The sequence below is a fragment of the Enterobacter sp. 118C5 genome (assembly GCF_034107645.1).
GTDB classification, from domain to species: domain Bacteria; phylum Pseudomonadota; class Gammaproteobacteria; order Enterobacterales; family Enterobacteriaceae; genus Enterobacter; species Enterobacter nematophilus.
Window position 1 is genome coordinate 1 of the sequence record NZ_JAWNEU010000008.1, and the last position, 56366, is coordinate 56366.

The following is a 56366-nucleotide window of genomic DNA, read 5'->3' on the forward strand; positions in this document are numbered from 1 at the left end:
CCAGCTGGGCGGAAAAACTTAAGGCGACCGTAACGGCCTGATTCAGGGAGGGATGAAGGATGAAAGCAGTGATACGCGAGGGCGACACCCTGCGGGAGTACGGCGGGAAAGTGCTGGGCGGGCATTATCTTTGCTTCGGGAAAGGAATTGCCTGCAGAGGCGATGCGGTGAGGTGCAATAAACATGGCATGACGGTCATTATCGAAGGTAGCTCGATATCGGAAGTGGACGGACAGCCGGTGGCGCTGCACGGTCACCGTTGTGCCTGCGGCTGCACGCTGGTGAGCTCCTTTCCCGATTGCGGCATTGAGCTGTGAGGCCGTTACCGGAGTATCCACCCTACCGGGTCGCGCGCCCTCCTGATGGCAAGCGATGGCTGTCAGCGGGCGCGCTGATGGTATTGCTGTGCGGGGTGGGCGGCGCGCTGCTTCGTTCTGCCGGGAGCGGTGCAGAGCTGGTTATAAAAGGAATGGCCTGCGCGTTGGTTGTGATGGGCGTGCTCTGGTTAATACGCCTGCTGTATTACCGGATGTCGGCCCATAACGCCCGATATTATGAACAACTGGTTGAGCAGCAGCAGCAGGCCTGGTGGGAGCAGCATCAATACCGTTTCGCGCTCAGTGATATGGTGCTGCTGGGCCCGGCCGGAACCGATACGCCACACTGGCTGCGGCTGCTAAAGCGGGAGCATCGGGTTCCTGAGATAAAAAATGAGCCGAGCGGGAAAGCGCTGCGTATCGGTCGAACGCTGGTCGATACGGTGGCTGAACGTGAAGCTTTGCTGGCAAAAATGCTGGTGCTGCAATGGCAGACGCAACGCGCAGATTCCTCCCTCCCACAATTATGGCGATGCTACTGGCAGGGTTCTCTGAAGGGCTGGCGTGCATTCTGTACTCAAATGCAGATTTCATTTCCGGACGTGGCGCTTCCTGAAAAACCGGAGGCATGGCAAGGCGAAGAGACGCTGTCTGCACTTGCCGCAACGGCTCAAACGCTCTCTGAAAAAACGGTCATTCTTGTCGCTGGGTGTCATTCGATAGCTGCTTCGTTTAACTCAGCGCAGCCTGCCGGTGAGTCCGCTGCACTGTGTCTGGTCGCGCAGAGAGGGCTAGTCAGCCTGACCCGGGGGGAGGTTTATGATATCGCCGGGAAAGAGGTTTTAACCGCAGTCTGCGAGCGAGCTGAGCAGCAAAGTGAACTCGAAAATCCGCCTGATGCCTGCATGCTGTTCTCACAGCCGACGCTGCCCGCCCTGGCGCAAAGCGGCTGGAATGTAACCCATCACGTTCAGGACCTCAACTGGGGGAACCCCGGTGATATGGAAATGCTTATCGTGCTGCTTCTGGCGGCCCTTTACGCAAAAAATAATCAAGAACCCTGCGGCTGGATAGCCAAAGATCCTCTACACACTCTCGCACTTGGAATTATTAAACCTTATGGTGAAGGAAAATAAACCCGCTGAATTTTCTGTGCTTGCCACGGCGGTGTTGTTTGTTGCTACTGTCACGCTGCTTGTGCTGGCAGGTGGGTTGCTGTGGTGGTATTGGGGGGAAGATCTCTCCACTGAATGGGACGTGTTACGTCGAATCATAACGGCCTGTTTTGTTGTCTGGGGAGTGTCACTTTGCGTACTGGTGCTGGGGTTTATCGCTTTTCATTTAATGATTCGGGATAAAGTTATGGGAGAAGTTTCTTCCAGGCCGGTCAAAAAGAAAAGAACGCCCGGGCTGCCGCTCAAGGTGGACATCAGCAGCCATCTCCGTCGCCGCTATAGCCTCTTTTGGCGAAGTAAAGCTCGCCTGCTGTTAGTCACAGGCGATGAGAACGCCATCGCTCAGTTGGTGCCCAATCTGCAAGCCCGTCAGTGGCTGGAAGGTAACCGCACGGTCTTGATTTACGGCGGCAGCCTGACCGCTGAACCCGACGAAAAAAAATATACTGCTCTGCGCAAGCTGCGACGTGGTCGTCCTCTGGACGGCATCGTGCGCGTAATTGGCGAAGGCCAGAGTATTACGTCGCAGATGAGCGATAGTGATCTGCGCGGGCTGGAAAAAATCAGCGAACTGCTGCGCTATTCCGCGCCGGTATGGTTATGGCAACTGCGAGACAGTAAGTGGTCGCAGGCTAAGCGTATTGAACAGCCGATCGGAGCCACTTTCCCGCTCCGAGCCAAAGCCGACGACATTACCCGCCAGCTTGAACTGATGCTGCCGACCCTGCGGACGCAGGGGGTGAGTCAGGTCGCAGAAAACAACCGCCACGACTTCCTGCTGCGTCTGGGCCAGCATCTCAAAGATGGCGGTATCGCCCGCTGGGCCCAGCAACTGCTGCCATGGCTCTCCGACGCTCAGCAGCGCGTTCCGCTGCGCGGCCTGATGTTCAGCCTGCCGGAGAATAAACCTGCTGAGATGTCAGGGGGAACAGCCGACGCTGAGAAATATATTCCGGAGTCACAACGCCATGCCCTCGCTCTGCCGGTGACATGGCAGGGGATCGTTGACGACTGCACCCGTGTACGTGGCCGCCGTGTCGGTATGGCATGGGAACAGACGCTCGCCTGGACGCTGGCGGCCATCATCGGTCTCTGGGGGGCGGGGCTGCTGGTCTCGTTTATGCTGAACTATGCACAAATTTCCTCTGTGGCAGGAAAAGCCCGCAATCTGGTTGAACATCCTTCGGTATCCGACTATCAGCTAACGGCACTGCATGAACTGCGAAACGATGCCGGGCGCATGTTGCACAATATTCAGGAGGGCACGCCCTGGTATCAGCGCTTCGGCCTCGACCATAATCAGCAGTTGCTAAACGCGATGCTGCCCTGGTACGGCGTGGCTAACAACCGGCTAATACGCGACCCGGCAAATGCTGCCCTGGCGCAAAAGCTCGCAGCGCTGGTCAATTCAGCGCCAAACAGCGACCAGCGGGTGCAGCTGGCGAAACCGGGTTATGACCAGCTTAAAGCCTGGCTGATGATGGCTCGCCCGGATAAAGCCGACGGTGCGTTTTACGCGCAAGCGATGAAAACCGTGCAGCCGACGCGTATGGGCATCTCAACCGGGCTGTGGCAGAGTCTGTCGCCGGATTTATGGGCCTTCTATATCGCTGAACTGCCAAAGCAGCCACAGTGGAAAATCACGCCTGATGCACAGCTGGTCAGCCAGAGCCGTCAGGTGCTGTTGCAGCAGATTGGCCGCCGCAACGCGGAAAGCACGCTGTATGAAAACATGCTCAAATCCGTACGCCGTAATTTCGCGGATGTGTCCCTGGAAGACATGACCAGCGGCACCGACGCCCGTCGCCTGTTCACCACCGATGAAGTCGTACCGGGCATGTTCACCCGCCAGGCATGGGAAGGGGGGATTCAGCAGGCCATTGAGAAAGCGGCCAGTTCACGGAAGGATGAAATTGACTGGGTATTGAGCGACTCCCGAAAAGCCGTATCGGCGGACCTTTCCCCGGAAGCGCTCAAAGCGCGCCTGACAGAGCGTTACTTCACTGACTTCGCCGGCAGCTGGCTGAACTTCCTTAACAGTCTGCGCTGGAATCCTGCGAACAATATTGCCGATGTCACCGACCAACTGACGCTGATGAGCGATGTCCGCCAGTCGCCGCTGATTGCCCTGATGAATACCCTCGCCTGGCAGGGACTGACCGGTCAGAAAAGCGAAGGCCTTTCAGACTCAATCATCAAATCGGCTAAAGACCTCGTAGGCGGGAAAGACAAACCTGCGATTGACCAGTCAGCGTCAGGCCCACAGGGGCCACTGGATGAAACCTTCGGCCCGCTGCTTCAGCTTCTGGGTAAAAACAACGGCAGTAACGTCATGTCGGCAGACAACTCTCTGAGCCTGCAGACCTATCTGACCCGTATCACCCGCGTGCGCCTGCGCCTGCAGCAGGTGGCCAGCGCCTCAGACCCGCAGGAGATGATGCAGACCCTGGCGCAGACCGTATTCCAGGGCAAAAGCGTTGACCTGACCGACACCCAGCAGTACGGCAGCCTCATTTCGGCAAGCCTTGGCGAAGAGTGGAGCGGTTTTGGCAGCACGATGTTTGTGCAGCCGTTGGCCCAGGCCTGGGAGACCGTGCTTCAGCCGTCGGCAGCAAGTCTGAATGACAAATGGAGCCGCTCGGTTGTGACGAACTGGCACACGGCATTTGACGGGCGCTTCCCGTTCGCCGCGAGCAAGAGCGATGCCTCCTTGCCCATGCTGGCCGAATTTATACGTAAGGACAGCGGACGTATTGAACGCTTCCTGGCGACTGAACTCAGCGGTGTGTTGCACAAAGAGGGCAGCCAGTGGGTACCGGATAAGGTTAACAGCCAGGGACTGAACTTTAACCCAACGTTCCTGCGGGCGATAAATCAACTGAGCGAGCTGTCAGACATTCTGTTTACCGATGGCAGTCAGGGCATCAGCTTCGAGCTGCAGGCACGTCCGGCACCGCAGGTAGTGGAAACTCAGTTGACCATTGATGGGCAAAAGCTGCACTACTTTAACCAGATGGCCGACTGGCAGTCCTTCCGCTGGCCGGAAGACACTTATAAACCAGGGACAATGCTGACCTGGACCTCGGTCAACGCCGGTGCGCGACTGTTTGGGGATTACAGCGGGACCTGGGGTTTTATTCGCTGGCTGGACCAGGGCAAGCGGCAGCAGCTTGACCGCAGTCAGTGGATGGTAAGTTTCACCGCCTCCGATGGTCGCACCCTGCAGTGGGTACTGCGTTCACAGCTGGGCAGCGGGCCGCTGGCATTACTGGCACTGCGCGGCTTCACGCTGCCGGATCGGATCTTCAGCATCGACAGCGCGGCCACGGCTCAGGCGCTGATGGCCAGCACGGAAAACAGTGACATGGACGGAATTGAAGAATGAGCAGTCTGCAGAATCTTGTTGCCGCCTGTCAGGCGGACGAAATTGAGCTACGACAGCAGGCGCAGGCCCGCACGGAATGCTGGCAGCCCTGGCTTGCCCCGGTCAGCGACACCAATCCTACAGGGGAAGACCCGGGTTATGACGATGATTTCCAACGTATCAGAGAGGAGGTAAATAAACTCTCCGGCATCGATACCGGGCTGATTTGTACGCTTGCCGAAAAACTGCTAACCACCACCGCCAAAGATATCCGGATTGCCACCTATTACTGTTGGGCGCGTCTGCATCAGGACGGGGAAACCGGCTTTGCCGAAGGGCTTGAACTGCTGGCAGGATTGCTACAGCGTTATGGAGCGCAGCTTCACCCGCAGCGCGAGCGGAGCCGCAAACCTGCGCTTGAGTGGCTCGCAGGCTCTCGTCTGCTCGACAGCCTCTCCCTTTGGCCGGAAGTGGTGCGCAGCGATGCTCAGCGCACTGTGGGTGCGCTGCTGCTCATCCGCGACAGTCTGGAGACAGAGCCGGAAACGTCACGGCCGGAACTGAATGCGCTGTACAGCGCGCTGGAATCCCGCCTGATGAAGGCCGGTGGCGTGGATGCTTTGGTTCCTCAGAACGCCAGTAACTCGTCCCAGCCACAGATCTCATCGCACACGACAGAGCATGATGCACCCGTCCTGAGCCGCATTTCGTCCGGTCAGGAACTATTGACCCAGGCCCGTACTCTGGCGGGATATTTGCGTGAACAACCGGATGGATGGCTTCCCGCACACCGGCTGATGAAAAGCCTGCGACATGACACGCTGAGTGCTATTCCAGCCCCGGATGCCGAAGGGAAAACGCGCATCGAACCGCCGCGGGCTGACCAGCGGGCCATGCTCAAACGCCTGTACCTGCAGCAGAGCTGGCTGGAGATACTGGAGCACGCCGACAGCACCTTCTCGCGCGGCGCCAACCACCTCTGGCTGGATTTGCAGTGGTATATCCATCAGGCCCTGGTGAAATTGGGCCAGGATGTGCTGGCCGATATCATCATTGCCGACCTGAAAGGACTGCTGCGTCGCCTCACCGGGCTTGAAACGCTGGCCTTTAATGACGGGACGCCGTTTGCCGATGAGGTCACGCTGAACTGGATAAATCAGAGCGTGCTGGATGATATGTCCGGCTGGCGTGATGAGCCGGTCAGTACTGTCAGTGGGACGGACAACGATATTCTGGCTCTTGAGCAGGAAGCGCTTGTGAAAGCGGACATGGATGGCCTGGATGTCACACTCCACTGGCTGCAGACCCGCCCGGGCACTGACACCACGAAAGACAAATGGCTGCTGCGCCTGCTGATGGCGCGCGTGGCGGAACAAAAGGGTAAGAACGAACTGGCCCTGCATCTGCTGGGGGAACTCGATGGTGCTGCACAGTCAATCACCCTCACGCAGTGGACGCCGGCGCTATTGTTTGAAGTCAAATCGCGCCGCCTCAGACTGCTGCGCATGAAAGCCACCCGCAGCGAGACCGATAAATCTCGGCTTCAGCCTGAGATGGACCAGCTTCTGGCCGGTCTGATCGCGCTCGATCCGGCAAGCAGCGCGGTGCTATGCGGGTAAAACGCCTGGCCTACCTTTAAAATTCATCTATTCAGGTTCTTATGGACGATTTAACCCTGCGTTATTACGACGCTGAAATGCGCTACCTGCTTGAAGCCGGCGAAGAATTTGCCCGCGCTCACCCCGAGCAGGCAGCAATGCTCAACCTCGATAAAGCGGGCGCGCGCGACCCTTACGTGGAACGCCTGTTTGAAGGCTTTGCCTTCATGATGGGGCGGCTTCGCGAGAAGCTTGATGATGACCTGCCTGAACTGACAGAAGGGCTGGTCAGCCTGCTTTGGCCACATTACCTGCGCACCATTCCGTCGATGTCGGTGGTGGAGTTCACACCCGACTGGCGTGAGATGAAAGAGCAGATGCGCATTGTCAAAGGCTTTGAGGTGCACTCGCGGCCGATAGGTGAAAAGGGGACGCGCTGCCGGTACACCACCACCAAAGAGATCATCCTTCAGCCTCTGTCGTTGGAGCACGCCCGCCTGTCTACTGATCCAGACGGGCATTCGGTTATCAGCCTGCGGTTTAACTGCAGCCATCTTGCCGACTGGGGCCGTGTCGATCTCAGCCAAATCCCGTTCTACTTCAACGCCGACGCGCCGCTCGCCTGCGCCATGCATGAAGCCTTCACCATGAATGTTGCCCGCCTCTGGCTGCGGATGCCCGGTGACATGGACAGAAGACCGCTCGACGGGTATTTCAGCGCGCTGGGATTTGGCGATGACGACGACCTGTGGCCGAAGGGCAGCAGCAGCTTTAACGGCTATCAGCTGCTGCTGGAGTACTTCACCTTCCGCGAGAAATTTATGTTCACCGGCCTGTGTGGACTGGAGAGCGTCAACTTTCCTGCTGAACTCCCCTGGTTTGAAATCGACGTGGTGCTGGCAGAACGTTGGGAGCATGACTTTAGCTTCACCGAAAAGCATCTGCGCCTGAACTGCGTGCCCGTGATCAATCTGTTCCCACTGGAATCCGATCCGCTCACGCTTAATTCGTTGCAGACCGAATATCTGCTGCGGCCGATGCGCGTACAGGATGGTCATACCGAGATTTACGCGGTCGATTCGGTGATGTCATCCAGCCAGCATACCTACGTGCCGTTCTCGAGCTTCCGACATAAAGGGGGAATGATGCGCCATGAGGCGCCGGAATATTACTATCACACCCGCGTGCGGCGCGGCCCGTCTGGGCTGCATAATACCTGGCTTATCCTGGGTGGCGAAGCCTTTGACAACCACACCGTCCCGGAAGACGAAAGCCTGTCCCTGACGCTCACCGGCACCAACGGCCAGCTACCGCGACGGGCGCTGCAAAGTACCGTGCTCGATACGGTGATGAAAACCACCTCGGCCAGTATCGCCGTGCGCAACCTGTGTGCGCCAACGCTACCCTGTTATCCACCAGCGCAGGATCGTTTCCACTGGCGCGTGCTGAGCCATCTCGGCAGCGGATTTCTGTCGATGATGGATAATACCGACGTGCTGCGGGGTACCCTGGCGCTGTATGAATGGACGGATAGCGAGATGAACCGCCGTCGCCTGGAGGCCATCATTGACGTGAAGCACAGTGAAACTGAACGATTTGAGCAGGGTTATTTGGTCCGCGGCGTGCAGATTGAAGTAACGCTGGACAGCCACGGTTTTGCCGGGCGCGGCGACATCTGCCTGTTCGGCGAGATGCTGAGCCGCTTCTTCGCGCTCTATACCGACATCTATCTGTTTAACCGCCTCATTATTATCCTGCAACCGACCGGAGAACGCCTGGAATGGCTAGAGAAGCACAACCGCCGCATTCCCGGCTGACGCCGCGGCTGGAGGTCGATCTTCACCGCATCAACTTTTACCGTTTATGCCAGCTGCTGGAGAAGCGCAATCCTGGAAGGCCGCTGATGGGCTCAACCAGTCATCCCGCCGATGACCCGGTACGTTTTGCGCCGCATCCGGGGATGGGGTTTCCGGTCAGCGAGCTGAAGGCCGTCGAGTATGACGAAGACGATGACAATAAGCCTCCGGTTATCCGTACGACATTTATGGGTATGTACGGCGTCGATTCACCCTTACCGACGGCGTATCTCGATGACATCACCCAGCGCCGGGAAGGGCATGAGGCGCTGCAGGGCTTTCTGGATATTTTCAGCCATCGCATCCTGACGCAGTTTTACCGCATCTGGCGAAAATACTCCTACCCGGCCACGTTTGAGCCCGGCGGAACGGACAGCATTTCGCAGTCGTTACTGGGTCTGGTAGGGCTGGGGATACCGGGTACGGCAAATCATATTGCCACACCCGTGTCGCGCTTTCTGGCTCTGCTGGGAGTGCTGCAGCAGCCGGGCAAAACTCAGGAGGGGATACAGGCTCTGGTGAGCCTGCTGGCCCCCGATACGACGGTGCAGGTAAGTCCGTATTGTCTCCGGCCGGTAGAGGTCAATCAGCCGCTGGGTTTTTATGGCGATGATGATTTTCTGCTGGATGGCAATACGCCGTTAGGTGACGAAGCGATGGATGCCGGCAGCCAACTGCTGGTTGCACTCAAGACGGATAACGTACAGGAAGCGCAGGGCTGGAAGCCGGATGGCCAGCTGTACCTGGATTTCCTGGTGATGCTGCGGGTGTATTTGGGCTGGCGGTTCAAGGCCAGAATTACCCTGACTACTTCTGTCCGACTGCTGGCCGTACCACCGCTGGGTGAAAATCCTTTCTGGTTGGGAATGAATGGCGTGCTGGGCGCAGAGAGTGAGAGCCTTCCGGATGACATACCTGAAACCTTTACGACAGAGCTGGGCTATTACCGCGGGCTGGAGCCTGCGAAACCGCAACAAGGAAACCGACGTGTTACGTACAAGTTTAAATAAAGCCACTCGCTGGCTGATGCCTCTGATGGCGCTCACTTTGACAGGCTGCGGGGTGACGCAGAGCATCAACGACGGTACCAAATCGGCGTTTACTTCCGTGTTCTATAAAAAGATTAAAATATTGCATCTGGATTTCACCGCGCGTGAGGCGCTGAACACCGACTCCCGCGAAAATAACTCACTGTCAGAGCCTGTTGTGGTGCGGGTTTATCAGCTCAAAGACCGCAAAACCTTTGATAAGACGGTTTATCAGCAACTTCTTCAGGATGATGCCAGCATTCTGAAAAACGACATGCTGGCCAGTCGTGACGTCGTCGTGAAGCCTGGTGGGGATGTAAACCTTGATATGCCGATGGAAGAAGAAGCGCAGTTTGTCGCGGTAGTGGGGCTGTTCAGGCACCCGGACATGACTAACGACACCTGGAAGCTGGTTATCAAGCGCAGCGATCTGGATCCGGACAAACCTCGCATTCTTGAAGCTGGCGAGAACCATCTGACGCTGCAACCGCTTAAGGATGACTGATGCCCCAGGGACATAACACACCTTCGCTGTATGAGATGCTGACCGGAAATTTTACCGGCGGCCTCGAGCTTAATCAGGTTGCTGAAGAAAACCAGGTCATCCTTTCGGTACTTGATAACATGCAGCGCGTTCTCAACTGTCGCGCCGGTACGCTGGCGCATCTGCCCGACTACGGGTTGCCCGATATGACGAAAATCCTGCAGGGCATGCCGGGAACGGCCCATGAGCTTATGGGCACATTGTCTGCCGTCCTGCTCAAATATGAACCACGCCTGAAAAAAATAGATGTGGTTCTGCTGGAGCAGAATATACCCGGCGAACTGCGCTATGCCATTGACGCTGAGCTCAAAGGGATTGGGCTGGTGCGCTACGGCACCGAGTTTATGCCCGAAGGACGGGTTCTGTTGAGGCACCTCAGGCAACAGCAGTATCTCGACACGTCAACCCGGATATAAGGTCAGTTAGCACCATGTCAATAAAATCACAGTTCATGAAAAAATTGCAGGCCAGACAACCTGCGCCAGCTTTGCCTTGCAGCAAGAGTCAGGTGGATATAGCTGAGTTTCGCCTGCGAATGGAGCAACTTCAGACGCAGATGGATGAGTGGCTGACAGGTACCGGACTGAACGTGGAGCCGCTGACGGCATCCGTTCCTGACCTGCTGGTGGAGGGAGGGGCTTTCGAGATTACCGGTATCGTTCTGCGTTATGACAACCGGGCGGTAAAATTTATGCCGGTATTTCTGTATGGGCAGGGCGTGGCTGGCTGTGTCGAGGTGACTTTTTGCTCCGGAGAAGATGTGATTTCTCAAGGACGCCTGTTCATGCGGGTGGGGGGAATGAGTCACTGGACTTATACTTCCCCTGATACATCGCCTCAGTCAGGACAGCTATTTGATGAAGGTATTTTTTTCGGCCTGATTTTAGCGCTGTTGTCATAGCGATAACACTCATTCCTTCTGGTAGTCATTGCCATTCTAAATCGTAAAACACCTCACACATCAACTGACGACATTAACCGACACGGATATTCAGGCCTTCCAGGATGACCACACATAAAACGTTAAAAACCGGCGGCGACCCGCGCACGCTGCCGGAATATACATCCCTGCGTAACGAATTGAATAAACTAAGCCATCCGGCGCGCCCGGATGTGAATTGGGTATACGTTGAAAAGTGCTGCCTTTCATTATTTGAGCAAAACGGCGTTGAGCTGCAGACCGCAGCCTGGTACACCCTTGCCCGTACGCATCTGTCTCGATTAACTGGCCTGAACGAAGGGCTCGCTATCCTGGAGGCTCTGATTAGCCGTCAGTGGGATGTTCTCTGGCCGCAGTCGCTGCAGGTGCGTATGGAGATCCTTAGCAGCCTGAGCCAGCGCCTGCAGCAGCTCATGCGTATGCTTCCGCTGAACAGCAGCGATCTTAGCGATCTTTACAACGCTGAAGAATTGCTTGCCAGCCTGGGGGCTGTGCTTCAGCGCCTTGAGCTCAAACACCTTAGCCAGTTTGATACGTTACGAATGGTGATACATTCAAGCGCAGCAAGGCTGGAAACCAGTAATGGCGTGACAGACTTGAATGGGAGCAGGCCCGACAGTGAATCGCCTCCGGAGAGGGCAGAGCCGATCGAACAGGTGAAATGGGTCTATGTGGTGCAGCAGGAAACTGAGCCGAATAGTGAGGACCGTATGACGGCTGCCGGGTCTGTCAGGCCATGGAAACCTTTTGTCGCTGGGGTGTGTTCTGCGCTGGTGGTCAGCGTCGCCGTGGCGTGGGGATGGGGTTTTCTGTCCAGACCCGATCAATTAGCGGCTCAGGCCGTTGCCTCTACGGCACCGTTACCTGAAGTGCTCACGCCCGTCCAGCGGGACGCCATATTACAGCGAGATACGTTACCCGCCACGTTTATCACAGACACGCAACGGCAGCTTGCGCGGCTGGATAAACTGCCTCCTGACTGGAATATTGCTTACAGTCTTCAGCTGTTAGAGCAGCTCCAGACATTACGGCCCGAAGAGGCTAAGGTGCTGTTAATACAGTGGCAAAAAAAGTTTAACGCGACGGCGTTGCCTGTGGACGCAATGAACAGCTGGTATCAGGGGATGATGAAGCTTCAGCAACTGAGTGATCGGCTGAGTAGACTGGATGAGCAAAAGGGAAAATATATAACCGTAAGTGAGCTTAAATCCGTGGTTTTTTCGACTATGCAGTCATTTAACCATGCGATACCCGCTGAAGAGCAGCTCAGGCGCCTGTCGCAGTATCCTGCAGGAAATGCGCTCCCTGAAGCTGAAAAGACCCAGCTTGAGCTGCATCTAAAGCAACTGGCAACGCGTTATGCTCAAATAAAGCAGGATGCTTCTGCTCAATGAGCTTTTGCAGCGAACGGGCTAATTTGGGTGAAAACAGAGGAAGGTAGAAGTGTCCCCTGCAGGAATCGAACCTGCAACTAGCCCTTAGGAGGGGCTCGTTATATCCATTTAACTAAGGGGACGAGGCGGCACGAGTATAGCGTTATTTACACTTTGCGTTAAGCGCATCGCCGCCTGACTGCTCAAAGAGTCACCATTCAGGTTGATTTTTTTGCCGCTTTATCCTTATTTGCCTGCGCCTTAAGCTCGGCTTTGCGTTTATTCGACATGTCGTTACGGATTTGGGCATGGCTTAGCAGCGCAAAGATAAACGTTCCGCCGCAGATATTGCCTGCCAGCGTCGGAATGGCGAACGGCCAGAAAAAATCGCTCCAGTGAAGCGTGCCGTTAAAGACCAGGTAGAGTATCTCAACGGTACCGACCACGATATGCGTGGTATCCGCCAGCGCAATCAGCCAGGTCATCAGGATGATCACCACGATTTTAGCGCTACCGGCAGAAGGGAACATCCACACCATTGTGGCGATAATCCACCCGGAGATGATGGCATTAGAGAACATTTCGACCGGCGTATTTTTCATGACATCCATACCGATCTTCACAAACGCGTCCCGGGTGGGCTCATCAAATATCGGCATATATTCGAATGCCCAGGCCGCAATGCCCGTGCCGATGATATTTCCCAGCAGAACCACGCTCCAGAGCCTCATCAATAAACCGAAATTACCGAGGGTAGGGTTTTGCATGACCGGCAGAACGGCGGTCACGGTGTTCTCAGTAAATAATTGCTGGCGGGCCATGATGACGATAATAAAGCCGAAGGTGTAGCCGAGGTTCTCCAGTAAAAATCCGCCGGGCACGCCCTCCAGCTGCACATGAAATATCCCTTTCGCGAGCAGCGAGGCGCCCATTGAAAGTCCCGCCGCGATAGCTGACCAGAAGAGGGCCATGGCATCGCGCTCCATCTCCTTTTCGCCGTCCTGGCGTATATGTTCGTGGATGGCCATCGCACGGGAGGGGAGGCGATCCTCATCAATCTCTATCTCCTCACCGCGCGCTTTCTCCTCGCTTTCGATTTCATGTTCCTCATTATTTTCGCCAATTTTGTCTTCATCCACTTCTTTCATATCTGCTCCCGGAGGTTGATCTTTCTTTTAAGCGTAGCGGCTTTTATCGGGATGCCTGTGGGGATGCTCTTAAATTGGCGGGAATGACAACAAAGGTGATACATCTCGTTCAAAGACATTATAAAATTGCCAGCGAAACGAATTCCAAAAGTCCGGCTATGCTGAGATCAGAGTCACGGTGATTACTGCCCGTAATTGTACTCATAGACATCGGTAAACGTGCTGTTACAATCACTTGCACGTTTTCAGACGGAGCGCCAGATGCTCCGTTACGGATGGCAATCAACGATAGCCATACTGCACAGGGAGATATTTATGAAACTTCGGCTGTCGGCGCTTGCGCTGGGCGCGACGATGCTTGTGGGCTGCGCCAGCTCCGGGGAGCAAACGGGACGCTCCGATCCTCTCGAAGGATTTAACCGTTCTATGTATAGCTTTAACTACAACGTGCTGGACCCGTACGTGGTTCGCCCGGTGGCAGTAGCATGGCGCGATTACGTTCCACAGCCCGCGCGTAACGGGTTAAGCAATTTTACCAGTAACCTGGAAGAGCCTGCGGTGATGGTCAACTATTTCCTGCAGGGCGATCCGTATCAGGGGATGGTGCACTTTACGCGCTTCTTCCTGAACTCCCTGCTGGGGATGGGTGGCTTTATCGATGTCGCAGGTATGGCAAACCCGAAACTGCAGCGTGAACAGCCGCACCGTTTCGGCAGTACGCTGGGGCATTATGGCGTCGGTTACGGCCCTTACGTTCATCTGCCGTTCTATGGCAGCTTCACCGTTCGTGATGATGGCGGCGATATGGTGGATACGCTGTATCCGGTTTTGTCGTGGCTGACCTGGCCGCTGTCGATTGGTAAATGGACGGTGGAGGGGATTGAAACCCGCGCGCAACTGCTTGATTCAGACGGCCTGCTGCGCCAGTCGTCCGATCCGTACATTATGGTGCGTGAAGCGTACTTCCAGAATCATGACTTTATCGCCAACGGCGGCAAGCTGAAGCCGGAAGATAATCCAAACGCGAAGGCTATTGAAAACGAACTCAAAGATATTGATTCGGAATAAATAAAAAAGGTGAGCAACGCTCACCTTTTTTTGATCCCTGCGCGATTAGAACGCGTAGTTGAAGTTAGTACCGAACAGCCAGGCTTTACCTTCAGAAGTAAACTCGTACGGGCCTTCCTTGAAGGTCACTTTCTGACCATGCATATAAGAAACGCCCGCATCGACAGAAGCATTCTCGTTGAACGCGTAGGTTGCGCCAGCACTCACCCAGAAGCGGTCCTGATCCGGAATGGAAATGGAGCGCTTATCAGCCGGTACCGGGCTGTCATCGAATGCGATACCGGTACGGAACGTCCAGTTGTCATCCATATAATAGGTGGTACCCAACGCAATGCGATAGGCGTCGTGGAAGCTCTCGTCCTTATAGAACAGCGTTTGACCGTTGGTGCCGGTCGCTTTCAGCTCCTGGAACTGGCTCCAGCTGGTATAGGCCAGGCTATAGTGAATAGCCCACTGTGGCGCAACGCGGTTGTAACCGGAGACTTCCCACATTTCAGGCAGATGCAGCGACAGTGAACCAGGGACAGTTTGACCGGAAGTCCCCCACGGGATAGTAGTGCCCGCGCCTGGAACCAGGTTGTTGACCGGCGTCAGGATGCCGCTCTTGTAATCGCCGTCGAAGTCAATTTTCACTTCGGAACGATAGGTCAGGCCCCAGCGGTTGTTTTTGTCCAGCTCGTACAGGATACCGGCGTTCCAGCCATAGCCCCACTCATCGCCCTTCAGGCTGGCAATTTTGTTGCTGTTTTTCGGCAGGCGAGCCGTTTGTTCACCGGAGTAACGCTCAATTTTTGCATCAGCGTAGACGGCATCAAAGCCCAGGCCGAAGCTCCAGCTGTCGTTCAGACGGTAAGCACCGCTCAGGTTCAGGTTCAGCGTTGTCAGGTCTGTTTTACCGCCGTATTCGCCTGCCGGGTAGTTGTTGTTGAACTCGGTAGCAAGGCCATAGTTAGACGTGACGGATGCGCCCCAGCCAAACTGTTCATTGATTGGTGCAACGAAGTGCAGGTTAGGTACCCACGCCGTTGGCGCAATGTTATCTGCTTTCAGGCTCGCACCAGAAGGTGACGTGCCGGAAATGTTGACATCAGGATCGATATACACCGCACCAGCAGAGAAGGTCGGGCGATCGAACATCATGATTAATGCAGGGTTACGGCTTGCGTTACCAGCATCATCAGCGATTGCACCTTCCCCTGAATACGCACGGCCAAGGCCAGAGGAAGAAAATTCGTTTAGCTGAAAGCCCGCTGACCAGGCGGAAGTAGAGACGATTGCCACTGCGACTGCCAGCGCAGTCTTGTTGAACAGGGTTTTCTGGCTCATGACCATAACCTCATTGAGTTATTTTTATTCAATAATTGTTACATACCGTAACAGGAGCGCGAAGTGTAGGGTCTGAGGTATGACAGACAAATCAGACCAGTGGCCAGAGTATAGGTCCGACCAGCCTGAATGTTGCAAGTTTGTTTATTAATATTTTCAAACATGTTTCTTGAAACGAGATCTGGTTGGCAAAATTGTGACCATCGCGGCTCACTCAAAAGGGTGGTTTTTGTTTTAGATCATTTTTTAGTGTGATATCGGTCACTTATCCGATTTTGCGCCATTAACGGCTGGAGAGAGCCAGCGCTGGGGCGTAAAATATCAGCATCGTGTTTATCTCGCGCGCTGCGCGAATACAGAGGAAATTGAGCTATGAGTAAATGCAGTGCTGATGAAACCCCGGTTTGCTGCTGTATGGATGTTGGCACCATCATGGACAACACCGATTGCACCGCGTCTTACAGCCGTGTGTTCACCAACCGCGCCGAAGCCGAAGAGACGCTGGCCGCGCTGAGCAAGCGCGCGCGTGATGTGGAGTCCGATCCCTGTGAAATCAAATCTACCTTCACGGAAGTGGACGGTGGCGTGAAGCTGGATATCGACTTTGTGTTTGCCTGCGAAGCTGAAACGCTGATTTTCCAGCTGGGTCTGCGTTAATTCCTGCAGTCTGGTGCCCTCATCCCAACCCTCTCCCACGTGAGAGGGCGCAAGCACTAAAAACGGTAACCTACGGGTTACCGTTTTGCTTTTATCCTCGGCATTTTCTTTTTCTTCTCTGTGTTTTACCTCGCATTTTTATGCTTCCCTGATTGGCTGAATGTAAAAAAATGGTTAAGACTGTTATCAGGTCAGACCACTTTATGTTCATGTAAAATTTTTTCACAGGGGAAGGTTATGAGTCAGGCATTACCGCTAATCACCCGACAAGGTGACCGCATTGCCATTGTCAGCGGTCTGCGTACGCCGTTTGCGCGTCAGGCGACGGCGTTTCACGGTATACCGGCTGTCGATCTGGGGAAAATGGTAGTGGGTGAGATGCTGGCTCGCAGCGAAATTCCGCCTGAGGTCATCGAACAGCTGGTCTTCGGCCAGGTGGTGCAGATGCCTGAAGCCCCCAACATTGCGCGGGAAATTGTTCTCGGTACCGGCATGAACGTCCATACCGATGCCTACAGCGTCAGCCGCGCGTGCGCGACCAGCTTCCAGGCGGTAGCAAACGTGGCGGAAAGTCTGATGGCGGGCACCATTCGCGCCGGGATCGCAGGCGGCGCCGATTCTTCCTCCGTACTGCCGATTGGGGTCAGTAAAAAGCTGGCCCGTATTCTGGTGGATGCCAATAAAGCCCGCACCACCGGTGCGAAGCTCAAACTCTTCTCGCGTTTACGCCTGCGCGATCTTATGCCCGTGCCGCCTGCCGTAGCGGAATACTCCACAGGCCTGCGCATGGGCGATACCGCCGAGCAGATGGCGAAAACCTACGGTATCACCCGCGAGCAGCAGGATGCGCTGGCGCATCGCTCGCATCAGCTGGCTGCGAAAGCCTGGTCGGAGGGCAAACTCATCGATGAGGTCATGACCGCCTACACGCCTCCCTATCGAGAGCCTCTTACTGAAGACAACAATATTCGTGGCACCTCGACGCTGGCGGATTACGCCAAACTGCGCCCGGCGTTTGACCGCAAGCACGGCACCGTGACGGCGGCCAACAGTACGCCGCTGACCGATGGTGCTGCTGCGGTGATCCTGATGACGGAGTCGCGTGCCAAAGAGCTGGGCATCACGCCGCTGGGCTATTTGCGCAGCTATGCCTTCACCGCCATTGATGTCTGGCAGGACATGCTGTTAGGTCCGGCGTGGTCCACGCCGCTGGCGCTGGATCGCGCGGGGCTGACGCTGGCGGATTTAACCCTGATTGATATGCACGAAGCCTTTGCCGCGCAAACCCTCGCAAACGTCCAGCTGCTGGCAAGCGAGCGTTTTGCGCGCGACGTGCTGGGCCGCGCACATGCCACCGGCGAAGTGGATCAGAGTAAATTCAACGTGCTGGGTGGCTCTATCGCCTACGGCCATCCGTTTGCAGCCACGGGCGCGCGTATGATCACCCAAACATTACACGAGCTACGCCGCCGCGGCGGCGGGTTTGGTCTCGTCACCGCCTGCGCGGCGGGCGGCCTTGGCGCAGCAATGGTTCTGGAGGCTGAATAATGGAAATGCCATCTGCATTTAATCTGACGGTTCGCCTCGATAACGTCGCGGTTATCACTATTGATGTGCCTGATGAAAAGATGAATACCCTGAAGGCCGAGTTCGGCACTCAGGTTCGCGCCATGCTCAAGCAGATCCGCGAAAATAAAGCGATTCGTGGTCTGGTTTTTATCTCGGCCAAGCCGGATAACTTTATTGCCGGGGCCGATATCAACATGATCGCCCGAGCGAAAAGCGCTCAGGAAGCAGAACACCTGGCGCGTCAGGGCCAGCAGGTAATGGCTGAAATCAACGCTTTGCCGGTCCCGGTTATTGCCGCGATCCACGGTGCCTGTCTGGGCGGCGGGCTGGAGCTGGCATTGGCCTGTCACAGCCGTATCTGCACCGACGATGCGAAAACCGTTTTAGGGTTGCCGGAAGTGCAGCTAGGCCTGCTGCCAGGCTCGGGTGGAACACAGCGTCTGCCGCGCCTGGTGGGGGTCAGCACCGCCCTGGAGATGATCCTAACCGGCAAGCAGCTTCGCCCCCGTCAGGCACTGAAAGTGGGGTTGGTTGACGATGTCGTTCCGCACACCATTTTACTGGACGCTGCCGTTGAACTGGCGCTGAAGGGACGTCAGACAAAACGTCCTCTCCCCGTGCGCGAGCGCGTGCTGGCAGGGCCACTGGGGCGCGCGCTCCTGTTCAACATGGTGGGCAAAAAAACCGAGCAAAAAACCAAAGGCAACTACCCGGCGGCAAAGCGCATTCTGGAAGTGATTGAAACCGGGTTGTCGCAGGGAAGCAGCAGCGGCTATGCCGCTGAAGCTAAAGCCTTCGGCGAACTGGCGATGACGCCGCAGTCGCAGGCGCTGCGCAGCATCTTCTTCGCCAGTACTGAGGTGAAAAAAGACCCGGGCAGCGAGGCAGAGTCTGCTCCGCTGCGCGCCGTTGGCGTGCTGGGCGGTGGGCTGATGGGCGGCGGCATCGCGTTTGTTACCGCCAGCAAAGGCAAATTGCCCGTGCGTATCAAAGACATCAACGCAAAGGGCATCAACCACGCGCTGCAGTACAGCTGGCAGAACCTTGATCGGAAGGTCAAACGCCGCCATATCAAGGCAAGCGAGCGTGATAAAACCCTGGCGACGATCTCCGGCACGACGGATTACAGCGGTTTTGCGCACCGGGATCTGGTGATTGAAGCCATATTTGAAGACCTGGCGCTTAAGCAGCAGATGGTGGCTGACGTGGAGCAGCACTGCGCGCCGCACACTATTTTCGCCTCAAACACCTCGTCTTTACCAATTGGCGATATCGCGGCGAAAGCCGCTCGTCCGGAGCAGGTCATTGGTCTGCACTTTTTCAGTCCTGTCGAAAAAATGCCGCTGGTGGAGGTGATTCCGCACGCCACGACCGGCTCGCAGACCATCGCCACCGTGGTGAAGCTGGCGAAAAAACAGGGTAAAACCCCGATTGTGGTCGCGGACAAGGCTGGCTTCTACGTCAACCGTATTCTGGCACCCTATATCAACGAAGCGATGCGGCTGCTGACGGAAGGGGAGAAAATCGAGCATGTCGACGAGGCGCTCGTAAAGTTTGGCTTCCCGGTCGGCCCAATCCAACTTTTGGATGAGGTGGGAATAGACACCGGCACTAAAATTATACCTGTGCTGGAAGCCGCATATGGCGATCGTTTTACCCCGCCTGCAAACATTGTTTCTGCAATTTTGAAGGACGATCGCAAAGGCAGAAAAAATGAACGCGGTTTCTATCTTTACGGCGCGAAAGGGCGTAAAAGCAAGAAACAGGTCGACCCTTCGGTTTATGGGCTTATTTCGGCCACCGGTCAGGGAAAACTGTCTGCCGTTCAGTGCGCTGAACGTTGCGTCATGATGATGCTCAATGAAGCGGCGCGCTGCTTTGGTGAACAGGTGATCAAAAGCGCGCGCGATGGCGACATCGGCGCGGTATTTGGTATTGGTTTCCCGCCGTTCCTTGGCGGCCCGTTCCGTTACATGGACACTCTCGGCGCGGGTGAAGTGGTTGCCATTCTGCAACGTCTGGCCTCGCAATACGGTCCGCGGTTTACACCGTGTGACGAATTATTGCAGATGGCGGAGCGGGGCCAGACATTCTGGCCTGCAAGGGAAACTGATTTCGTAAACTGAAGTCAAAGAAGGGTAAATCCTGAGGTGAATGAACCTGTTCTGGCGATTTTGTAAACAGAGATTGACTATACTTACGCCATTGAGGTAAAAAACAGCGTTTCATTCACCGAATGGATCAGGCACAATGCCCGGCCATCGGGTTTTCTACCTCAGAGCATTAATCGCGGGTAGTTAACGCCGGTGATTCTGGTTAACAAAAGCGGTGCAATATGCAAGTTTTTATCATGCGTCACGGCGACGCGGCACTCGATGCCGCCAGTGACTCAGTACGTCCTTTAACCGTCTGTGGCTGTGACGAATCCCGTCAAATGGCGACGTGGCTTAAAGGTCAAAAAGTGGACATTGAACGCGTTCTGGTGAGTCCGTTCCTGCGTGCAGAACAGACGCTGGACGTGGTAGGGGAGTGTATGAACCTGCCATCCAGCGTGGACGTTCTCCCTGAGCTGACGCCATGCGGCGATGTCGGTCTTGTCAGCGCTTACCTTCAGGCGCTGTGCAATGAAGGTGTTGCTTCCGCACTGGTCATTTCCCACCTGCCGCTGGTCGGCTATCTGGTATCTGAGCTGTGCCCGGGCGAAACGCCGCCAATGTTCACCACTTCCGCCATTGCCAACGTCACTCTCGACGAAACCGGCAAAGGGGTCTTCAACTGGCAAATGAGCCCGTGCAACCTGAAGATGGCAAAAGCCATCTGACGTGACGTGTGACAGGGCGGGGTACTACGTATTACCCGCCCTTCTGTCAGGGCAATTCTGGCGGCTGCCACTCCTCAACTTCAATCAACACCAGCAATGCGGCATCTCCGCCGTACTCTTTCGGTGCCTGATGAAACGCCATCACGTGCGGGTGCTGAGCCAGCCACAGCGGCGTCTGTTGCTTCAGAATATGTTTACCGTGGCCGTGCATCACGCAGGCGCAAAAAACGTGTTCGCGGCGACAGGCGGCAATCAACGCCCCCAGCTCCTGTTTCGCCTGCATCTGCGTTAAGCCGTGCAGATCGAGAAACAGCTCCGGCGAATAATCGCCGCGGCGTAATTTCTTCAGTTCAAAATGGCTGACGTCTTCACGCACGTACTTCACAGCCCCTTGCGTATTGAGCAGCGGCTGAAATTCATCTGAAAAATAGTGGCTGTTATCCGCCTGCTCCTGGAGCAGCCGTTTGACCGGAACTTCGCTGATTTTTTTACGCTGCGGGCGGTGGACAATCGTGTCCTGCGCGATTTTACGCGTCCCGGTCATCAGCTGGCGGAAGAGAGCCTGATCCTCCTCGCTGAGCGATGTTTTCTTTTTCATTCGTCATTCTCATCTCGTATTTCCGATAGTGTACCCGACTAAACGCATTTTTTAACCTCAAGCGGTACGCGTCATTGCTGATTTATCGCCGTCTTCATGGCAAACTAGCCGCCGAAAATTATGCGAGCATGCCCTGGAGGAAAGAGTGGATAAAATATTTGTCGATGAAGCAGTAAACGAGCTGCATACCATACAGGACATGTTGCGCTGGTCGGTTAGCCGCTTCAGCGCCGCCAATATCTGGTACGGTCACGGTACCGACAACCCGTGGGACGAGGCCGTTCAACTGGTGCTGCCGTCTCTTTACCTGCCGCTGGACATTCCGGAAGACATGCGCACCGCGCGTCTGACCTCCAGCGAAAAACACCGCATCGTTGAGCGCGTGATCCGTCGCGTAAACGAGCGTATCCCGGTCGCCTATCTGACCAACAAAGCCTGGTTTTGCGGCCACGAGTTTTACGTCGATGAACGCGTGCTGGTACCGCGTTCGCCGATTGGCGAGCTGATCAACAACCACTTTGAAGGCCTGATTAACCATGAGCCGCAGCACATTCTGGATATGTGCACCGGCAGCGGCTGCATCGCGATTGCCTGCGCGTACGCCTTCCCGGACGCGGAAGTGGACGCCGTCGATATCTCCACCGACGCGCTGGCCGTGACCGAACACAACATCGAAGAGCACGGTCTGATCCATCACGTCACGCCAATCCGCTCTGACCTGTTCCGCGACCTGCCGACGCTGCAGTACGATCTGATCGTCACTAACCCGCCGTACGTCGATGCAGAAGACATGTCCGATCTGCCGAACGAATATCGTCACGAGCCGGAACTGGGCCTGGCGTCAGGCTCTGACGGCCTGAAGCTGACCCGCCGCATTCTGGCCTGCGCGCCGGATTACCTGACCGATGACGGCGTTCTGATTTGTGAAGTGGGCAACAGCATGGTACATCTGATAGAGCAGTACCCGGATGTGCCGTTCACCTGGCTTGAGTTCGACAACGGCGGTGACGGCGTCTTTATGCTGACCAAAGCGCAGCTGCTCGACGCGCGCGAACACTTCAGCATCTATAAAGATTAATCCAGCGGGCTTCGGCCCGTTTCACAACGCTCAAACACAAACAACAACATCGGAGCCGTGATGGCAGGAAACAGTATTGGACAGTTATTCCGCGTAACCACCTTTGGCGAGTCGCACGGGCTGGCGCTGGGCTGTATCGTAGATGGCGTACCGCCAGGCATCGAACTGACCGAAGCAGATTTACAGCACGACCTCGACCGCCGTCGTCCGGGCACCTCTCGCTACACCACGCAGCGTCGCGAGCCGGACCAGGTTAAAATTCTCTCCGGCGTCTTTGAAGGCCGCACCACCGGGACCAGCATCGGTTTGCTGATTGAAAACACCGATCAGCGCTCCCAGGACTACGGTGCTATCAAGGACGTGTTCCGTCCGGGCCACGCTGACTATACCTACGAGCAAAAGTACGGCTTTCGCGACTATCGCGGCGGCGGACGCTCTTCCGCGCGTGAAACCGCAATGCGCGTGGCCGCTGGCGCGATTGCCAAAAAGTATCTGCAGCAGAAATTTGGCATCGTTATCCGCGGCTGTCTGACCCAGATGGGCGACATTCCGCTGGCGATCAAAGACTGGGATCAGGTCGAGCAAAACCCGTTCTTCTGCGCCGATGCGGACAAGCTGGAAGCGCTGGACGAGCTGATGCGCGGCCTGAAAAAAGAGGGCGACTCCATTGGGGCGAAAGTTACCGTGGTGGCAGACGGCGTCCCGGCTGGCTGGGGTGAGCCGGTATTTGACCGTCTCGACGCCGATATCGCCCACGCGCTGATGAGCATCAACGCGGTGAAGGGCGTCGAGATTGGCGACGGCTTCGACGTGGTGGCGCTTCGCGGCAGCCAGAACCGCGATGAAATCACGAAAGCGGGCTTCCAGAGCAACCATGCGGGCGGCATCCTCGGCGGTATCAGCAGCGGGCAGCAGATTATTGCCAACATCGCGCTGAAGCCAACCTCAAGCATCACCGTGCCGGGCCACACGATTAACCGCTCAGGCGAAGAAGTTGAGATGATCACCAAAGGTCGTCACGATCCGTGTGTGGGGATCCGCGCGGTGCCGATCGCAGAAGCGATGCTGGCGATCGTGCTGATGGATCACTTCCTGCGCCAGCGCGCGCAGAATGCGGACGTGACGACCACCATTCCACGCTGGTAAACATGAAAAAAACCGCAATTGCTCTGCTGGCGCTGCTGGCCAGTGGAGCCAGTCTGGCCGCCACGCCGTGGCAAAAAATCACCCATCCGGTGGCGGGAAGCGCGCAGTCCATCGGCGCCTTCTCTAACGGCTGTATTGTGGGCGCGCAGGAGCTGCCGCTGCAATCGGATACGTACCAGGTGATGCGTACCGACCAGCGTCGTTACTTCGGCCACCCTGACCTGGTGCTGTTCATTCAGCGACTGGGAAACCAGGTGCATAACCTGGGGCTGGGGACGATGCTGATTGGCGATATGGGGATGCCTGCCGGTGGCCGCTTCAACGGCGGGCACGCCAGCCACCAGACCGGACTGGATGTCGATATCTTCCTGCAGCTGCCGAAAACGCGCTGGACGTCTGCGCAGCTGCTGAAACCGCAGGCGCTGGATCTGGTCTCGGGCGACGGCAAACGGGTCGTTGCCTCCCGTTGGTCACCGGAGATTTTCAGCATGATCAAGCTGGCGGCAGAAGATAACGACGTCACGCGGATTTTCGTCAACCCTGCCATCAAGCAGCAGCTCTGTCTGGATGCGGGAACCGATCGCGACTGGCTGCGCAAAGTGCGCCCGTGGTTCCAGCATCGTGCGCATATGCACGTTCGTCTGCGCTGCCCGGCGAACAGCCTGGAATGTGAAGATCAGCCGTTACCTCCGCCAGGCGATGGCTGTGGTTACGAACTGCAAAGCTGGTTTGAGCCGGCAAAACCTGGAACCTCTAAGCCTGAGAAGAAGACACCGCCTCCGTTGCCGCCTTCCTGCCAGGCGCTACTGGATGAGCATGTACTTTAATGGATAATTTCGTCGATCTGTTTATGGTGTCACCGCTGCTGCTGGTGGTGCTGTTCTTTGTGGCCATGCTGGCCGGTTTTATCGATGCGCTCGCGGGCGGCGGCGGGCTATTGACCGTGCCCGCGCTGCTGGCGGCAGGCATGAGCCCGGCGCAGGCGCTTGCCACCAACAAGCTTCAGGCCTGCGGCGGCTCGCTCTCCGCGTCGCTCTATTTTATCCGCCGTAAGGTGGTGAGCCTGGCCGATCAGAAGCTCAATATCCTGATGACCTTTATCGGCTCCACGTCGGGCGCGCTGCTGGTGCAGCACGTGCAGTCCGATATTTTGCGCCAGATCCTGCCGATTCTGGTTATCTGCATTGGCCTGTATTTTTTACTGATGCCGAAGCTCGGTGAGGAAGACCGCCAGCGTCGTCTGCACGGCCTGCCGTTTGCGCTGATTGCCGGTGGCTGCGTCGGTTTTTACGACGGTTTCTTCGGCCCGGGCGCAGGCTCGTTTTACGCGCTGGCGTTCGTAACGCTGGCCGGGTTTAACCTCGCCAAATCCACCGCCCACGCCAAAGTGCTGAATGCGACCTCGAACCTCGGCGGCCTGCTGCTGTTTATCATTGGCGGCAAGGTTATCTGGGCAACCGGTTTTGTGATGATGGCAGGGCAGTTTTTGGGCGCGCGTGCGGGCTCGCGTCTGGTATTAAGCAAAGGACAAAAGCTGATCCGCCCGATGATTGTTATCGTCTCGGCGGTGATGAGCGCCAAACTTCTTTATGACAGCCATGGACAGGAGATCCTCACCTGGTTGGGGATGAACTAATGAACAGTACGCATAAATACGAACAGCTGATTGAAATCTTTGACGGCTGTTTTGCTGATGATTTTAATACCCGTCTGATTAAAGGCGACGACGAACCGATCTATCTTCCTGCTGATGCAGAGGTTCCGTATAACCGCATCGTCTTTGCCCACGGCTTTTACGCCAGCGGTTTGCACGAAATTTCGCACTGGTGCATTGCGGGGAAAGCACGGCGCGAGCTGGTGGACTTCGGTTACTGGTACTGTCCGGACGGGCGTGACGCCGCCACGCAGGGCCAGTTTGAAGACGTGGAAGTGAAGCCGCAGGCGCTGGAATGGCTGTTCTGCGTGGCGGCGGGTTTCCCGTTCAACGTGAGCTGTGACAACCTTGAAGGCGACTTCGAGCCAGACCGTATCGTCTTCCAGCGCCGCGTTCATGCGCAGGTGATGGAGTATCTTGAGAAAGGCATCCCGGAACGTCCGGCGCGCCTGATCGGGGCTTTACAGAATTATTACCACACGCCGGAGATCACGGCGGAATGCTTCCCTTGGCCGGAAGATCTTTAACAGAGGAAAGAAGATGATCGCAGAATTTGAATCACGCATTCTGGCGTTAATTGATGACATGGTGGAACACGCCAGTGATGATGAGCTGTTCGCCAGCGGTTATCTGCGTGGTCACCTGACGCTGGCGGTAGCCGAGCTGGAAGCAGGAGACGATCACTCTGCCGACGCCGTTCACGCTGAAGTCACTCGCAGCCTGGAAAAAGCCATTCTGGCCGGGGAGCTCTCTCCGCGCGACCAGTCTTTAGTGCTGGGCATGTGGGACAATTTGTTCCAGCAGGCTAAACGCTAAGCTGCCTTCTCTTCCCTCTCCCCTTTGGGGAGAGGGTCAGGGTGAGGGTGAGGGGATTCGACCGCACCCTACTTAACCCTTTTCCCCTTCAGCAGTTTCCGTACCCACAGTCGATTCGGGTTCAGCCCCGCAAGCGTGGTTCTGTCCAGCGGAACGGGCTCGTTGCTCATTTGCGCGGCTAACGTTTCAGCCAGCAGCGGCGCGGAGCACAATCCTCGCGATCCTAATCCGCCCAGCATGAACAGTTCCGGATAAACGGGAGCACTCACCGCCGCATCCCGGTTTTCTGCCAGATCCTGATAGGCCTCAAGCGTTACCTCATAGTCCGGCACGTTTCCCGCCATCGGCAGATGATCGCGGGTCGCACAGCGTACGCCGCAGCGCGCTTCGCCCTCGCTGACGTCAACCTCTTTCGCCCACGCCGCATTCGGGAAACAGTCAATAAGGCGCTGGCGGTTTTGCTGCTGATCCGCTTCGCTGTAGCGCATATCCGCTTCGCCACGATGGTAGCTGGCGCCGATGCAGTGATGAGCATTAGACGGATTTTGCGGCGTCAGATAGCCGTCATAGCACAGCACCTGATGCAGCTTGCTCAGTTCGGGTGCGGTCGGGATATGGCTTACCTGGCCGCCGACCGGATAAACCGGCAACGTCTCTGTCTGGATAAACTGGCTGATGTTGTGCCCGTTTGCCAGCACAACGCTGGCATGCTGCGCCGCTTTGCCATCAGCAAAACGCAGAGTCCACCGTTCTGACCGGCTGAGCGATTCAACTTTATGGGCATAATGCACGGTCAGACCGCGTGACTGCGCCATGCTAATCGCCGCCGCGGTCAGTTCAGCCGGGCACAGCCAGCCGCCGAGCGGATACTGAATGCCGCCACAGCCGGTTTCCACGCCAGCGGCGTCTGCCACCTCCTGCGCGCTGACCGCGCGGGCAATCTCCTCCGGCAGACCCAGCGACAGCATCTGCGCGATTTTTTGCTGGCTCTTTTCATCCCAGCCGAGCTGCGTCACGCCGCACCAGTCGTGGTCGAATGCCACCGGCAGCGCGTCGTACAGGCGACGGGCGAAGGTAAAGGCCGCGGGGAAAAACTGGAACAGGGCCGGATCGTGCGCGCTTAAAAGCGGGTAAAGCGCGCCCTGGCGGTTGCCGGACGCGCCGCTGGCCGGCGCCTCGTCAGCGCAGTAGAGCGTCACCTGCCAGCCCCGGTGCAGCAGCGCGAGAGAGAGCAGGGCGCTGGCGATCCCTCCGCCAACAATCGCCACTTCGCGCGATGCGCTGGCGCTGCGCGCAAACCAGGGAGCCCGAGCGGGAATGTCCAGCGTCCGATCCATCGTGCCGACCAGCATGTCGCGCTTGCGGCCAAAGCCTTTAGTCTTCTGCATGGTGAAGCCCGCGTCCTGCAGGCCGCGGCGAACAAAGCCGGCTGAGGTAAAGGTGGCGAGCGTTGCGCCGGGACGCGCCAGCCGCGCCATCGCGCTAAACAGATGCGGGCTCCACATATCCGGGTTCTTGGCGGGCGCAAAGCCGTCCAGGAACCACGCGTCCACCGTCTGGTTCATCGAGTCGTCGAGCGTATCGGTCAGATCGTTAATGTCGCCCAGCCATAAATCCAGCGTCACCCGTCCGCCGTCCATAATCAGACGGTGACAGCCGCCGATATGCGGCGGCCACTGCGCCTGAAGCTGCTCCGCCCAGACTGCAAGCTCCGGCCAGCGCTGGTGGGCGAGCCGCAGATCGTGCGCGGTGAGCGGGAATTTTTCGAAACTGATGAAATGTAATCTTTGTAGCGTAGCCTCAGGGTGCGCAGCGTGAAACTGGTCAAACGCCTGCCAGAGGGTTAAAAAATTCAGCCCGGTGCCGAATCCGCTTTCCGCGACCACAAACAGGCTCCGCGGGTGCGTCGGGAAGCGGGCGCTGAGCTGGTTTCCGTCGAGGAAAACATAGCGGGTTTCTTCGAGTCCGTTATCATTAGAAAAATAGACGTCATCAAAATCTCGGGAAACAGGTGTACCCTCAGCGTTAAATTCGAGGTTGGCGGGTTGTATAGCGTTTTGTTTCACGTAAGTTACTCGTCTGACAGGCAGTGGCACGATCTTAACGATGTGAGTCCATCGGTGCAAATTTCCGCAGAAAATGTCTGATCGGACTTGTTCGGCGTACAAGTGTACGCTATTGTGCGACTCGAAACTTTTTATAGTGCGACTTACAGAGGTATTGAATGAAACGTGCAGTGATTACTGGCCTGGGCATTGTTTCCAGCATCGGTAATAACCAGCAGGAAGTCCTGGCATCTCTGCGTGAAGGACGCTCCGGGATCACTTTCTCTGAAGAGTTTAAAGATTCAGGTATGCGTAGCCACGTATGGGGTAACGTCAAACTGGACACCACCGGTTTGATTGACCGTAAAGTGGTTCGTTTCATGAACGATGCCTCTATTTATGCTTATCTCTCCATGCAGGAAGCGATCAAAGATTCTGGCCTGAGTGAAGAGGTTTATCAGAACAACCCGCGCGTGGGCCTGATTGCCGGTTCCGGCGGCTCGTCAAAAGCGCAGGTATTCGGTGCTGACGCAATGCGCAGCCCGCGTGGTCTGAAAGCGGTAGGTCCGTACGTGGTCACCAAAGCCATGGGTTCTGCGGTTTCCGCATGCCTGGCGACCCCGTTCAAAATCCACGGCGTGAACTACTCCATTAGCTCCGCGTGTGCAACTTCCGCACACTGCATCGGCAACGCGGTTGAGCAGATCCAGCTGGGCAAACAGGACATCGTATTTGCTGGCGGCGGCGAAGAGCTGGGCTGGGAAATGGCCTGTGAGTTCGACGCGATGGGCGCACTGTCCACCAAGTACAACGAAACTCCAGACAAAGCCTCCCGTACCTATGACGCGCACCGTGACGGTTTCGTCATCGCGGGCGGCGGCGGTATGGTTGTGGTAGAAGAGCTGGAGCACGCGCTGGCGCGCGGCGCGCACATTTACGCTGAGATCGTGGGCTACGGCGCGACGTCCGACGGCGCCGACATGGTTGCACCGTCCGGCGAAGGCGCGGTGCGCTGCATGAAGATGGCGATGCACGGCGTTGATACCCCAATCGACTACCTGAACTCCCACGGTACCTCTACTCCGGTAGGCGACGTGAAAGAGCTGGGCGCGATCCGTGAAGTGTTCGGCGACAACAGCCCGGCAATCTCTGCAACCAAAGCCATGACCGGCCACTCTCTGGGCGCGGCGGGCGTGCAGGAAGCGATTTACTCACTGCTGATGCTGGAAAACGGCTTTATCGCCCCAAGCATCAACATCGAAGAGATGGACGAGCAGGCGGCTGGCCTGAACATCGTGACCAAACCAACGGAAGCGACGCTGACCACCGTCATGTCCAACAGCTTCGGCTTCGGCGGCACCAACGCCACGCTGGTTATGCGCAAGCTGAAAGCATAAGCGTTTGAATGTATAATAGAAGGGAGCCGGAAGGCTCCCTTTTTTTATGCCTGAACACGGAGTTATGCATGAAGGCTGTTACCCCCGAGAAGGGCACTCCTTCCGGGAACCTTTCTCTTTTCCGCATCGCCTTTGCGGTATTCCTGACCTACATGACCGTTGGCCTGCCGCTGCCGGTGATCCCGCTGTTCGTTCATCAGGAACTCGGCTATGGCAACACCATGGTCGGCATTGCCGTGGGCATTCAGTTTTTAGCCACGGTGTTAACCCGCGGCTACGCCGGACGGCTGGCGGATCAGCACGGTGCAAAACGCTCGGCCTTACAGGGCATGTTTGCCTGCGGGCTGGCGGGCGGCGCGTGGCTGCTGGCCGCTCTCCTGCCGGTCGACGCCGCGTATAAATTTGCGCTGCTGGTGGTGGGCCGTTTAATCCTTGGCTTCGGTGAAAGCCAGCTGCTGACCGGCACCCTGACCTGGGGGATGGGGCTGGTGGGGCCTGCGCGCTCCGGCAAAGTCATGTCCTGGAACGGGATGGCCATTTATGGCGCACTGGCCGCAGGCGCGCCGCTGGGTTTGCTGATCCACAGCCAGTTTGGATTTGCGGCGCTGGCGGGTACCACCATGGTGCTGCCGCTGCTGGCGTGGGCGTTTAACGGTTCAGTGCGTAAAGTGCCCGCGCACAAAGGCGATCGTCCTTCGCTGTGGAGCGTGGTGGGGCAAATCTGGCAGCCGGGGCTCGGGCTGGCGCTTCAGGGCGTGGGGTTTGCGGTGATTGGCACCTTCGTCTCCCTCTATTTCATGAGCCGCGGCTGGGCGATGGCGGGCTTTACGCTGACGGCCTTTGGCGGCGCGTTTGTCCTGATGCGTGTCCTGTTCGGCTGGATGCCGGATCGCTTTGGCGGCGTGAAGGTGGCGGTGGCGTCGCTGGTGATCGAAACCATTGGGCTGGTGCTGCTCTGGCAGGCGCCGGTCGCCTCCGTGGCGCTGCTTGGCGCCGCGCTCACCGGCTGCGGGTGTTCGCTGATCTTCCCGGCGCTGGGCGTTGAGGTGGTGAAGCGCGTGGCGCCGCAGGTGCGCGGTACGGCGCTGGGCGGCTATGCGGCATTTCAGGATATCTCATACGGGGTAACCGGGCCGCTGGCGGGGCTGTTGGCCACCTCGTTTGGCTACCCGTCCGTCTTCCTGGCCGGCGCGGTTTCCGCGGTGGTGGGGATCGTGGTGACGCTGGTGGCGTTTCGCAGGACTTGAGCCGTTGTAGGCCCGGTAAGCGGAGCGCCACCGGGCAAAACGTCAGGCAACCAGCCAGAAAATCGCCAGTGCAATCAGTAGCGCAATAAACATCAATCCCGGACGGGCAGAGAGCGTTCTGAACGTCTCTACAACGGGCGCAAACAGCGGGCTGTATATCGGCTGAACGTTTCTTACCTCCGGCACGCCGCCTTCTCGCTCGGCGCGGCGAACGAAGATCTGATTGAGAAGATCCTGCACCTGCGCGGTGGTCAGCACCGTTTGCGGCGTGGCCTGCCAGTTCTGCTGGGCGTAATCCCGAATCACCTCGAACTCGTGCGGCTCCAGCGGCTGTTTAAGCGCCGCCTGAACGGTATGCAGGGTAGGGGCGCTCTGGGTGCTGAGCGTCTGGCGCGCCTGCAGCCAGGTCACCAGATGGGTAAACTGTTTGGCCGGAATCAGCTCTCCCGCCTTCACGCCGGACAGTTCGAGCATGGATTGCCAGATAAGCTTTGTCGACTCGCCGGTGGCGGCGGCCAGTTTGGTCACCATCTGGTTCAGCGTGTTGTGCTCGGCAGGCTGCAGCGGGCGCTCGGTTGACGGGCGTACCTGAGGCTGAGGAATAGATAACTGATTGTTCTGCAACAGCGTCAGCACGGTTTTAAGCTGGTCTGGCGTCAGCTGGCTCAGGGCGGTCTGGCCATACTGCTGACGGATAAAGTCACTGACTGCCTGACGGTTATTTCCCTGGCCCAGCAGCTCGGTCAGCTGCGTGACAATCTGGCGCGTGGTGTGGTTCTGCTGCGCGGTTGTAATACGCTGGTTGAGATTTTGCTCGGCGGCAGGGAAATGGCGCGACTGCAGCGGTGCGTCGTTCCTCACGCCTAAATCATGCTTTACCCCGGCCCAGACTTCCGCGTTTTGCTGCGAAGTCAGCGCTATCAGGCGCGTGATCAGTCGCTCCAGCACGGTGCGCTGTTGCGTGGATAGCGGCTGTTCACCGGCAACGTTTGGCGTGACGGGGCCTTCACCCGGAGGGCGTGGCGGCGTACCTGAAATGGGCTGCATCGTCAAAAATCCTTAAAGTCAAAACTCAGCGTAAACCCGGCATACGTATATGCCTGGCGGCCAGATTATGGCACACTTGGCAGGTTTTCTTCCTCTCAAACAGGTACTCAGACGTGAAAATCCTCGTTGATGAAAATATGCCTTACGCCCGCGAGCTGTTTAGCCGCCTCGGCGACGTTAAGGCTGTCCCTGGTCGTCCGATCCCGGTTAACGAGCTGGATGACGCAGACGCGCTGATGGTGCGCTCGGTGACCAAAGTAAATGAGGCGTTGCTTGCCGGTAAAGCGATTAAGTTTGTCGGAACCGCAACGGCAGGGACCGATCATGTGGATGATCAGTGGCTGAAGCAGGCCGGAATCGGTTTTTCCGCCGCGCCGGGCTGTAACGCCATTGCCGTCGTGGAATACGTTTTCTCCTCGCTGCTGATGCTGGCCGAGCGCGACGGTTTTGCGCTAAAAGACCGCACCGTGGGGATTGTCGGCGTGGGTAACGTTGGCGGGCGCCTGCAAAAGCGCCTTGAAGCGTTAGGGATCCGCACGCTGCTGTGCGATCCGCCGCGCAAAGATAACGGTGAAGACGGGGATTTCCGCGCGCTGGATGAGCTGGTTGAACAGTGCGATGTGCTGACGTTCCACACGCCGCTGTTTAAAGAGGGGCCGTATAAGTCCCTGCATCTGGCGGACGAGGCGCTGATTCGCCGTCTGAAGGCTGGCACTATTCTGATAAATGCCTGCCGTGGCCCGGTGGTGGATAATGCCGCGATGCTGAAATGTCTGAATGAAGGGCAGGACCTCAGCGTGGTGCTGGACGTCTGGGAGCCGGAGCCGGATCTCAACGTTGAGCTGCTGAACAAGGTTGACGTTGCTACCGCGCATATCGCGGGCTATACGCTTGAAGGTAAAGCGCGCGGCACGACGCAGGTGTTTGAAGCCTACAGCGCCTTTATCGGCCATCCGCAGCAGGTGGCGCTGGATACTTTACTCCCCGCGCCTGAATTTGGCCGCATTACCCTGCATGGCCCGCTCGATCAGGCAACGCTGAAAAGGCTGGTGCATTTGGTGTATGATGTGCGCCGCGACGATGCGCTGCTGCGTAAGGTGGCGGGGATCCCGGGTGAGTTTGACAAGCTGCGTAAGAATTACGTTGAGCGCCGCGAGTGGTCTTCCCTGTATGTGATGTGCGACGACGCAGCGGCTGCGACGTTGCTCAAAAAACTGGGTTTTAACGCCGTTCATCACCCGGCGCATTAATGTCTTCATAATGCTCCCTGTCGGATACGCCGACAGGGACGCTTTTTTATTTCTGGAGTAAACCACCATGTCTGAAGGCTGGAACATTGCCATTTTAGGTGCCACGGGTGCCGTGGGCGAAGCCCTGCTCGAAACTCTTGCCGAGCGTCAGTTCCCGGTGGGCGATATCTATGCGCTGGCGCGCACCGACAGCGCGGGCGAGCATCTGCGTTTTGGCGGGAAATCCGTGATGGTTCAGGATGCGGCCGCGTTTGACTGGACCCAGGCGCAGCTGGCGTTTTTCGCCGCGGGCGCTGAAGCCACGGCGTCTTACGTTGAAGAGGCGACCAATTCGGGCTGTCTGGTGATCGACCTGAGCGGCCTGTTCTCCCTGGAGCCGGACGTGCCGCTGGTGGTACCGGACGTCAACCCGTTTGTGCTGGCGGACTACCGCAACCGTAACGTCATCGCGGTACCGAACAGCCTGACCAGCCAGCTGCTGACCGCGCTGAAGCCGCTGATCGACGACGGCGGCCTGTCGCGCATTACCGTCACCAGCCTGCTGTCCGCGTCGGCGAACGGTAAAAAGGCCGTTGACGCGCTGGCCGGGCAGAGTGCGAAGCTGCTGAACGGCATCCCGATTGACGAAGATGATTTCTTTGGCCGCCAGCTGGCGTTCAACATGCTGCCGCTGCTGCCGGATCGTGAAGGTTCCGTGCGCGAAGAGCGCCGTCTCGTCGACGAAGCGCGCAAGATTCTGCAGGACGAGGGGCTGATGATTTCCGCCAGCGTCGTGCAGTCCCCGGTCTTCTACGGCCACGCGCAGATGGTCGGTTTTGAAGCGCTGCGCCCGCTGGCGGCAGAAGAAGCGCGCGATGCGTTTGGCCGCGGTGAAGATATTGTCCTTTCCGAAGAGAGCGAGTTCCCGACCCAGGTGGGCGACGCCACCGGCAGCGCGCATCTCTCCGTTGGCTGCGTGCGTAACGACTACGGTATGCCGGAGCAGGTTCAGTTCTGGTCCGTTGCTGATAACGTCCGCTTTGGCGGCGCGCTGATGGCGGTCAAGATTGCCGAGAAGCTGGTGCAGGAGTATCTGTACTGATGTCAGAAGTGGAACAAAAGCCAGTTCATAAAATTGCCCTCGGTATTGAGTACGATGGCAGTAAATATTATGGCTGGCAGCGTCAGAATGAGGTGCGCAGCGTCCAGGAAAAGCTAGAGAAAGCGCTCTCTCAGGTGGCAAACGAGCCGATTAACGTCCTGTGCGCGGGACGTACGGACGCGGGTGTTCACGGCACGGGGCAGGTGGTTCACTTTGAAACCACCGCCGTGCGTAAGGATGCCGCCTGGACGCTGGGTGTAAATGCGAATTTACCTGGTGACATCGCGGTGCGTTGGGTGAAAGCTGTGCCGGATGATTTTCACGCGCGCTTCAGCGCGACGGCGCGTCGCTATCGCTATGTCATCTACAACCAGCGTCTGCGCCCGGCGGTATTAAGCCAGGGCGTGACGCATTTTTATGAACCGCTCGATGCAGAACGCATGCATCGCGCGGCGCAGTGTCTGATTGGTGAAAATGACTTTACGTCGTTTCGTGCGGTGCAGTGTCAGTCCCGTACGCCGTGGCGTAACGTCATGCACATTAACGTCAGTCGTTTTGGCGCGTATGTGGTGGTGGATATCAAAGCCAATGCCTTTGTACATCATATGGTGCGGAATATTGTAGGCAGCCTGATGGAAGTGGGCGCCGGACACCAGCCGGAGAGCTGGATTGCAGAACTGCTGGCAGCGAAGGACAGAACGCTTGCGGCAGCAACGGCGAAAGCGGAAGGGCTTTATCTGGTCTCGGTAGACTATCCGGATCGGTTTGGCCTGCCAAAACCGCCAATGGGCCCGCTGTTTTTAGCGGACTAAACAAAGGTGCAATTAAGGCTTAGACAATATGGACGTAATACGTTTTCTGATTGATTTCATTCTGCATATTGATGTTCACCTGGCGGAGCTGGTCGCGCAGTACGGCGTCTGGGTTTACGCCATTCTGTTCCTGATTCTGTTCTGTGAAACCGGTCTGGTCGTTACCCCGTTCCTGCCGGGAGACTCGCTGCTGTTCGTGGCCGGTGCGTTATCTGCCCTGCCAACCAATGACCTGAATGTCCATCTGATGGTCGTGCTGATGATCGTCGCGGCGATTATCGGTGATGCGGTCAACTACACCATCGGGCGGGTGTTCGGTGAGCGGTTGTTCAGCAATCCGGACTCGAAAATTTTCCGCCGCAGCTATTTAGACAAGACCCATGCCTTCTATGAACGTCATGGCGGAAAAACCATTATCCTTGCGCGTTTTGTGCCTATTGTGCGCACATTTGCACCGTTTGTGGCGGGAATGGGCCATATGTCCTATCGTCATTTTGCGATGTATAACGTGGTTGGGGCCCTGCTGTGGGTACTGCTGTTTACCTATGCAGGCTACCTGTTTGGCGACCTGCCGGTGGTTCAGGAAAACCTTAAGTTACTGATTGTAGCGATTATTGTGCTTTCCGTACTACCTGGCATTATCGAAATTATTCGTCACAAACGTGCGGCGGCAAAGCAAGCGAAGTAAATGCACGCTGGCGGTTCGACCACTTTTTTATCCAAAGTTTCGGGCTGTTATGTTTTAATGTGCAACATTCATGGTCTGTTGGAGGCAAAAATGGCATTATTCGCCTCTTATAGCAAAACTGGCATACGACCAGGTTCAGGCAGAAAGGTTATCAATGAGCTGGATTGAACGAATTAAAAGCAACATTACCCCGACGCGCAAAGCGAGCATTCCTGAAGGGGTATGGACGAAGTGTGATAGCTGCGGCCAGGTTCTGTATCGCGCAGAGCTGGAACGCAATCTTGAGGTGTGTCCGAAGTGTGACCACCACATGCGTATGTCGGCGCGCAACCGCCTGCATAGCCTGCTGGACGAAGGTTCTCTGGTAGAACTGGGCAGCGAGCTTGAGCCAAAAGACGTGCTGAAGTTCCGCGATTCCAAAAAATACAAAGATCGTCTGGCCTCTGCACAGAAAGAGACCGGCGAGAAAGACGCGCTGATCGTCATGAAAGGCACCCTGCACGAGATGCCGGTTGTTGCCGCCGCGTTTGAGTTCTCCTTTATGGGCGGCTCAATGGGCTCCGTGGTGGGCGCGCGCTTTGTGCGTGCCGTTGAGCAGGCGCTGGAAGACAACTGTCCGCTGATCTGCTTCTCTGCCTCCGGCGGCGCACGTATGCAGGAAGCGCTGATGTCCCTGATGCAGATGGCGAAAACCTCTGCGGCGCTGGCGAAAATGCAGGAGCGCGGTCTGCCGTACATCTCCGTGCTGACCGACCCAACCATGGGTGGCGTCTCCGCAAGCTTCGCGATGCTGGGCGACCTGAACATCGCTGAGCCAAAAGCGCTGATCGGCTTTGCCGGTCCTCGCGTCATCGAGCAGACCGTTCGTGAAAAACTGCCGCCGGGCTTCCAGCGCAGTGAGTTCCTCATTGAGAAAGGTGCTATCGATATGATCGTCCGCCGTCCGGAAATGCGCCTGAAACTGGCCAGCATTCTGGCGAAGCTGATGAATCTGCCAGCGCCTAACCCGGATGAGCCGCGCGAAGGCGTGGTGGTACCGGATCAGGAACCCGAGGCCTGATAACTGAAAAGGGCAGGGCCAGATGGCGCTGCCCTTTTGCTTTATAACCTGTTAATGACAACCGGGCATTATGGAAAATAAAAGCATTCCCCAAGCCACGTCGCCCCTGGCCGCGTGGCTTTCTTATCTGGAAAACCTGCACAGTAAAACCATTGATATGGGGCTTGATCGCGTAAGCCAGGTTGCCGCGCGTCTCGACGTGCTGAAACCGGCGCCTTTCGTGTTTACCGTCGCCGGAACCAACGGTAAAGGGACGACCTGCCGCACGCTGGAATCGGTCCTGATGGCGGCGGGTTACAAGGTTGGCGTTTACAGCTCTCCGCATCTGGTGCGCTACACCGAACGGGTTCGCGTGCAGAACAGCGAGCTGGCGGAATCTGCCCACACGGCGTCGTTCGCGGCTATCGAAGCTGCGCGCGGAGAAACCTCATTAACCTATTTCGAATACGGCACCCTGTCGGCGCTGTGGCTTTTTAAGCAGGCGCAGCTGGACGTGGTGATCCTGGAAGTGGGGCTGGGCGGGCGTCTGGATGCCACCAATATGGTGGATGCGGACGTGGCGGTGGTCACCAGCATCGCGCTGGATCATACCGACTGGCTGGGCCCGGATCGTGAAAGCATTGGCCGCGAGAAGGCCGGTATTTTCCGGGCGAATAAGCCCGCCGTGGTCGGCGAGCCGGACATGCCGCATACCATCGCTGATGTAGCAAACGAGAAGGGCGCTCAGCTCCTGCGTCGCGGCGTTGACTGGCACTATGAGGTGCAGGACAACGGCTGGCGCTTCAGCGATGCGCAGGGCGCGCTGGACAAACTGCCGCTGCCGCAGGTACCGCAGCCGAACGCGGCAACAGCGCTGGCGGCACTGCGCGCCAGCGGATTAGCGGTCAGCGAGCAGGCAATCCGTGACGGCATTCAGAATGCGCTGCTGCCGGGTCGTTTCCAGATAGTCAGCGAGTCACCGCGTCTGATCCTGGACGTGGCGCACAACCCGCATGCGGCGGCGTATCTCGCAGGACGTCTCAAATCGTTACCAAAAACCGGGCGCGTGCTGGCGGTTATCGGTATGCTTCATGATAAAGATATCGGCGGGACGCTGGCCTGCATGGAGAGTGTGGTCGATAGCTGGTATTGTGCTCCTCTGGAGGGGCCGCGCGGCGCGACCGCTGAGCAACTGATGGAGCATCTCGGTAAAGGCGCAATCTACAGTAGCGTGGCGCAGGCCTGGCATGCCGCGATGGCGGAGGCTAAACCAGAAGATACCGTGCTGGTGTGTGGCTCTTTCCACACGGTGGCACATGTCATGGAAGTGATGGACGCGGGGAGAACCGGTGGCGAGTAAGTTTCAGAACCGTTTAACAGGAACCATTGTGCTGGTCGCGCTCGGGGTGATTATTCTTCCCGGGCTGCTCGACGGGCAGAAAAAACATTATCAGGACGAGTTTGCAGCCATTCCGCTGGTGCCGAAGCCGGGCGACCGCGATGAGCCGGATATGCTGCCTGCGGCAACGCAGGCGCTGCCTGCGCAGCCGCCTGAAGGGGCGGCGGAAGAAGTCCGCGCGGGCGATGCCGCTGCGCCGTCGCTCGACCCGTCGCGTCTGGCGGCGAATAACAACATCGAGATCGATCCGGTACCGGTAGAGAAGCCTAAGCCTGTTGAGAAACCGAAGCCGGTAGAAAAACCGCAGCCGAAGCCACAGCAACAGCGAGATAAAGCAGCAGAGCAGCTGGCTGCAGCGTCTGAAACCCCACCGCCGGCGAAGCAAGACGCAGCGCCGACCGGCAAAGCCTATGTTGTGCAGCTGGGGGCGCTGAAAAACGCCGATAAAGTCAACGAGGTTGTCGGTAAACTGCGCAGCGCGGGATATCGTGTTTACACTTCACCTTCCACGCCGGTGCAGGGTAAAATTACCCGCATCCTCGTGGGGCCGGAGGCGTCGAAAGACAAGCTGAAAGGGTCGCTGGGCGAGCTGAAGCAGATCTCCGGGCTGAGCGGTGTGGTGATGAGCTACAGCGCGAACTGATAAGTTTTCCCCCTCACCCCGGCCCTCTCCCCAAAGGGGAGAGGGTGAAAGTCGCATCGAGCGCGTTTGTATCATACTGCATCGTACAGTCCCCTCTCCCCTTTGGGGAGAGGGTTAGGGTGAGGGGCGTTGAACATTTTTTCAGCGCCTTTTTTATTTACGCGCGGGAAGGAAATCCCTACGCAAACGTTTTCTTTTTCTGTTAGAATTCGCCCCGAACTGGATGACAGGGCGTTTAATCGTGGGACACATATGGTCTGGATTGATTACGCCATCATTGCGGTGATTGGTTTTTCCTGTCTGGTTAGCCTGATCCGTGGCTTTGTTCGTGAAGCGTTATCGCTGGTAACCTGGGGTTGTGCTTTCTTTGTTGCCAGTCATTACTACACTTACCTGTCTGTCTGGTTCACGGGCTTTGAAGATGAACTGGTCCGAAATGGAATCGCCATCGCGGTGCTGTTTATCGCGACGCTGATTGTCGGCGCTATCGTGAATTACGTGATAGGTCAGCTGGTCGAGAAAACCGGTCTGTCAGGAACGGACAGGGTGCTCGGCATCTGTTTCGGGGCGTTGCGAGGCGTGCTGATTGTGGCCGCGATCCTGTTCTTCCTGGATACCTTCACCGGGTTCTCCAAAAGTGAAGACTGGCAGAAATCGCAGCTCATTCCAGAGTTCAGCTTCATCATCAGATGGTTCTTTGACTATCTGCAAAGCTCGTCGAGTTTTTTGCCCAGGGCATAAACCCTGAGATGTGGCTTAACGAGGAAAAGACGAATGTGCGGTATTGTCGGTATCGCCGGTTTCATGCCGGTAAACCAGTCGATTTATGACGCGTTAACGGTGCTTCAGCACCGTGGGCAGGATGCTGCGGGTATCATCACCATTGATGCAAACAACTGCTTCCGTTTACGTAAGGCCAATGGCCTGGTAAACGATGTGTTTGAAGCCCGCCATATGCAGCGTCTGCAAGGTAATATGGGGATCGGTCACGTTCGTTATCCTACTGCTGGCAGTTCCAGCGCCTCTGAGGCACAGCCTTTCTACGTCAACTCACCGTATGGCATCACGCTTGCCCATAACGGCAACCTGACCAACGCTCATGAGCTGCGTAAGAAGCTGTTCGAAGAGAAACGTCGCCACATTAACACCACCTCTGATTCAGAAATCCTGCTCAATGTGTTCGCCAGCGAGCTGGATAACTTCCGTCACTACCCGCTGGAAGCAGACAATATCTTCGCTGCCATTGCTGCGACCAACCGCCAGATCCGCGGCGCGTACGCCTGCGTGGCGATGATCATCGGTCACGGTATGGTTGCCTTCCGCGATCCAAACGGCATTCGTCCGCTGGTACTGGGCAAGCGCGACCTCGGCGATGGCCGTACCGAATACATGGTTGCCTCTGAGAGCGTGGCGCTGGATACCCTGGGCTTCGAGTTCCTGCGCGACGTTGCGCCGGGCGAAGCGGTGTATATCACAGAGAAGGGCCAGCTGTTTACCCGTCAGTGTGCCGACAACCCGGTCAGCAACCCGTGCCTGTTTGAATACGTCTATTTCGCCCGTCCGGATTCCTTCATCGACAAGATCTCCGTCTACAGCGCGCGCGTGAATATGGGCACGAAGCTCGGCGAGAAGATTGCCCGCGAGTGGGACGATCTCGACATCGACGTGGTTATTCCTATCCCGGAAACCTCCTGCGATATCGCCCTGGAGATCGCCCGCATTCTGGACAAGCCGTACCGTCAGGGCTTCGTGAAGAACCGCTACGTTGGCCGCACCTTTATTATGCCGGGCCAGCATCTGCGCCGTAAGTCCGTGCGCCGTAAGCTGAACGCCAACCGCGCGGAATTCCGCGACAAGAACGTTCTGCTGGTGGATGACTCCATCGTTCGCGGCACCACCTCTGAGCAGATTATCGAGATGGCGCGCGAAGCGGGGGCGAAGAAAGTCTACCTGGCGTCTGCCGCGCCGGAAATTCGCTTCCCGAACGTGTACGGCATTGATATGCCAACCGCCAACGAGCTGATTGCTCACGGCCGTGAAGTGGACGAGATTCGTCAGATCATCGGTGCCGACGGCCTGATTTTCCAGGACCTGAACGATCTCATCGACGCGGTGCGCGCCGAGAACCCGGAAATTCAGCAGTTCGAATGCTCCGTGTTTAACGGCGTCTACGTGACGAAAGACGTTGACCAGCAGTACCTCGACTATCTTGATTCGCTGCGCAATGACGATGCGAAAGCCGTTCAGCTGCAAAACGATCTCGAAAGCTTAGAGATGCACAACGAAGGTTAATCTCTCCGCAGGTGAGGGCGCTCGCCCTCACTTGCAACTCCCCGCAAAATCCTGCACAGTCAGCCCAGAAATCAGCAAGGGCGAAATCATGAAACGACTCATTATAGGCATCAGCGGTGCCAGCGGCGCGATTTACGGCGTACGCCTGCTACAGGTTTTGCGTAACGTGGCAGAAGTGGAAACGCATCTGGTGATGAGCCAGGCGGCGCGGCAAACCCTCTCCCTTGAAACGGATCTCTCCCTGCGCGAAGTCCAGGCGCTGGCGGACGTGGTTCACGATGCGCGCGATATCGCCGCCAGCATCTCCTCAGGCTCGTTTAAAACCGCCGGCATGGTTATCCTACCCTGTTCAATCAAAACGCTCTCCGGGATTGTGAACAGCTATACCGACACGCTGGTCACGCGCGCGGCGGACGTGGTGCTCAAGGAGCGTCGCCCGCTGGTGCTCTGCGTGCGGGAAACGCCGCTGCATCTGGGCCATCTGCGCCTGATGACCCAGGCCGCCGAGCTGGGCGCGGTGATCATGCCGCCGGTACCGGCGTTTTATCACCGACCGCAGTCGCTGGACGATGTGATTAATCAGACCGTCAATCGCGTGCTGGATCAGTTTGACATCGACCTGCCGGAAGATCTCTTTACCCGCTGGCAAGGAGCCTGATTCTGTGCACAAATGCTGTGCATAAAAAGAGACGTTGCCCTGTTTCAGGGCAATTATGCAACGGCGATCATATCCTCGACATTTAATTCGCTTTTTCCCTTTTTCTCTTTCCGGTTCGTTCGGCAGACCTGCTATCTTTCACCATTAAGGCAATATCGCAACGTTTTATTAACATATTTAACGTCGAAGTTTTGACCAGACGGCAATGTGGCATAAGACCTGCAAGAGAAGCCTGCAACACAACACACAACACAATACATAATAAAATCACGGTACTTGAGGGTAAATGTATGAAGAAGACGGTTCTGGCTCTGTCTTTGCTGGTGGGGTTAAGTGCGGCAGCAGGTAGCTACGCAGCGCTTCCACAGACTGTTCGTATCGGTACAGACGCAACCTACGCGCCATTCTCTTCCAAGGATGCGAAAGGCGATTTCGTGGGGTTTGATATCGATCTGGGAAATGAAATGTGCAAACGTATGGAAGTGAAATGCACATGGGTGGGCAGCGACTTCGACGCGTTAATCCCGTCGCTGAAAGCCAAGAAAATCGACGCCATTATCTCTTCTCTCTCCATCACCGAAAAGCGTCAGCAGGAGATTGCCTTCTCTGACAAGCTCTACGCTGCGGATTCGCGTCTGATTGCCGCGAAAGGCTCCCCGATCCAGCCGACTATCGACTCGCTGAAAGGCAAGCATGTGGGCGTGCTCCAGGGCTCGACCCAGGAAGGTTACGCGAATGCCAACTGGCGCGAGAAGGGCGTCGACGTGGTGGCTTACCAAAACCAGGATCTGATCTACTCTGACCTGGCGGCAGGCCGTCTGGACGCCGCGTTCCAGGATGAAGTCGCCGCGAGCGAAGGCTTCCTGAAGCAGCCGGCCGGTAAAGATTACGCCTTTGCGGGCCCGTCCGTAAAAGACAAAAAATACTTTGGTGACGGTACCGGCATCGGCCTGCGCAAGGACGATAAAGAGCTGAAAGCCGCCTTTGACAAAGCGTTTGCCGAGCTGCGCAAAGACGGTACCTACGACAAACTGGCGAAGAAATACTTCGACTTCAACGTCTACGGTGACTAACGCATAACGGCGATGCACCAATATGGTGCTCCTGGGATGCGAATGATTCAATATGGTGCAGTTTGTGCACCATATTGGGTCGCTATGTGCATACTTAAGCATTTATAATGCAAAAAATCCCGCCTGAAAGGCATTATTCTTTGCCTGACAGCGGGGATTAATGGCACATTAACCCCACCCCGTCGTCGTAAAAAACCGTATGTAGACAGTTTGTTGAGGACAAATATGAAAAAACTCGTGTTGTCACTATCCCTCGTGCTGGCCTTTTCCAGCGCCACCGCGGCATTCGCAGCCATTCCGCAGAAAATCCGTATTGGTACCGATCCAACCTATGCGCCGTTTGAATCGAAGAATTCTAAGGGTGAACTGGTAGGTTTTGACATCGATCTGGCTAATGAGCTGTGCAAACGCATCAAAGCGCAGTGTACTTATGTGGAGAACCCGCTGGATGCGCTGATCCCATCCCTGAAAGCTAAAAAAATCGACGTGATTATGTCCTCGCTTTCCATTACCGAGAAACGTCAGCAGGAGATTGCCTTCACCGACAAGCTCTATGCGGCCGATTCACGTCTGGTAGTGGCGAAGTCTTCTGATATTCAACCGACCCTCGAGTCGCTGAAGGGGAAACGCGTGGGCGTGCTGCAGGGCACCACGCAGGAAACCTACGGTAACGAACACTGGGCGCCGAAGGGGATCGAAATCGTCTCCTATCAGGGCCAGGAAAATATTTACGCAGACCTGACGGCAGGCCGTATTGATGCGGCATTCCAGGATGAAGTCGCGGCAAGCGAAGGCTTCCTGAAAACGCCGGTGGGTAAAGATTACAAGTTCGGCGGTCCGTCCATTAAGGACGAGAAGCTCTTTGGCGTGGGCACCGGTATGGGCCTGCGTAAAGAAGACAACGAACTGCGTGAGGCGCTGAACAAAGCGTTTGCTGAAATGCGCGCTGATGGTACCTACGACAAGCTGGCGAAAAAGTACTTCGATTTCAACGTGTACGGCGGCTAATCGCTCCGTCAAATAACGTGCGGCCCCTCCCGCTGCGGGAGGGGATAAGACACGGTTTACCACTCACGATACGACAGGGCTCGCGGTATGCTGTACGGATTTTCTGGCGTTATTTTACAGGGCGCGCTTGTCACCCTTGAGCTGGCCATCAGCTCCGTGGTGCTGGCGGTGCTGATAGGTCTGGCGGGCGCAGGGGCGAAGCTTTCGGCTAACAAACCGCTGGCGCTCATTTTCGAAGGCTATACCACGCTCATTCGCGGCGTACCCGATCTGGTGCTGATGCTGCTTATCTTTTACGGTCTGCAGATTGCGCTGAACAGCGTGACGGATGCGATGGGCATGGGACAAATTGATATCGACCCGATGGTGGCCGGCATTATTACCCTCGGTTTTATCTACGGTGCCTACTTCACGGAAACCTTCCGTGGCGCTTACATGGCGGTCCCAAGAGGACACATTGAAGCGGCAACCGCATTTGGTTTTACCTCTTCACAAACGTTTCGTCGGATTATGTTCCCGGCCATGATGCGCTATGCGCTGCCGGGCATCGGTAACAACTGGCAGGTTATCCTCAAAGCGACGGCGCTGGTCTCGCTGCTCGGTCTTGAAGACGTCGTGAAAGCGACTCAGCTGGCGGGCAAGAGCACCTGGGAGCCGTTCTACTTTGCGGTGGTCTGCGGCGCGATCTATCTGGTCTTTACGACCGTCTCCAATGGTGTGCTGCTTCTGCTCGAACGTCGCTACTCCGTGGGTGTGAAGAGGGCTGACCTGTGATTGAGATTATTCAGGAATACTGGAAATCCCTGCTGTGGACGGATGGCTACCGCTTTACCGGCGTGGCGATTACGCTCTGGCTGCTGATTTCTTCCGTGGTGATGGGCGGCATTCTGGCGGTGTTTCTTGCCATCGGCCGCGTGTCGAACAACAAATTTATTCAGTTCCCAATCTGGCTGTTTACCTATGTGTTTCGCGGTACGCCGCTGTACGTGCAGCTGCTGGTGTTCTATTCGGGGATGTATACGCTGGAGATCGTAAAAGGCACGGAAATGCTGAACGCGTTCTTCCGCAGCGGCCTGAACTGTACGGTGCTGGCGCTAACGCTCAACACCTGCGCCTATACCACCGAGATTTTCGCCGGGGCCATTCGTTCCGTGCCGCACGGTGAGATCGAGGCGGCGCGCGCGTACGGCTTCTCCTCCGTGAAGCTTTACCGCTGCATTATTCTGCCGTCGGCGCTGCGTATTGCGCTACCGGCGTACAGTAACGAAGTGATTTTGATGCTGCACTCCACCGCGCTCGCCTTTACCGCCACGGTGCCGGACCTGCTCAAAATCGCACGCGATATCAACTCCGCGACCTATCAGCCGTTTACCGCGTTTGGCATTGCGGCGGTGCTCTATTTAATTATCTCTTATGTTCTGATTAGCCTGTTCCGTAAGGCTGAAAAACGCTGGTTGCAGCATATAAAACCTTCTTCGACGCACTGAGAAAGATGATGGCTGAGAACAAATTAAACGTTATTGATTTGCACAAACGCTACGGCGAACATGAAGTGCTGAAAGGGGTGTCGCTGCAGGCGAATGCAGGCGACGTGATCAGTATCATCGGCTCATCCGGCTCGGGTAAGAGTACCTTCCTGCGCTGCATTAACTTCCTCGAAAAACCGAGCGAAGGTTCGATTGTGGTGAGCGGGCAGAATATTAACCTGGTCCGTGACAAAGACGGCCAGCTGAAGGTGGCGGATAAGAATCAGCTGCGCCTGCTGCGCACGCGCCTGACGATGGTGTTCCAGCACTTCAACCTCTGGAGCCACATGACGGTGCTGGAGAACGTGATGGAAGCGCCGGTTCAGGTGCTCGGCTTAAGCAAGCAGGAAGCCCGCGAGCGCGCGGTGAAATACCTGGCGAAAGTGGGTATCGACGAGCGTCAGCAGATGAAGTACCCGGTGCACCTCTCCGGCGGCCAGCAGCAGCGTGTCTCTATCGCCCGCGCGCTGGCGATGGAGCCGGAAGTGCTGCTGTTCGATGAACCGACCTCCGCTCTGGATCCGGAACTCGTCGGCGAAGTGCTGCGCATCATGCAGAAGCTGGCCGAAGAGGGCAAAACGATGGTGGTGGTGACGCACGAGATGGGCTTCGCCCGTAACGTCTCCAACCACGTGATTTTCCTGCATCAGGGGAAAATTGAAGAGCAGGGGCACCCCGATGAGGTGCTGGCGAACCCGCAGAGCCCGCGTTTGCAGCAGTTCCTGAAGGGATCGTTGAAGTAATCTTTCGCCTTTCTCCCTCTCCCTTTGGGAGAGGGCCTCAGGCCGTACCACATTCCAGGCGATACACCCAGTCGTCATAACGCACGCCGTCAATCTCATACGCCTTTTCCAGCACTTGCGTGCGCACAAACCCGGCTTTCTCCAGCACCCGCACAGACCCGCCGTTGTCCGCCAGCACGTACGCGTTAATCGCCCTCACGCCGGTCTGGTTAAACGCATAGTCACACACCGCGCGCAGCGCCTCGCTGGCGATGCCTTTCCCCTGCGCGGCAGGCACAACCGTGTAGCCGATATCCGCCTCTTCACGATTCTCAGGGCTGATTTGCAGGCCGATATCGCCCAGCGGCGTATCGTTATCCCGAAAGCGGATCACGAAGACATGCTCCGCCATCAGGCGCGCGGCAAACACGCGTCGGGTCTCTTTTTCAGGCGCAATCGCGGCCATGTAGCGCATGATGTCGCGGTTTTCGCGCAGCGAGCGGAAGAACGCCCAGTCAGAGGGTTCGAAAGGGGTGAGATGAAGCCGGGGAGTGGTGATGGTTGCCATTGTTACGCCATTTCTTCGGAACATGGCGTATCACTGTAACATATTCAGCGCACCACATCCCCCAGCGCCTCTTCTAAGTCATACCAGCGGAACGTAAAACCGGCCGCTTCCAGCCGTTTTGGCAGCGCGCGCTGACCGCCCAGCACCAGCACGGACGCCTCGCCCATCAACAGGCGAATCGCCGTCGCAGGCACGCGTAAAATCGCCGGGCGGTGCAGGGCATGACCCAGCGCGTGGGCAAACTGTTCATTACGCACCGGATACGGCGCAACCATGTTAAACGGCCCGCGCAGATCGTTATCCAGCAGCCAGATAATGCCGTTCACCATATCGTCGATATGGATCCAGGCCAGATACTGACGCCCGTTGCCGATCGGCCCGCCGAGCCCCAGCCTGAAGGGCGGAAGCATTTTGCCCAGAATGCCGCCTTTCGGCGCAAGCACCACGCCGGTACGCAGCAGGCAGACGCGGGTATTATCGCTTTGCGCCGCGCAGGCGATGCGCTCCCACTGGGCGCAAAGTTTATGGGTAAACTCGTTGTGCGGCGGCTCTTCCTCGGTCACCACCACTTCACCGAGATCGCCGTAGTACCCCGTCGCAGAGCCTGAAATCAGCACCGACGGCGGGGTCTGGCTGTTGCGAATCAGCTCAACCAGCTTCTCGGTAATATTCCAGCGGCTGCTGCACAACCGCTGTTTTTGCTCTTCGGTCCAGCGCTTGTCGGCGATGGGTTCGCCCGCAAGGTTGATGACGGCGTCGAAGCCGTCCAGATTCTGCCGATCGGCCAGCCCTTTCCAGATATCGACCCCCGCTCCCAGCACCTGGCGCGCTTTCTCCGGGCTGCGGGTCACTACGGTAATGTCGTGATGCAGCGCCTGCAAACGCGCAATGAGATGGCGCCCAATCAGGCCTGTACCGCCGGTCAGCAGAATCTTCATACAACCTCCAGGTTTACGCCTGGCGTCGCCAGCTTAACGTCATGGAGACGGAGTCGGCATAGCGCAGGGCGTGAAGTTTATCGATCTCTACTTCAGCATAAGTGACCCAGTGATGATCGCGTGCGATATCGAGCACATCCTGAGTTAATTTCTCCAGTAGCGAGAAGCGGTTATTTTCTACGTACTGAATGATGTTTTTGGTTATCGTGCGGTAGTTCAGCGCGTCATTGATGTCTTCGCTGGCCCGCGCTTTGTCTGCCGGGTAGTGGATCACCACGTTTATGACAATATCCTGACGGTTGGCAATCTCTTCCTCTTTGATACCAATGAACGTGCGCAAGCGTAAATTTTTTATACGAATAATAGCGTCGGGCTGTGACATTGCAGGTCTTCTCCGTGTCAGTATTTCCCGCCCATAATACATGAGAGCCTCGCAGGCACCCAGCCTCCTACAAGGTTAAATTTGCTGGATTTTTTGCATCGCGCGTTCGGTGGCCGGGCGGGTTCGGATACGCTCAAACCAGTTGTTCACCGCCGGGTAAGAGGCTAAGTCAATCCGGTGTTTTTCGTGCGTATTCACCCACGGCCAGCAGGCGATATCGGCAATGCTGTAATGGTCGCCCCCGAGCCACGGCGTTTTCTCCAGCCGCTGGTTCAGAACGCCGTAAAGACGCTGGGTTTCAACCTGATATCGCTCGATGGCATAAGGAATGGTCTGCGGCGCGAAGGCGGTGAAGTGGTGGTTCTGCCCCAGCATCGGCCCAAAGCCGCTTGACTGCCAGAAAAGCCACTGCAGAGTGTGGTGACGCTCGCGCAGTTCACCGCTCAGCAGCTTGCCGGTTTTCTCCGCCAGATAAAGCAAAATTTCACCGGATTCAAACAGGCTCAACGGCCTGCCTCCGTCCGCTGGCTGGCTATCAATAATGGCCGGAATTTTATTGTTCGGCGAGATAGCCAAAAACACAGGGTTGAACTGTTCGCCTTTGCTGATATCCACGCGGATGATTCTGTAATCCAGTTCGGCTTCTTCGAGAAAGAGGGTGATCTTATGGCCGTTTGGGGTAGGGGCGTAATAAAGGTCAATCATTCTCAACTCCTGTCAGTCGAATAGTGGTGCCATGACAAATGAGTATAGGTGGTGGTTGTAAATCGTGAGTTTTCATCAAGTGACAGCGACGCAAAGAGATTATATGTTGAGTAAAAACCGATCAGCCTATGAGGATGTTATGAACCAGCCCGTAATTACGTTGTGGTCCGATGCGAATTTCTTCTCTCCCTATGTTATGAGCGTTTACGTTGCGCTGGCCGAAAAGGGGCTCTCTTTTACGCTGAAGACCGTCGATCTCGACGGTGGTGAACACCTCAAACCCCAGTGGCAGGGTTACGACCTGACGCGACGCGTGCCGGCGCTGGAAATCGATGGCTTTGCGCTGAGCGAATCGTCGGCGATCGATGAATATCTGGAAGACCGCTTTGCGCCGCCGGAGTGGGAGCGCATCTATCCTCACGATCTGCAAAAACGCGCCCGCGCGCGGCAGATCCAGGCGTGGCTGCGCAGCGACCTGGTGCCGATTCGCGTCGAGCGCTCCACGGATGTCGTGTTTGCCGGTGTGAAAAAGCCCGCGCTCAGCGCAGAAGGCGTCGACAGCGCGCAAAAGCTGATTGAAACCGCCACCTCGCTGCTTGCCCACGGTAATCCGAACCTGTTTGGCGAGTGGTGCATTGCCGATACCGATCTGGCGCTGATGCTGAACCGTTTGATCCTCAACGGCGATGAGGTGCCTCAACTGCTGGTGGATTATGCGGCGTTCCAGTGGCAGCGGGCCTCCGTACAGCGCTATGTGGCACTCTCCGCTAAGCGCGCGGGCTGATAAGCCCTGACGCTTCAGGTATGATAGGGGCAGTCTGTTTTCCCGAGGAGTGACTGATGAAACTGATGTTTGCGTCGGATATCCATGGATCGCTGCCCGCGACCGAGCAAGTGCTTTCTCTGTTTTCGCAAAGCGGGGCGCAATGGCTGGTGATTCTGGGGGATGTTTTGAATCATGGTCCGCGCAATGCGCTGCCGGAAGGCTATGCCCCGGCGCAGGTGGCGGACAAGCTTAACCCGTTTGCCTCGCGCATTATCGCCGTTCGCGGCAACTGCGACAGCGAAGTGGATCAGATGCTGCTCCATTTTCCCATCACCGCGCCGTGGCAACAGGTGCTGCTGGAAAATAGCCGGCTGTTCCTGACGCATGGGCATCTTTTTAGCCCGGATAATCTCCCTGCGCTCGCGGCTGGCGATGTCCTGGTTTACGGTCATACTCATATTCCGGTTGCTGAAAAACGCGGTGAGATCTATCACTTTAACCCGGGGTCGGTCAGCATCCCGAAAGGCGGATATCCTGCGAGCTATGGCCTGCTGGATGGAAATACCCTGAGCGTTATCGCACTTAATGATCAGCAAGTTATTGCGCAGGTAGCGATTAATCCGTAAGTTACACCACAACTGCAAACGCGCCGAAAGAGCGCTTAGACGAGAAGGTTTCCCGATGGTGGAGCAGAATCATTTGGCAAGTACTGAATGGGTTGACATTGTCAGCGAAGAAAATGAAGTGATCGCGCAGGCCAGCCGCGAACAAATGCGTGCAGAGCGCCTGCGTCACCGTGCAACGTACATCGTTGTGCATGACGGCATGGGCAAGATTCTGGTCCAGCGCCGCACGGACACCAAAGATTTTCTTCCGGGCATGCTGGATGCCACCGCGGGCGGCGTCGTGCAGGCCGATGAAGTGCTGCTGGATTCCGCGCGTCGTGAAGCGGAAGAAGAGTTAGGTATCGCCGGAGTGCCGTTTGCCGAGCACGGGCAGTTCTATTTCGAAGACGAACATTGCCGCGTCTGGGGTGGACTGTTTAGCTGCGTGTCCCACGGGCCTTTCGCCCTGCAGGAAGAGGAAGTGAGCGAAGTCTGCTGGATGACGCCGGAAGAGATTACCGCCCGCTGCGACGAGTTCACGCCGGATTCGTTAAAAGCGCTGGCGCTGTGGATGACCCGCAACGCCAAAAACGAATCCGCTAAGCCGGAAAACAAAGCGGAAAAAGAGGAAGAGGCTGAGTAAGCCTTAACAGCTTTCCCGCAGGCATAGGCTGGACGCGATGGTTTTTTGGTCGCGCCAGTCTCCGTCATTCAGACGTTCCAGTAGCGCTTTTCCTGCCTCAATCCCAATCTTACGATGCGGTACCGCCATCGTCGTCAGCGGCGGCTGACAGACGCGGCTTACGTCGCTATCGCCAAAGCCCACCACTGCCAAATCGTCCGGCACTTTAATGCGTCGACGCTGACATTCATACAGCGCGCCGCAGGCCAGCTCGTCTGATACGCACACCAGCGCATCCAGCTCCGGCCACGCCAGCAGGAACTCTGGCAGCTGTGCCGCGCCGGTCGAGAAGCTCGGCGGCATCGCCGCGTTAATCACCCGGTTCGGCGACAGATGATGGCGCAGCATCGCCTTGTACCAGCCCTGCAAATGCTGCTGGAAAATCCACTGCTCCTGGTTGGCGCACAGCAGGCCGATATTCTGGTAGCCGCGCCTGATCACCATTTCCGTCAGCTCGTACATGGCCGCCACGTTATCGATCCCGATATTCATATCGATCGGATCGGCGCGCATAGCCCCCATTTCCATCACCGGAATCGAGGCGTTTTTAAGCCAGTGGCGAACGGTGTCGGTGTGCTCGACGCTGAGCAAAATCGCGGCGGCGATATTCGACGCCAGCAGCGTTTCGAGCAGCTTCTCTTCCTGCTCAAGCCGATGCTGGGACTCAGCCAGCATGATCTGGTATCCGGCGGGCTGCAGCACCTGCTGCAGGCCGGCAAACATCTCTGAACAACCGGCTTCGGAAAGGTTGGGAACAACCATCGCAATCGTCCATGACGACGCGGATGCCAGTGCGCTGGCGGCGAGATTGGGCATATAGCCCAGCTCCTGCACCGCAGCTTCAATTTTTTCACGCAGTTTATCGGAAACCTGTTCAGGCGTGCGGAGCGCACGGGAGACGGTCATCGTGCCGACTCCGGCAAGCTGTGCGACATCAGCGAGCGTGACTTTTCCGGTACTGCGCCGTTTTCGGGTTAAAGACATACACCTTCCTGCTGACCAGACGCGTTCTTTTTTCCTTCATTTCAGGTGACAGGCAGTATACGCCTTAAATCCCTTTTTTTGCTGTGATTTCACACCATGATTACATTTTGATAGCGCTATCACACTTCTGCATGTTAGTGATTGGTAGCGCTATCTTTGTGATCGCGATCTCAGTCAATGATTGATGGGTTGAATAAAGTTTGCCCATCTTTAGCGTTTGGCGGGAGGGAAAATGCTCAAAAAGTGGATATATGATACAACCATCACGCTGCAGGATAGCGTTGAAAGCTGGCCACAGGCGCTGGAGATATGCGCGAAACCGCTGCTGGATCTGCAGGTGATTGCACCGGAATACGTGGCGGCAATCATTCAGCAGCATCATACGTTAGGACCTTATTATGTGCTGGCACCAGGGCTAGCCATGCCGCATGCGCGGCCGGAGGAAGGCGCCAAAGGACTGGGGTTGTCTTTATTAAAACTAAAACAGGGCGTCTCGTTTGGTGCCGGAGAGTTTGACCCTGTCGATCTGATTATTATGCTTGCGGCACCGGATAAACATAGCCATATCGAAATGATATCCGCGCTCGCGGAATTATTTTCCAGCGACGAGGATATGGAAAAATTACATCAGGCGAATACCCTGGAGGACATTAAAACCATTATTGACCGCTTCTGATTTAATTCTTTAATCCGATTATTCACAACATTACGCGCCAGCGTGATGGGGCGTGCTCTACTCAAAATAAGGGGACAACAATGAAAATCATGGCTATTTGCGGTTCTGGCCTGGGCAGCAGTTTTATGGTCGAAATGAACATTAAAAAGGTGCTTAAAAAGCTGGACATCGAGGCCGAAGTTGAACACTCCGATCTCTCCTCCGCCACGCCGGGCGCGGCGGACCTGTTCGTGATGGCGAAAGACATTGCGGCCAGCGCCAGCGTGCCGGAAAGCCAGCTGGTGGTGATCAACAACATCATTGATATCAACGAACTCGAAGCGCAGCTGCGCGCCTGGTTCGACAGACAATAACCCTGATAAGGCGAGGTGGATATGTTTATCCTTGAAACGCTGAATTTCGTTGTCGATATTTTAAAAGTCCCTTCGATACTGGTGGGGTTAATTGCATTAATTGGTCTGGTCGCGCAGAAAAAAGCGTTTTCTGATGTCGTAAAAGGCACAATTAAAACGATTCTCGGCTTTATTGTACTGGGCGGTGGCGCCACGGTGCTGGTGGGGTCGTTAAACCCGCTAGGCGGCATGTTTGAGCACGCCTTTAATATCCAGGGCATTATTCCAAACAATGAAGCGATTGTGTCAATTGCGCTGGAAAAATACGGTGCCTCGACCGCGCTGATCATGGCCTTCGGCATGGTGGCGAATATTGTCGTCGCGCGCTTTACCCGCCTGAAGTACATCTTCCTGACCGGGCACCACACCTTCTACATGGCGTGCATGATTGGCGTGATCCTGACGGTAGCGGGCTTTGAAGGAGTGGGGCTGGTATTTACCGGCTCGCTGATCCTCGGCCTGATTATGGCCTTCTTCCCGGCCATTGCGCAGCGCTACATGAAGCGCATTACCGGTAACGATGAAATTGCTTTCGGCCACTTCGGGACGCTGGGCTACGTGCTGTCCGGCTGGATTGGCAGCAAGGTCGGCAAAGGCTCCCGCTCAACCGAAGAAATGAACCTGCCGAAGAACCTGAGCTTCCTGCGCGACTCTTCGATCTCCATCTCCCTGACCATGATGATTATCTACCTGATCATGGCGGTGAGCGCCGGACGCGAGTACGTCGAGGCGACCTTCAGCGGCGGCCAGAACTACCTGGTATACGCCATCATCATGGCGATCACCTTCGCGGCGGGCGTGTTCATCATCCTGCAGGGCGTGCGTCTGATTCTGGCGGAAATTGTCCCGGCCTTTACCGGCTTCTCGGAAAAGCTGGTGCCGAACGCGCGTCCCGCGCTGGACTGCCCGGTGGTCTACCCGTATGCGCCAAACGCGGTGCTGATTGGCTTCCTGTTCAGCTTCCTGGGTGGGATTGTGGGGTTAATCATCTGCGGCCAGTTCAACTGGGTGCTGATCCTGCCGGGCGTGGTCCCGCACTTCTTCACCGGTGCGACGGCGGGCGTGTTCGGTAACGCCACCGGCGGACGCCGCGGGGCAATGATAGGCGCCTTCGCCAACGGCCTGCTGATCACCTTCCTGCCGGTTCTGCTGCTGCCGGTACTGGGCGCGATTGGCTTTGCTAACACCACCTTCTCGGATGCCGACTTCGGCGCGGTCGGGATTGTGCTGGGTAACCTGGCGCGCTTCCTGTCACCGCTCGCCATCACCGGGCTGGTTGTGGCGCTGTTCGCGCTGCTGGTGGCGTACAACCTCTTCGCGAAAAACAAACCTGCCGGCGGTAACGCGCAGGAAAATACCGGAGCCAAATCATGAATGAGAACGAGATAACTGAACTGGCGCGTCAGATCCGCCTTGAGACGCTGAAATCGCTAACGCAGCTGGGCTTTGGGCATTACGGCGGCAGCATGTCGGTGGTCGAAACCCTGGCCGTGCTGTACGGTGCGGTGATGAAGATCGACCCGGCGGATCCGGACTGGCCAGAGCGCGACTATTTTGTGCTTTCAAAGGGCCATGCGGGGCCGGCGCTCTACAGCACCCTGGCGATTAAGGGCTACTTCCCGATGGCGGAGCTGAGCACCCTGAACCAGAACGGCACGCGTCTGCCTAGCCACCCGGACCGCCTGAAAACGCGCGGCGTGGACGCCACCACCGGCTCGCTGGGGCAGGGGATCTCCATCGCTGGCGGCATGGCGCTGTCGCACAGGCTCGCGGGGCGACCGAATCGGGTCTTCTGCATCGTCGGCGACGGCGAGCTGAACGAGGGCCAGTGCTGGGAAGCCTTCCAGTTTATTGCCCACCATCGTCTGAACAACCTGACGGTGTTCGTCGACTGGAACAAACAGCAGCTCGACGGCGAGCTGGACGAGATTATCTGCGCGTTCGACCTGGAAGGGAAATTCCGCGCCTTTGGCTTTGACGTGGTAACGGTGAAGGGGGATGACGTTCCGGCGCTGCTGGAGGTGACCTCAAGGGTACCGGAGGCCGATGCGCGTCCGCGGGTTGTGATCCTCGACAGCGTTAAAGGGCAGGGGGTGCCGTACCTGGAACAGCTCAGCAACTCGCACCACCTGCGTTTGACCGCTGAGAGCAAAGCGGCCCTCAACGAGACGATTCGCCAACTGGAGGCTTCACATGATTAAGGTTGCACCGGCAGGACAGAAAGACGCCGTTGAGATGCGTAAGGTCTACGCGGGCTTTGTGGCAAAGCAGATTGAGGCCGGCAGCGAGATTATCGCCCTGGAAGCGGACCTGATGAGCTCAATGGCGATGGACGGCGTGGCGCGCGATTATCCGCAGCACGTGATTAACTGCGGCATTATGGAGGCCAACGTCATCGGCACCGCGGCGGGGCTGTCGCTCACCGGCCGTAAGCCGTTCGTGCACACCTTCACCGCGTTTGCCAGCCGCCGCTGCTTCGACCAGCTGTTTATGTCCCTGGACTACCAGCGCAACAACGTGAAGGTGATTGCCTCGGACGCGGGCGTGACGGCCTGCCACAACGGCGGGACGCACATGTCGTTCGAGGATATGGGCATCGTGCGCGGTCTGGCACATTCGGTGGTGCTGGAGGTGACCGACGCGGTGATGTTCGAGGACGTGCTGCGCCAGCTTATCGATCTGGAAGGCTTCTACTGGGTGCGTACCATCCGCAAGCAGGCGCCGAGCGTCTATGCGCTGGGCTCAGCCTTCACCATTGGCAAAGGCAACGTGCTGCGCGAAGGAAGCGATATCACGCTAATTGCCAACGGCATCATGGTGGCGGAAGCGCTGGAAGCGGCGCGCCAGCTTGAGCAGGAGGGGGTCAGCGCGGCGGTCATCGACATGTTTACCCTGAAGCCTATCGACAGAATGCTGGTGAAAAACTACGCCGAGAAAACCGGGCGCATCGTCACCTGTGAAAACCACAGTATTCACAACGGCCTCGGGTCAGCGGTGGCGGAAGTGCTGGTGGAGACCTGCCCGGTACCGATGCGTCGCGTGGGCGTGAAGGAGCGTTATGGCCAGGTGGGGACGCAGGAGTTCCTGCAGAAGGAGTATGGCCTGACGGCGCACGATATTGTGTCGGCGGCGAGAGAGCTGCTGTAAATAAAAAAGGCGACCGGTTAAGTGGTCGCCTTTTTGTTGCCCGGTGGCGCTAGCGTCACCGGGCTTTTTAACATTACTGCTGCTGCGAAGACTGAATCGCCGTCAGCGCGATGGTGTAGACGATATCGTCAACCAGCGCACCGCGGGACAGGTCGTTCACAGGTTTGCGCATACCCTGCAGCATTGGCCCGATGGAGATCAGGTCTGCTGAACGCTGTACCGCTTTGTAGGTGGTGTTACCGGTGTTCAGATCCGGGAAGATGAACACGGTCGCACGGCCTGCAACCGGCGAGTTCGGCGCTTTGGATTTCGCAACGTCAGCCATGACCGCAGCGTCGTACTGCAGCGGGCCGTCGATCATCAGATCGGGACGTTTTTCCTGCGCAATACGGGTCGCTTCACGCACTTTCTCTACGTCGCTACCTGCACCAGAGGTGCCGGTGGAGTAGGAGAGCATCGCTACGCGCGGCTCGATACCGAAAGCGGTCGCGGAGTCTGCGGACTGGATAGCGATCTCA

The 56366-nt window shown here is 56.9% G+C and carries 57 protein-coding genes and 1 tRNA gene (1 of these 58 running past the window's edge); 46 read left to right on the forward strand and 12 right to left on the reverse strand.

The genetic code is table 11. The features are described from left to right. Positions 1-59 precede the first annotated feature (59 nt). From UTO39_RS14600 to UTO39_RS14645, 10 genes are all read left to right on the forward strand, one after another. The gene (locus UTO39_RS14600; RefSeq protein WP_151412977.1) at positions 60-317 is read left to right on the forward strand and encodes a PAAR domain-containing protein; all 258 of its coding nucleotides are present in this window, start codon (positions 60-62) and stop codon (positions 315-317) included. Next, entirely contained in the window at positions 314-1453 is a 1140-nt protein-coding gene (locus tag UTO39_RS14605) for a hypothetical protein (RefSeq protein WP_253542887.1), read from the forward strand. Before UTO39_RS14600 ends, UTO39_RS14605 begins: the two co-directional genes overlap by 4 nt. Next, the gene (locus UTO39_RS14610) at positions 1437-4877 is read left to right on the forward strand and encodes an ImcF-related family protein (protein ID WP_320727469.1); all 3441 of its coding nucleotides are present in this window, start codon (positions 1437-1439) and stop codon (positions 4875-4877) included. The genes UTO39_RS14605 and UTO39_RS14610 overlap by 17 nt, the downstream gene beginning before the upstream one ends. Next, complete coding sequence (gene tssA, locus UTO39_RS14615) at positions 4874-6475, forward strand: type VI secretion system protein TssA (RefSeq protein ID WP_320727470.1); 1602 nt, start codon at positions 4874-4876, stop codon at positions 6473-6475. The genes UTO39_RS14610 and tssA overlap by 4 nt, the downstream gene beginning before the upstream one ends. 41 nt (positions 6476-6516) lie before the next feature. Beyond that, positions 6517-8271 (forward strand): type VI secretion system baseplate subunit TssF, encoded by a 1755-nt coding sequence (gene tssF / locus UTO39_RS14620; protein WP_320727471.1) that lies wholly within the window; start codon positions 6517-6519, stop codon positions 8269-8271. Beyond that, entirely contained in the window at positions 8235-9320 is a 1086-nt protein-coding gene (tssG, locus tag UTO39_RS14625) for a type VI secretion system baseplate subunit TssG (RefSeq protein WP_320727472.1), read from the forward strand. Before tssF ends, tssG begins: the two co-directional genes overlap by 37 nt. Then, on the forward strand, positions 9298-9843 hold the full coding sequence (gene tssJ / locus UTO39_RS14630) for a type VI secretion system lipoprotein TssJ (protein WP_320727473.1): 546 nt from the start codon (positions 9298-9300) through the stop codon (positions 9841-9843). Before tssG ends, tssJ begins: the two co-directional genes overlap by 23 nt. Beyond that, the gene (gene tssE, locus UTO39_RS14635) at positions 9843-10298 is read left to right on the forward strand and encodes a type VI secretion system baseplate subunit TssE (RefSeq protein ID WP_320727474.1); all 456 of its coding nucleotides are present in this window, start codon (positions 9843-9845) and stop codon (positions 10296-10298) included. Before tssJ ends, tssE begins: the two co-directional genes overlap by 1 nt. A gap of 14 nt (positions 10299-10312) precedes the next feature. Then, positions 10313-10783 (forward strand): hypothetical protein, encoded by a 471-nt coding sequence (locus tag UTO39_RS14640; protein ID WP_320727475.1) that lies wholly within the window; start codon positions 10313-10315, stop codon positions 10781-10783. A gap of 104 nt (positions 10784-10887) precedes the next feature. Further along, entirely contained in the window at positions 10888-12216 is a 1329-nt protein-coding gene (locus tag UTO39_RS14645; RefSeq protein WP_320727476.1) for a VasL domain-containing protein, read from the forward strand. A 50-nt stretch (positions 12217-12266) separates the two neighbouring features. On the opposite strand, the gene UTO39_RS14650 is transcribed toward UTO39_RS14645, so the two are convergent. Further along, positions 12267-12338: transfer RNA gene (locus UTO39_RS14650), tRNA-Arg, on the reverse strand. A 75-nt stretch (positions 12339-12413) separates the two neighbouring features. Continuing rightward, entirely contained in the window at positions 12414-13343 is a 930-nt protein-coding gene (locus UTO39_RS14655) for a formate/nitrite transporter family protein (RefSeq protein WP_253542879.1), read from the reverse strand. Positions 13344-13658: 315 nt separating this feature from the next. Here UTO39_RS14655 and mlaA point away from each other — a divergent pair, with 315 nt between their 5' ends. After that, entirely contained in the window at positions 13659-14411 is a 753-nt protein-coding gene (gene mlaA, locus UTO39_RS14660; protein ID WP_061097503.1) for a phospholipid-binding lipoprotein MlaA, read from the forward strand. 45 nt (positions 14412-14456) lie between these two features. Here the strand turns inward: mlaA and fadL are convergent, their stop codons facing one another. Continuing rightward, the gene (gene fadL / locus UTO39_RS14665) at positions 14457-15737 is read right to left on the reverse strand and encodes a long-chain fatty acid transporter FadL (RefSeq protein WP_061097506.1); all 1281 of its coding nucleotides are present in this window, start codon (positions 15735-15737) and stop codon (positions 14457-14459) included. A 372-nt stretch (positions 15738-16109) separates the two neighbouring features. Between fadL and UTO39_RS14670 the strand changes: the two genes are divergently transcribed. The 4 genes from UTO39_RS14670 (at position 16110) to sixA (ending at position 20784) form a co-directional block, all read left to right on the forward strand. After that, positions 16110-16394 (forward strand): YfcZ/YiiS family protein, encoded by a 285-nt coding sequence (locus UTO39_RS14670; protein ID WP_028013973.1) that lies wholly within the window; start codon positions 16110-16112, stop codon positions 16392-16394. Between the two features lie 237 nt (positions 16395-16631). Further along, positions 16632-17942 carry an acetyl-CoA C-acyltransferase FadI gene (gene fadI / locus UTO39_RS14675; RefSeq protein ID WP_061097508.1) on the forward strand — a complete coding sequence of 437 codons (1311 nt, stop codon included), beginning with the start codon at positions 16632-16634 and terminating at the stop codon, positions 17940-17942. Further along, positions 17942-20089, forward strand: a complete 2148-nt coding sequence (gene fadJ, locus UTO39_RS14680) for a fatty acid oxidation complex subunit alpha FadJ (RefSeq protein ID WP_320727477.1) — start codon at positions 17942-17944, stop codon at positions 20087-20089. The genes fadI and fadJ overlap by 1 nt, the downstream gene beginning before the upstream one ends. 209 nt (positions 20090-20298) lie before the next feature. After that, on the forward strand, positions 20299-20784 hold the full coding sequence (gene sixA, locus UTO39_RS14685) for a phosphohistidine phosphatase SixA (protein ID WP_003861375.1): 486 nt from the start codon (positions 20299-20301) through the stop codon (positions 20782-20784). Between the two features lie 46 nt (positions 20785-20830). On the opposite strand, the gene smrB is transcribed toward sixA, so the two are convergent. Beyond that, entirely contained in the window at positions 20831-21382 is a 552-nt protein-coding gene (smrB, locus tag UTO39_RS14690) for an endonuclease SmrB (protein WP_008502613.1), read from the reverse strand. A 145-nt stretch (positions 21383-21527) separates the two neighbouring features. Between smrB and prmB the strand changes: the two genes are divergently transcribed. The 6 genes from prmB to UTO39_RS14720 are packed head-to-tail and all read left to right on the forward strand — an operon-like array spanning position 21528 to position 26076. Beyond that, positions 21528-22460: a 50S ribosomal protein L3 N(5)-glutamine methyltransferase gene (prmB, locus tag UTO39_RS14695; protein ID WP_061097510.1), complete on the forward strand. Its 933-nt coding sequence runs from the start codon at positions 21528-21530 to the stop codon at positions 22458-22460. 60 nt (positions 22461-22520) lie between these two features. After that, the gene (gene aroC, locus UTO39_RS14700; protein WP_116338504.1) at positions 22521-23606 is read left to right on the forward strand and encodes a chorismate synthase; all 1086 of its coding nucleotides are present in this window, start codon (positions 22521-22523) and stop codon (positions 23604-23606) included. Between the two features lie 2 nt (positions 23607-23608). Continuing rightward, positions 23609-24433, forward strand: coding sequence for a penicillin-insensitive murein endopeptidase (gene mepA / locus UTO39_RS14705; RefSeq protein ID WP_266178671.1), 825 nt, complete (start codon positions 23609-23611; stop codon positions 24431-24433). Continuing rightward, entirely contained in the window at positions 24433-25242 is an 810-nt protein-coding gene (locus UTO39_RS14710; protein WP_061097513.1) for a sulfite exporter TauE/SafE family protein, read from the forward strand. The genes mepA and UTO39_RS14710 overlap by 1 nt, the downstream gene beginning before the upstream one ends. After that, positions 25242-25787, forward strand: a complete 546-nt coding sequence (locus UTO39_RS14715; protein WP_061097514.1) for an elongation factor P hydroxylase — start codon at positions 25242-25244, stop codon at positions 25785-25787. The genes UTO39_RS14710 and UTO39_RS14715 overlap by 1 nt, the downstream gene beginning before the upstream one ends. Positions 25788-25800: 13 nt before the next feature. Continuing rightward, positions 25801-26076 carry a YfcL family protein gene (locus tag UTO39_RS14720; protein WP_028013966.1) on the forward strand — a complete coding sequence of 92 codons (276 nt, stop codon included), beginning with the start codon at positions 25801-25803 and terminating at the stop codon, positions 26074-26076. Between the two features lie 68 nt (positions 26077-26144). On the opposite strand, the gene mnmC is transcribed toward UTO39_RS14720, so the two are convergent. Further along, positions 26145-28142: a bifunctional tRNA (5-methylaminomethyl-2-thiouridine)(34)-methyltransferase MnmD/FAD-dependent 5-carboxymethylaminomethyl-2-thiouridine(34) oxidoreductase MnmC gene (gene mnmC, locus UTO39_RS14725; RefSeq protein WP_320727478.1), complete on the reverse strand. Its 1998-nt coding sequence runs from the start codon at positions 28140-28142 to the stop codon at positions 26145-26147. A gap of 158 nt (positions 28143-28300) precedes the next feature. Here mnmC and fabB point away from each other — a divergent pair, with 158 nt between their 5' ends. Further along, a complete protein-coding gene (fabB, locus tag UTO39_RS14730; RefSeq protein WP_014832795.1) occupies positions 28301-29518 on the forward strand; it encodes a beta-ketoacyl-ACP synthase I in 1218 nt (405 codons plus the stop codon). A 68-nt stretch (positions 29519-29586) separates the two neighbouring features. Continuing rightward, entirely contained in the window at positions 29587-30765 is a 1179-nt protein-coding gene (locus UTO39_RS14735; RefSeq protein WP_320727479.1) for an MFS transporter, read from the forward strand. A 42-nt stretch (positions 30766-30807) separates the two neighbouring features. Here the strand turns inward: UTO39_RS14735 and flk are convergent, their stop codons facing one another. Further along, positions 30808-31812 carry a flagella biosynthesis regulator Flk gene (flk, locus tag UTO39_RS14740; RefSeq protein WP_253542870.1) on the reverse strand — a complete coding sequence of 335 codons (1005 nt, stop codon included), beginning with the start codon at positions 31810-31812 and terminating at the stop codon, positions 30808-30810. A gap of 113 nt (positions 31813-31925) precedes the next feature. On the opposite strand from flk, the gene pdxB reads away from it, so the two are divergent. The 15 genes from pdxB to hisP all read left to right on the forward strand — a co-directional run bounded on the left by pdxB (position 31926) and on the right by hisP (position 46024). Further along, the gene (gene pdxB, locus UTO39_RS14745; protein ID WP_320727480.1) at positions 31926-33062 is read left to right on the forward strand and encodes a 4-phosphoerythronate dehydrogenase PdxB; all 1137 of its coding nucleotides are present in this window, start codon (positions 31926-31928) and stop codon (positions 33060-33062) included. Positions 33063-33129: 67 nt separating this feature from the next. After that, positions 33130-34143 (forward strand): aspartate-semialdehyde dehydrogenase, encoded by a 1014-nt coding sequence (locus tag UTO39_RS14750; RefSeq protein ID WP_266178676.1) that lies wholly within the window; start codon positions 33130-33132, stop codon positions 34141-34143. Beyond that, complete coding sequence (gene truA, locus UTO39_RS14755) at positions 34143-34955, forward strand: tRNA pseudouridine(38-40) synthase TruA (protein ID WP_320727481.1); 813 nt, start codon at positions 34143-34145, stop codon at positions 34953-34955. The genes UTO39_RS14750 and truA overlap by 1 nt, the downstream gene beginning before the upstream one ends. A 28-nt stretch (positions 34956-34983) precedes the next feature. Then, positions 34984-35643 (forward strand): DedA family protein, encoded by a 660-nt coding sequence (locus UTO39_RS14760; RefSeq protein ID WP_151412960.1) that lies wholly within the window; start codon positions 34984-34986, stop codon positions 35641-35643. 154 nt (positions 35644-35797) lie between these two features. Beyond that, positions 35798-36703: an acetyl-CoA carboxylase, carboxyltransferase subunit beta gene (accD, locus tag UTO39_RS14765; RefSeq protein ID WP_003861408.1), complete on the forward strand. Its 906-nt coding sequence runs from the start codon at positions 35798-35800 to the stop codon at positions 36701-36703. Between the two features lie 70 nt (positions 36704-36773). Further along, positions 36774-38042, forward strand: a complete 1269-nt coding sequence (gene folC / locus UTO39_RS14770; protein ID WP_320727482.1) for a bifunctional tetrahydrofolate synthase/dihydrofolate synthase — start codon at positions 36774-36776, stop codon at positions 38040-38042. Beyond that, a complete protein-coding gene (gene dedD, locus UTO39_RS14775) occupies positions 38032-38724 on the forward strand; it encodes a cell division protein DedD (protein WP_045259684.1) in 693 nt (230 codons plus the stop codon). The genes folC and dedD overlap by 11 nt, the downstream gene beginning before the upstream one ends. Positions 38725-38976: 252 nt before the next feature. Further along, positions 38977-39465, forward strand: coding sequence for a colicin V production protein (gene cvpA / locus UTO39_RS14780; protein ID WP_000262116.1), 489 nt, complete (start codon positions 38977-38979; stop codon positions 39463-39465). 33 nt (positions 39466-39498) lie between these two features. Continuing rightward, positions 39499-41016: an amidophosphoribosyltransferase gene (gene purF / locus UTO39_RS14785; protein WP_014884664.1), complete on the forward strand. Its 1518-nt coding sequence runs from the start codon at positions 39499-39501 to the stop codon at positions 41014-41016. Positions 41017-41104: 88 nt separating this feature from the next. Continuing rightward, positions 41105-41674 carry a UbiX family flavin prenyltransferase gene (locus UTO39_RS14790; RefSeq protein ID WP_266178679.1) on the forward strand — a complete coding sequence of 190 codons (570 nt, stop codon included), beginning with the start codon at positions 41105-41107 and terminating at the stop codon, positions 41672-41674. 290 nt (positions 41675-41964) lie between these two features. Next, complete coding sequence (argT, locus tag UTO39_RS14795; RefSeq protein WP_061097524.1) at positions 41965-42747, forward strand: lysine/arginine/ornithine ABC transporter substrate-binding protein ArgT; 783 nt, start codon at positions 41965-41967, stop codon at positions 42745-42747. 225 nt (positions 42748-42972) lie between these two features. Continuing rightward, positions 42973-43755, forward strand: a complete 783-nt coding sequence (hisJ, locus tag UTO39_RS14800; protein WP_028013955.1) for a histidine ABC transporter substrate-binding protein HisJ — start codon at positions 42973-42975, stop codon at positions 43753-43755. A gap of 87 nt (positions 43756-43842) precedes the next feature. Continuing rightward, positions 43843-44529 (forward strand): histidine ABC transporter permease HisQ, encoded by a 687-nt coding sequence (locus UTO39_RS14805; protein ID WP_028013954.1) that lies wholly within the window; start codon positions 43843-43845, stop codon positions 44527-44529. Continuing rightward, on the forward strand, positions 44526-45242 hold the full coding sequence (locus UTO39_RS14810) for an ABC transporter permease (RefSeq protein ID WP_028013953.1): 717 nt from the start codon (positions 44526-44528) through the stop codon (positions 45240-45242). The genes UTO39_RS14805 and UTO39_RS14810 overlap by 4 nt, the downstream gene beginning before the upstream one ends. An 8-nt stretch (positions 45243-45250) precedes the next feature. Then, a complete protein-coding gene (gene hisP, locus UTO39_RS14815) occupies positions 45251-46024 on the forward strand; it encodes a histidine ABC transporter ATP-binding protein HisP (RefSeq protein WP_028016220.1) in 774 nt (257 codons plus the stop codon). A gap of 37 nt (positions 46025-46061) precedes the next feature. On the opposite strand, the gene UTO39_RS14820 is transcribed toward hisP, so the two are convergent. The 4 genes from UTO39_RS14820 to yfcG all read right to left on the reverse strand — a co-directional run bounded on the left by UTO39_RS14820 (position 46062) and on the right by yfcG (position 48596). Continuing rightward, positions 46062-46571: a GNAT family N-acetyltransferase gene (locus UTO39_RS14820; protein ID WP_320727483.1), complete on the reverse strand. Its 510-nt coding sequence runs from the start codon at positions 46569-46571 to the stop codon at positions 46062-46064. Positions 46572-46615: 44 nt separating this feature from the next. Then, a complete protein-coding gene (locus UTO39_RS14825; protein WP_061097528.1) occupies positions 46616-47509 on the reverse strand; it encodes a TIGR01777 family oxidoreductase in 894 nt (297 codons plus the stop codon). Between the two features lie 13 nt (positions 47510-47522). Further along, positions 47523-47891 carry a dihydroneopterin triphosphate 2'-epimerase gene (folX, locus tag UTO39_RS14830; RefSeq protein WP_028013950.1) on the reverse strand — a complete coding sequence of 123 codons (369 nt, stop codon included), beginning with the start codon at positions 47889-47891 and terminating at the stop codon, positions 47523-47525. A 75-nt stretch (positions 47892-47966) separates the two neighbouring features. Continuing rightward, positions 47967-48596 carry a GSH-dependent disulfide bond oxidoreductase gene (gene yfcG, locus UTO39_RS14835; protein WP_061097529.1) on the reverse strand — a complete coding sequence of 210 codons (630 nt, stop codon included), beginning with the start codon at positions 48594-48596 and terminating at the stop codon, positions 47967-47969. Between the two features lie 139 nt (positions 48597-48735). Between yfcG and yfcF the strand changes: the two genes are divergently transcribed. The 3 genes from yfcF to yfcD are packed head-to-tail and all read left to right on the forward strand — an operon-like array spanning position 48736 to position 50610. Further along, complete coding sequence (yfcF, locus tag UTO39_RS14840; protein WP_253542854.1) at positions 48736-49380, forward strand: glutathione transferase; 645 nt, start codon at positions 48736-48738, stop codon at positions 49378-49380. 56 nt (positions 49381-49436) lie between these two features. Continuing rightward, positions 49437-49988, forward strand: a complete 552-nt coding sequence (yfcE, locus tag UTO39_RS14845; RefSeq protein ID WP_151413957.1) for a phosphodiesterase — start codon at positions 49437-49439, stop codon at positions 49986-49988. Positions 49989-50043: 55 nt separating this feature from the next. After that, the gene (gene yfcD / locus UTO39_RS14850) at positions 50044-50610 is read left to right on the forward strand and encodes an NUDIX hydrolase YfcD (RefSeq protein WP_006811396.1); all 567 of its coding nucleotides are present in this window, start codon (positions 50044-50046) and stop codon (positions 50608-50610) included. 3 nt (positions 50611-50613) lie between these two features. On the opposite strand, the gene UTO39_RS14855 is transcribed toward yfcD, so the two are convergent. Further along, positions 50614-51633 carry a LacI family DNA-binding transcriptional regulator gene (locus UTO39_RS14855; RefSeq protein WP_028013946.1) on the reverse strand — a complete coding sequence of 340 codons (1020 nt, stop codon included), beginning with the start codon at positions 51631-51633 and terminating at the stop codon, positions 50614-50616. A 232-nt stretch (positions 51634-51865) separates the two neighbouring features. Here UTO39_RS14855 and UTO39_RS14860 point away from each other — a divergent pair, with 232 nt between their 5' ends. The 5 genes from UTO39_RS14860 to UTO39_RS14880 all read left to right on the forward strand — a co-directional run bounded on the left by UTO39_RS14860 (position 51866) and on the right by UTO39_RS14880 (position 55848). Continuing rightward, a complete protein-coding gene (locus UTO39_RS14860) occupies positions 51866-52309 on the forward strand; it encodes a PTS sugar transporter subunit IIA (RefSeq protein WP_320727484.1) in 444 nt (147 codons plus the stop codon). Positions 52310-52389: 80 nt separating this feature from the next. Next, positions 52390-52662, forward strand: coding sequence for a PTS sugar transporter subunit IIB (locus UTO39_RS14865; RefSeq protein WP_041908914.1), 273 nt, complete (start codon positions 52390-52392; stop codon positions 52660-52662). A 21-nt stretch (positions 52663-52683) separates the two neighbouring features. Then, a complete protein-coding gene (locus UTO39_RS14870; protein WP_151413959.1) occupies positions 52684-54075 on the forward strand; it encodes a PTS ascorbate transporter subunit IIC in 1392 nt (463 codons plus the stop codon). Next, entirely contained in the window at positions 54072-54902 is an 831-nt protein-coding gene (locus UTO39_RS14875) for a transketolase (protein WP_061097535.1), read from the forward strand. The genes UTO39_RS14870 and UTO39_RS14875 overlap by 4 nt, the downstream gene beginning before the upstream one ends. Further along, on the forward strand, positions 54895-55848 hold the full coding sequence (locus UTO39_RS14880; RefSeq protein ID WP_320727485.1) for a transketolase family protein: 954 nt from the start codon (positions 54895-54897) through the stop codon (positions 55846-55848). Before UTO39_RS14875 ends, UTO39_RS14880 begins: the two co-directional genes overlap by 8 nt. Before the next feature lie 73 nt (positions 55849-55921). Here UTO39_RS14880 and pta read toward each other — a convergent pair whose 3' ends face one another. Then, positions 55922-56366, reverse strand: partial view of a phosphate acetyltransferase gene (gene pta / locus UTO39_RS14885; protein WP_320727486.1) — the 3' end only. It continues 1697 nt past the right edge of the window; only the last 445 of its 2142 coding nucleotides appear in the window; its start codon lies off the right edge, out of view — the gene reads right to left on this strand; its stop codon occupies positions 55922-55924.

Coding starts and splice junctions, on each gene's coding strand:
- UTO39_RS14600 (WP_151412977.1), top strand. CDS start 60: ATGAAAGCAGTGATACGCGAGGGCGACACCCTGCGGGAGTACGGCGGG.
- UTO39_RS14610 (WP_320727469.1), top strand. CDS start 1,437: ATGGTGAAGGAAAATAAACCCGCTGAATTTTCTGTGCTTGCCACGGCG.
- tssA (WP_320727470.1), top strand. CDS start 4,874: ATGAGCAGTCTGCAGAATCTTGTTGCCGCCTGTCAGGCGGACGAAATT.
- tssF (WP_320727471.1), top strand. CDS start 6,517: ATGGACGATTTAACCCTGCGTTATTACGACGCTGAAATGCGCTACCTG.
- tssG (WP_320727472.1), top strand. CDS start 8,235: ATGGCTAGAGAAGCACAACCGCCGCATTCCCGGCTGACGCCGCGGCTG.
- tssE (WP_320727474.1), top strand. CDS start 9,843: ATGCCCCAGGGACATAACACACCTTCGCTGTATGAGATGCTGACCGGA.
- UTO39_RS14640 (WP_320727475.1), top strand. CDS start 10,313: ATGTCAATAAAATCACAGTTCATGAAAAAATTGCAGGCCAGACAACCT.
- UTO39_RS14645 (WP_320727476.1), top strand. CDS start 10,888: ATGACCACACATAAAACGTTAAAAACCGGCGGCGACCCGCGCACGCTG.
- UTO39_RS14655 (WP_253542879.1), bottom strand. CDS start 13,343: ATGAAAGAAGTGGATGAAGACAAAATTGGCGAAAATAATGAGGAACAT.
- mlaA (WP_061097503.1), top strand. CDS start 13,659: ATGAAACTTCGGCTGTCGGCGCTTGCGCTGGGCGCGACGATGCTTGTG.
- fadL (WP_061097506.1), bottom strand. CDS start 15,737: ATGAGCCAGAAAACCCTGTTCAACAAGACTGCGCTGGCAGTCGCAGTG.
- UTO39_RS14670 (WP_028013973.1), top strand. CDS start 16,110: ATGAGTAAATGCAGTGCTGATGAAACCCCGGTTTGCTGCTGTATGGAT.
- fadI (WP_061097508.1), top strand. CDS start 16,632: ATGAGTCAGGCATTACCGCTAATCACCCGACAAGGTGACCGCATTGCC.
- fadJ (WP_320727477.1), top strand. CDS start 17,942: ATGGAAATGCCATCTGCATTTAATCTGACGGTTCGCCTCGATAACGTC.
- sixA (WP_003861375.1), top strand. CDS start 20,299: ATGCAAGTTTTTATCATGCGTCACGGCGACGCGGCACTCGATGCCGCC.
- smrB (WP_008502613.1), bottom strand. CDS start 21,382: ATGAAAAAGAAAACATCGCTCAGCGAGGAGGATCAGGCTCTCTTCCGC.
- aroC (WP_116338504.1), top strand. CDS start 22,521: ATGGCAGGAAACAGTATTGGACAGTTATTCCGCGTAACCACCTTTGGC.
- mepA (WP_266178671.1), top strand. CDS start 23,609: ATGAAAAAAACCGCAATTGCTCTGCTGGCGCTGCTGGCCAGTGGAGCC.
- UTO39_RS14710 (WP_061097513.1), top strand. CDS start 24,433: ATGGATAATTTCGTCGATCTGTTTATGGTGTCACCGCTGCTGCTGGTG.
- UTO39_RS14715 (WP_061097514.1), top strand. CDS start 25,242: ATGAACAGTACGCATAAATACGAACAGCTGATTGAAATCTTTGACGGC.
- UTO39_RS14720 (WP_028013966.1), top strand. CDS start 25,801: ATGATCGCAGAATTTGAATCACGCATTCTGGCGTTAATTGATGACATG.
- fabB (WP_014832795.1), top strand. CDS start 28,301: ATGAAACGTGCAGTGATTACTGGCCTGGGCATTGTTTCCAGCATCGGT.
- UTO39_RS14735 (WP_320727479.1), top strand. CDS start 29,587: ATGAAGGCTGTTACCCCCGAGAAGGGCACTCCTTCCGGGAACCTTTCT.
- flk (WP_253542870.1), bottom strand. CDS start 31,812: ATGCAGCCCATTTCAGGTACGCCGCCACGCCCTCCGGGTGAAGGCCCC.
- UTO39_RS14750 (WP_266178676.1), top strand. CDS start 33,130: ATGTCTGAAGGCTGGAACATTGCCATTTTAGGTGCCACGGGTGCCGTG.
- truA (WP_320727481.1), top strand. CDS start 34,143: ATGTCAGAAGTGGAACAAAAGCCAGTTCATAAAATTGCCCTCGGTATT.
- UTO39_RS14760 (WP_151412960.1), top strand. CDS start 34,984: ATGGACGTAATACGTTTTCTGATTGATTTCATTCTGCATATTGATGTT.
- accD (WP_003861408.1), top strand. CDS start 35,798: ATGAGCTGGATTGAACGAATTAAAAGCAACATTACCCCGACGCGCAAA.
- folC (WP_320727482.1), top strand. CDS start 36,774: ATGGAAAATAAAAGCATTCCCCAAGCCACGTCGCCCCTGGCCGCGTGG.
- cvpA (WP_000262116.1), top strand. CDS start 38,977: ATGGTCTGGATTGATTACGCCATCATTGCGGTGATTGGTTTTTCCTGT.
- purF (WP_014884664.1), top strand. CDS start 39,499: ATGTGCGGTATTGTCGGTATCGCCGGTTTCATGCCGGTAAACCAGTCG.
- UTO39_RS14790 (WP_266178679.1), top strand. CDS start 41,105: ATGAAACGACTCATTATAGGCATCAGCGGTGCCAGCGGCGCGATTTAC.
- argT (WP_061097524.1), top strand. CDS start 41,965: ATGAAGAAGACGGTTCTGGCTCTGTCTTTGCTGGTGGGGTTAAGTGCG.
- hisJ (WP_028013955.1), top strand. CDS start 42,973: ATGAAAAAACTCGTGTTGTCACTATCCCTCGTGCTGGCCTTTTCCAGC.
- UTO39_RS14805 (WP_028013954.1), top strand. CDS start 43,843: ATGCTGTACGGATTTTCTGGCGTTATTTTACAGGGCGCGCTTGTCACC.
- hisP (WP_028016220.1), top strand. CDS start 45,251: ATGGCTGAGAACAAATTAAACGTTATTGATTTGCACAAACGCTACGGC.
- UTO39_RS14820 (WP_320727483.1), bottom strand. CDS start 46,571: ATGGCAACCATCACCACTCCCCGGCTTCATCTCACCCCTTTCGAACCC.
- UTO39_RS14825 (WP_061097528.1), bottom strand. CDS start 47,509: ATGAAGATTCTGCTGACCGGCGGTACAGGCCTGATTGGGCGCCATCTC.
- folX (WP_028013950.1), bottom strand. CDS start 47,891: ATGTCACAGCCCGACGCTATTATTCGTATAAAAAATTTACGCTTGCGC.
- yfcG (WP_061097529.1), bottom strand. CDS start 48,596: ATGATTGACCTTTATTACGCCCCTACCCCAAACGGCCATAAGATCACC.
- yfcF (WP_253542854.1), top strand. CDS start 48,736: ATGAACCAGCCCGTAATTACGTTGTGGTCCGATGCGAATTTCTTCTCT.
- yfcE (WP_151413957.1), top strand. CDS start 49,437: ATGAAACTGATGTTTGCGTCGGATATCCATGGATCGCTGCCCGCGACC.
- yfcD (WP_006811396.1), top strand. CDS start 50,044: ATGGTGGAGCAGAATCATTTGGCAAGTACTGAATGGGTTGACATTGTC.
- UTO39_RS14855 (WP_028013946.1), bottom strand. CDS start 51,633: ATGTCTTTAACCCGAAAACGGCGCAGTACCGGAAAAGTCACGCTCGCT.
- UTO39_RS14860 (WP_320727484.1), top strand. CDS start 51,866: ATGCTCAAAAAGTGGATATATGATACAACCATCACGCTGCAGGATAGC.
- UTO39_RS14865 (WP_041908914.1), top strand. CDS start 52,390: ATGAAAATCATGGCTATTTGCGGTTCTGGCCTGGGCAGCAGTTTTATG.
- UTO39_RS14870 (WP_151413959.1), top strand. CDS start 52,684: ATGTTTATCCTTGAAACGCTGAATTTCGTTGTCGATATTTTAAAAGTC.
- UTO39_RS14875 (WP_061097535.1), top strand. CDS start 54,072: ATGAATGAGAACGAGATAACTGAACTGGCGCGTCAGATCCGCCTTGAG.
- UTO39_RS14880 (WP_320727485.1), top strand. CDS start 54,895: ATGATTAAGGTTGCACCGGCAGGACAGAAAGACGCCGTTGAGATGCGT.